Below are 55,832 nucleotides of genomic sequence, written 5' to 3'. Positions count from 1 at the left end.
CACACCGTCCCTGAGGAACCGCGCCTTCTGCGCCCGCGCCGTGGCGTCGGCCCGGGGATCCTCGTGCGGGTCGATGCCGTACTGCTCACCGGCCGGCGGGGTGTTGGTCACCGGAGGGGCAGGCGTACCGCTGTCCCACACGACCATCGCCGAACCCGCGTAGGCGCCGTACGGCAGAGCCTTGATGCCCCAGTACGGGACGACATCGGGGTTGCGACCCGGCGCGATCGCCGGCTGGTGGACGCGTGCGCCCATCGTCCGGGCCTCGACCTCGGCGGTGACGTTCGACACCTGGTGGTCGCCGAACGCCACCTGCGTGAGGATGCGGTGGCGGGGCGAGCCCGGCAGCGGGTCGCCACCGAGGTGCTGGGCGTACCCGTCGGTCTCGGCCCGGTCCCACAGGATCTGCTGCAGTGCGAAGCAGATCTGCTGGTCGAGCTTGTCCGGATAATAGGCGTTCATCACCTGCTCGAAGGGCGCGAAGTCGACGCTGCGGTTGAGCAGCGTGCTGTAGTTCATGCCGGCGACGCCGAGTACGCCGAAGCGCACGTCGGGGGAGACGGCGACGGCGGCGCCGCCCGCGATGGAGCCCTGGCTGTTGCCGTCGTAGACCAGGTCGGCGCGGGGGTCGATCAGGGAGTGGCCCTTGTCGTCCTGGAACGCCTTGTCACTCGCCAGCCCATTCTTGGTGATCATCGTACGGCCGAGGAACACGAAGTCGACCAGGCTCTGCTGGAGGCGGTCGACCACGGTGTCGAAGTGGGAGAAGTCGCCGAACACCCCGGCGACGTTCGCGATGTCCTCTGCGGCCATGCCGATCCAGGCGGTGGCGCAGAAGGTGAAGTCGTGTTCGCCGGCCATCGCGCGGACGTTGGCCGCGTGGACCTCGGAGATGCTGCCGAGCAGGCCGTGCCCGTACACGGACGGCTGCGCGGGCCTGGTGAACGCGGCCCGCGGGATCTCGCACTGGAACTGTGCGTGAACGTCGTCGCCGAAGCGCACCGGATCGCCGTGCGCGTCACGGTTGAGCCGGGAACCGGGCGGGCCTCCGGGCTGGTCGAGGTAGTTCGGCACGAGGAACTCGCCCTTGACCTCGCGTGCGACGTTGGCATCCTGCTCGGGGGTGAAGTCGGTGACCGAGGTGACCGTGAAGTCGGGCGACCGCCCGTGCAGGCCGCGGAGCGCGTCGTCACGCATGTCCAGCACCTGCCCGGCGATGCCCTGCTCGCTGGCGACGGTGAAGTCCCAGGCCAGGTAGAGGCCCCTGCCGCCCACCCCCGCTCGGCCGAGGTCCGTGAGGGTGCCGCGGAGCGCGTCCTGGCGTGCGGCGAGCGGATCCCGGCGGCTGAGCTTGACCCCCGCGAGGCGAGTGAACGTCGCGGGCGCCGCGATCCGGGCGCCGGAGGAGTTCTTGAGGTCGCGGAGGGCGACGGCGTAGTGGTGGCCCTCCAGGAAGTTCTTCGCCGGCCGGACGATCAGGGCCTGCCGCGCCGGGTCGGTGGCGTTCGCGTCGAGCTCCGCCCAGTACGGCCAGCGCTCACCGGTCCGGGTGTCCACGATGACGATCGGGGCGTCTCGGTCGAGGGACCTTCCGACATCGGTGACCGGCGCGGCCCCGGTCTTGGCGAGGTCCAGGCCCGGCACCTGGGCGAGGAGCATCGACCCCGGCGAGAAGCCGTCGGAGATGTTCCACGCGGCCGGGTAGATGGCCTTGCCCGCCGCGTTCTTGGGCGTCATCTCGCCGGTGAGGGCGAGCCGCCGGCCCGTCGGCGTGTGGGCGCGGGTCGTGTACCAGTCGTTCGGGAAGGGCAGCAGGCATCCGGTCCCGGCGATCGGGTCGCATCCGCGGGCCGGGCGAGGCCCGGTGGCGTGCGAGGTCGACGCGGCCGCGGCGTCAGCGGGTAGGGCGGAGCCCACGACCGTCGCCACGACAAAGATCGAGAACGCGCGTTGCAGGCGCACATGCCCTCCTGAGTCGCTGTTGCTCTTTGGAAGGTGTCATGTTTTGCGAGGTTTGTGGGAGAAGGCGCTGGCCAGCGGTGGTCATCGTGGCGACGTCGCGAACGGGATCAGACGGTGAGGACGAGCTTGCCCTGGAGGTGACCGGCGTCGAGCAGCCGGTGCGCGTCGGCGACGCGCTCGAACGGGAACGTCTCCTGCACGTGGACCCGGAGCCTGCCCTGTTCGACGAGTTCGACGAGACCTTGCAGGGCGACCGGATCCGGGTCGACCGCGATGCCGCTGAAGCACATACCGGCCGCCTCGAACGTGGCGGCGAGCTCCGAATCCTCCTCGGCCACCGCCGTCACCAGGTGCCCGCCTGGGCGGAGCACTCCGAGCGATCGCTCGACGGTGTCGCCGCCGATCGTGTCGAGCACGACGTCGATGTCGCGGATCGCCTCGGCGAAGTCGGCCGTCGAGTAGTCGATCACTTCGTCGGCGCCGAGCCCCTCGACGAACTCCCGCTTACCTCCACCGGCGGTCACGATCACGTACGCGCCGAGTGCCTTCGCGATCTGGATCGCGACGTGGCCGACCCCACCGCCACCGCCGTGGACCAGGACGCGGTCGCCCGCGGTCACGCCGCCGAGGTCGACGAGGCCCTGCCACGCCGTCAGCCCGACGACCGGCAACGCCGAAGCCTCGACGTGTGAGAGCGATGCCGGCTTGCGCGCCAGGTGCAACGCCGGAGCGGACACGACCTCGGCGTACGCACTCGCCGCCCGCGGGAACAGCGGCATCCCGAACACCTCGTCGCCGGGCCGGAACCGCCACGTCTGCGGTGCCTCATCGACCACGCCGCTGATGTCCCAGCCGAGGACGAACGGCGGCTTGCCGATCAGCGGAAACTCGCCGGCGCGCAGGCGCGCCTCCAGCGGGTTGAGCCCGATCGCCTTGACGCGCACGAGGACCTCGGTCGGGAGGGGCTGCGGCTCGGGCGCGTCCACGATGGTGAGCACCTCGGGACCGCCGAGCGCCTGCTGGGTGATGACTCGCATGACTCTCCTGGCTTTGGAGGGGGGAGAGAACCCAGGCTAGATTTCCGATAGGAACCAGCAGGTACCTTGGGCGCCATGAGCGGTTTCAGTCCCGGCGATCCCTTTCTCGCCGACTGCCCGGGGCGTCTGACGGTCGAGCTGATCGCCGACAAGTGGACGGCGGTCGTGCTCTACGGCCTCAGCAAGGGCCCGGTACGCCACGGCGAACTGATCGAGCTGATCGGCGGCATCTCCCGCAAGGTGCTCACCCAGACGCTCCGGCGGCTCGAGTCGCACGGGCTGGTCCGCCGCCACGCGTATGCCGAGGTGCCGCCCCGCGTCGAGTACGAGCTCACCCCGCTCGGCGCGACGCTGATCGATCCGATTCACATACTGACCGAGTGGGCGCGGGCGAACGGCGACGCGGTCCTCGACGCGCTCGACGCCGAATCCGAACCGGTCGCCCATCACGGCTGAGTGAGTCGCGACGGGTGCCCGAGGGCACCCCGCCGCGGGTTCTCAGTGGTCGTACTGCTGGATGATGGCGTCCCAGGACTGGTCGCCGGAGGTGGGCTCGACCTGGCCGACCGCGAGTACCTTCCCGGCTCCGGGTACGTGGTCGAGGTCGCGGATGTCGATGTCGTTCCGGCCGGGCGGCCTCGGGGCCGCGTTGGCCGTGGCCCGCCCGCTCTTCGTCCGGTGGACGTAGGACTTGTAGAAGGTCGTGTACCAGATGCCGCCGGCGCCGTCTGAGGTGATGTTCAGGGCGTACGTCTCGTGCGTACCGACGGCGGAACTCCACTTCTTGCCGTTCCAGTGCATGAGAAGGGTGCGGTTGTGACCGGGCTTGCCGGGCGCGATGGAGTAGAAGCGGCCGGCCGCCCACACATTGTTCTTCGACACCGCGGTGACATCGGTGAAGTTGGCGAAACCGCTGCTGCCCCTGGGCACCGTCACCGTGGGCAGCTTTACGGCCGTCCACTTCGCGCCGTTCCAGTGCGCGGCGTACGGCTGGTTGTTCGTGTTCTCACCGACCGCCCACGCGTCGTTCTTGGAAACGGCGCTGATCCGGTACGCGGTGAGCGGCATCGGCACCGTACGCCACTTCTTGCCGTCCCAGTGCAGGCCGGTGCCCTTGCCGGACTCGTCGCCCCCGACGGCCAGGGCCTCGTTCGCGCTCAGGACCGCGACGCCGCTGGCTCGGTAGCCGGTGGAGACGGAGGTCCAGGCCTTCCCGTTCCAGTGCCACGCGGCGCCGGCGCCCTGGGCGGTGAGGCCGAGGACCCAGACGTTGCTCGGTGACGAGCCGCCGACGACCTGGAGGGATCCCGTACTCCCGGGGATCTTGACCTCATTCCACTTCGCGCCGTTCCAGTGCAGAACCGCGCCACTCGTGGCCGCCCCCTGGTCCCTCCACCCGACGGCCCAGGCGTCGTTCTTGCCGACGGCGGCGACGGAGTCCAGAACGAAGTTGTCGTAGCCGGTGTCCTTGCTGATGTACGAGGTGCGCCAGCGTGACGCGCTCGCGGCGACGGCGGGTACGGCCCCGGCGCCCAGCATCACCATGGCCAGCCCGGCCGCCGTCAGCGTCTTCTGCATTGGAATCCCCTTCGATGCCCGAGGCGCCGTTGCCGGGCGTAGCTCCGGCAAGGTTAATCCGGAATTGGCGGGAATTCTCGCCGACTTGTTCGGAAAAATTACGAACCGGAACCCAAGAAGGTCGGTCACCGTCAATCGACGTGTTCTTGCTCGGCGGCCGCGGCGCGAGCGGCGTCGAGGCGCTCGAACGGGCCTGGACCGTCGTACGGCTTCGGCGGGGCGTCGAGGTGGCGGACGCGGAGTTCGTCCATGAGTTCCTCGACGAACGCCGGGCCCTCGTCGCGCATGAGCTGCTGCCGGATCCGGAGCTCGTCGCTGCCCGGCCGCCAGTCGAGGCCCCAGCTGCCGAGGGCGTAGATGATCGGAAGAGTCTGGATACCGGATTCGGTGAGGCTGTAGCGAGCGCGCTGCCCCCGTGCCGCGGTGCCGCGGGTGAGGATCCCCGCCTCGACGAGCCGTACGAGGCGGTCGGCGAGGATGTTCGAGGCGATCCCCTCCATCGACCCGGTGAGCAGCGCCCGGAAGTAGCGGCGGTCGCCGAACATGACGTCGCGAAGCACGAGCAGCGACCAGCGATCTCCGAGCACCTCGACGGCGGCGTTGATCGGACAGCCGGACCGTGGTTCCACGCTTCCTCCTTGACAGGTGTTTCGCCCTCCCTATAGTAGTTGCAAATCGCAACCACTACGGAAGAGGGGATGATGGGCCGCTTCGTCTATGCGATGAACGTGTCCCTCGACCTGCGGATCGAGCAGGTTCCCGGGGACAACGGTGCCGGCGAGTGGCTGCGCATCGACGAGGAACTGCACCGCGAGCTCAACGCGCGGACGCGCGAGATCGCGCTCATCGTCCACGGCCGGGTCATCTACGAGACGATGGAGGAGTACTGGCCACGGGCGCGCGATGACGCGTCGCTGCCGGACTTCATGCGTGAGTACGCCGAGATCTGGACTGCCAAGCCCAAGGTGCTCGTCTCCCGCACACGCCTCAGTGCCGATCACAACACCCGGATCATCGGCGGAGACGACGCGATCGAGCAACTCGCCGTCCTGCGGGCCGAGACCGACGGCAGCATCGGCGTGGGCGGCGCGGCGCTCGCGACGCAGCTGCTCCGGGCGGGGCTTCTCGACGAGCTGCTGCTCTGCACCCACCCGGCGATCCTCGGCTTCGGCAGGCCACTGTTCGACGACTACGACATGCCGATCGAGCTCGACCTGCTCGAGCAGCGGTCGTTCGAACGGGGCGTCACGTTGCACCGCTACACCATCCAGGACACGAAAGAGGCGAGCTCATGCTGAAGCAGGTCGCGGAGGGTGTACTGGTCCACGAGAGCGAGTTCTGCCAGAGCAACGCCGTCGTCGTGCAGGGCCGGAGTGGCGCGTTGCTCATCGACCCCGGGGTGCTGGCCGACGAGCTGGCCTGCCTCGCGAACGACCTGTCCGACTCGGGCCAGACCGTCGTGGCGGGCTTCTCGACACATCCGCACTGGGATCACCTGCTCTGGCACCCCGGGCTCGGGAAAGCGCCCCGTTACGGCACCGCGCGGTGCGCGGCCACCGTGCGCGATCGCCTGTCGGGCAGGGTCGAAGCGGTCGCGAAGGCCGTCGGCATCCCCGACGGGGTACCCCTGGACCTGATCGGCCTCATCACCGGGCTTCCCGCCGAGACCGCGCGAATCCCATGGGACGGCCCCCAGGTCCGGATCATCGAGCATCAGGCACATGCACCCGGCCACGCGGCGCTGTTGATCGAGGAACGCGGGGTTCTCGTCGCCGGCGACATGCTCTCCGACGTCTTGATCCCCATCTTCGAGATGAGCGCCGCCGACCCGATCGAGGACTATCTCACCGGGCTGCGCCTGCTGGAGGGCGCGGCAGGCGGCGTCGACGTCCTCATCCCGGGCCACGGATCCGTCGGCGAAATACGCGCACGGATCGACCAGGATCGCGCCTACGTGCACGCCGTACGCGACGCCCTGGTTCCCAGCGACCCGAGGATCGGCCCATCGGCCAAGGACGGCTGGGACTGGGTGGCCGGTGTGCACGAAGGGCAACTCCAGCGCCTCGCCCAAAGGCACGGAACCGCAAATGGGTCGTCCGGCGTCCAATAACCGCGGCGAACACCGCAGCGCCATCACATCGCCCCGGGCAGGCAGCCCTCCGCAGGAGGAAATCCATGAAGGTCGAGATCGTCGTTGCTCTTGGTGGCTTAGGGGTGGCGATGCTCGCGCTCGCGTTCGCCGCCTTCCAGACGCGTTTCACCGGTCAGCAGGCCGAGGCCGCGGGGCGTCAGGTGAAGATCGGCAACGAGATCAACGGTGCGTCGGTCACCAACGATGTGATGACCAACCTGCACGACGTCCTGCGGATCGTCGTCGACTACCCCGAGCTGTACCCCTTCTTCTATGAGTCCGCGCCGGTGCCCGTCACCGACGACCTCCGCCGGCGCGTCATGATCACTGCGGACATGATGTGCACCGTGCTGAGCCTCGGCCTGCACGCCTACGAGGCCGTACCCGCAGCCGGGGATGGGCTGCGCCTATGGAAGATGTACGTGGACCACTGGCTGCGCACCTGCCCGGCCGTCCAAACCGTCGTCGACCAGAACCCCGGCGAGTGGCACTACCTCGGTCCGCTCCGCCGTCAGGTCCTCAGCGAAACCTGACGGGAACTTCAGTCCGCCTTGTGCTGGGCCGGTGATGGGACGCGGTAGCGGCGCAAATCCGGGCTCGCGGCGACGAGTGTCAGCATCGCGGCGATCGTGAGGACGCCACCGCCCGTTACGGTCCAGGTGGTTCCGAAGGCGGCTCCGGCCGCGCCGTGTGCGAAGTCGGCCAGCCGGGGCCCGCCTGCGGCCACGACGGTGTCGGCGGCCTGGAGGCGGCCGCGTAGCCCGTCGGTCGCCGCGGTCTGCAGGATGGACTTGCGGAAGGCGCTCAGCACGATCAGTGCACCGCCCGCCAACGTCAGCAGAAGCATGGCGGAAAGGAGCGAGCGGGCCAGGCCCAGTCCGGCGATGGCCAGTCCCCAAACGCACACCGCCGCCGTGATGGCGACACCGTGGCGGCGAGTCCGGGTGAAGCTCCCCGAAAGCAGTCCCGCGGCGACGCCGCCGATGGAGATGGCCGCGTAGAGGGCCCCGACGGCACCGAAGTGTTCCCGCGCCAGCTGAGGGAACAGCGCCACGGGCAGGCCGAGGAACAGGGCGGCGAAATCCGCGAGATAGGCGGCCAGCAGAACACTGTGCGTGGCCAGAACGCGAAAGCCTTCCAATGCCTGCCACAGGTCCGTACGACGGGCGATGACGGCCTGCGGCGGAAGCGGCGGCAGCCTTGTCACGGCCCACAGCGTCGCGCAGAGCGCGGCGGCGTCGGCGAGGTAGAGGGGCTGGCCGCCGACCACCGGCAGCAGACCGCCCGCCAGAAGCGGACCGGCGATGCCGGCGGACGAGACGACCGTCGACCGGAGAACGTTCGCGGCGGGGAGGTCGGCGGCCGGCACCAGGCGCGGTATGGCCGCTCCGCTCGCCGCGGCATTGGCACCGAACAAGGCCTGCTGTACGGCGACGAGGCACAGCAGCAGACCGACCGACCGTAGATGCGTGGCCGCCTGAGCCCACAGCAGGACCGACGTCGCGCCGATGCCGCCGTTGGTCGCCAGCAGCATTCGCCGCCGGTCGACGGCGTCCGCCAAGGCTCCTCCCCACAGGGCCCCGGCCACCATCGGCGCAAAGCCGACCAGGCCCGCGAGCCCGACGTAGGCTGACGAGCCGGTGAACGCATAGATCTGCAGGGGAATGACGACCGCGGTCAGCTGGCTCCCCACCGCCGTGACCGCACCGGCCACCCACAGCCGGCGGAAGTTCGCCGACCGCAACGGCCGGACATCGGCCGTGATCCGAAGTCGCCGACCCACCCCACCACTCCTCACGACTCGCTTACGGCGATCGTGCGGCTTCCCGCAGGGGAAAGGTCAACAATGGAACGGTCGTTCACTTGAGAACGACGCCTTAGCATCTGCCGCGTGAAACGCTCTGACTCATTTCGCAACCACCTGAAACTCGCGGTGGTCACCTCGTTCTCAGCGGCGGCCCTCCTCCTGGTGCCGACGGACCTTGCGCAGGCGGCTCCCGGTGACAATCCCGGGAAGCTGACCGCCCTCACCTCCTCGGCGGAATACACGAAGCTTGCACTCCAGGAGCACCGGGTCCCGGCGTCCTCGCTGGACAACCTGGCCAGTGCGATGGGCACCGCCCGCGGGGTCGACCAGGTCCTAGCCAGCGCCAACCACCCGATGCGCAACGCGGCGAACTGCTCCGGCATGGAGAAGAGCGCGCTGCCGTTGAAGCCGGCGGCCGAGTCCTCCTACTGCTGGGACTCCGGTGACGACAAGACCCAGGACTGGCTGCCGCAGGGGTTGACGTCCAGCGGCGACGCGGACGACGACGGCGTGTGGGGTACCAACAAGGTGATCCTGTCCGGCTGGGGCGAGAACGGGGCCACCACCATCGATCACATGGCCCGCATCGCCTTCATCGACGCGAACGATCCGAGCGGCTTGAAGTACCGCTGGGTCCTGCCCGTGGTCCCCCTCAGCGGCGGCACCGACTACCGCGCCCTGAAGTCCCACATCGGCGGAATGGTCTGGTACCAGGACAAGCTGCTCGTCACCTCCTGGGAGGGAGATGCCGACCACAATCAGCTGTACATCTTCGACATGCACCGGATCTTGCAGGCGACCGTCAACAGTTCCACAGTCGGCAAGGTGAGCAACGGCTGGTCCGCCGACGGCTACCAGTACGTCATGCCGGCCATCGGCTCCTACAGTCTCGTCGGCGGGGCCTGCGTCGCGACCAATGACGACTCCTTCCCGTGCTTCGGCTCCATCTCACTCGACCGCAGCAGCGTGCCGGCCAGTCTGGTCGCCACCGAGTGGTTCTCCTCCGGCGGCAGCCGGCCGGCCCGCGTCTGGCGCTACGACTTCGACGGCAACGACCCGGGCTACCTCGCCAAGGACGGCAACGGCCGCGTCGGGGCCGACCAGATCTACGAGACGAAGGCCGTCGGCCTCCAGGGCGTGCTGTCGCACAGTGCGACCCAGGGAGGCACCCCGAACCTCTACGTCGACGACGCGCGGGGCGGCGTCGACCAGCACGGCATCCTGTGGCGGCAGAACGCCACCGGCGCCAGTGCGGCGGCCAACTGCGGGGGCGACATCACGTACGCCTGCTGGGGCATGCATACGGAGGGAATGTCCTATTGGTGGAATACCGGCCGGCTGTGGACGCAGACCGAATGGGCGGCCGACATCAACGCCAAATGGTCGGGCACTGAGAACGCACGCCCGCAGCGGTTGCTGTACGCCGTACCGCTGTCCTCGGTCGACGGCACGCTGAACTGACCACCACGGGCGCGGCGGTGTCGCCGTTCGGCGTGTCCGAGCCACTTCCGGATAGCCCGGTCACCCGAACGGCCGGGACGTCCAGGCCGTACGGCCGGTGCCGAGGACCGTCAGGCCGCGCAGGATCCGTTCCGGTGCGCTGTGACCGACGTTGGACGTCTCGATCCTGAACGCGAAACCGTACACCCCGGCGACTCGCAGGATCTCTGTGTTCCCCATGCTGTTCTTCAGCGAACGCCGGTACGCCCGACGACCGTCCACTGTGGTGTTGGGCGACTCGCTCCCGTCGGTCAGGGAGGGCGTCGGAGTGGCTCTGATGACCACGCGTCGGGGCTTCAGCCCGTCGGCCGAGGACGTACGAGGCATGAGCTCGATGGTCGCCGACCATCCCGGCGAGCCCGGGTCCCCGCTCTCGGCGCTCGCGGCCGGCCGCAGGCCGGGTGGGATGAAACCGGCCCGGAACGGTACGCGCAGCGGCTCGTTCGCCCCGACGCGTAGCGCCTGGGCGACCCGCCGGAGCACCGACCTCGGGTCACCGTCCCCGGATGCGAGGCGTGCCGTACGCGCGACGGCCCACGCGCCCGGCGCGTACTGCCAGCGCAGTTCGACGGCGGTCGGATCGCACTGCGCTCCCCCGGCGGCACGCGGATACACCCACCGCCCCGGACGCCCGCCGATCCTGGGAGCGGCCGTGCCGTCGTCGCTGCGGCACCCGCCCTCCAGCGGCCAGGGCAGGTCCTCCACGACGTTGGCTCCGGGCTGCTTCCCGGCCGGATAGAGCACCACCGCGATCCGCGGGGAGGGGCGTACGGTCGGCTCGACCCCGGGTAGGGATGCCTCCAGGATGAGGTGCTCCGGCTGAGTGAACGCCGACCGTTCGCTCAGGCGTGACGGCAGCCAGCCGAAGTCGGCGTACCGCGTCATCGGATCGAACCTGCCGGGCGCCACGACCGTCACGGGCCGCGGCGTCCTCGTACCCGCGAGGCCCACGCCGCCCAGGATCAGGCCGACCGCGGCGACGACCGCGCCGCACTCCAGCATCCGGCGGTTGCGGCGGCGACGGCGCCCGTCCCGTACGGCCCGGCCGACATCGACCGTGGACGGCGCCTGCGGCTCCTGCACGAGCTCGCCGAGGATCGCCCTCACCTGTTGCTGGTTCACCGCCGTGTCCCCTTTCCCTCAACGTCCGGTGCCGGGCTGAGGATCCGCCGTAGCGCGTCCAGCCCCCGCGACGTCTGGCTCTTGACGTTGCCCGTCGAACACCCGAGGATCTCCGCCGTCTGCTCGACCGTGAGATCGCAGTAGAACCGCAGCACCAGCGTCGCCCTCTGCCTCGGCGGAACCGCGGCGAGCGCCCGCCGTACGTCCACTCCGGCGTCCACGTCGATCCCCGCGTCCGCCGTCTCGGGCACGCTGTCCGTCACCCTCACCCGTGACCGCCAGCCGGTCCGCTGCTCGCCGAGGAACTGGCGGACGAGCATCGTCCGGACGTACGCGTCCAGGAAGTCCACCGTCCGCGCCCGCCGCCACTTCACGTACAGCCGGGTGATCGTCGCCTGTACGAGATCGTCGGCCCGGTGCCAGTCGGCGCACAACAGGTACGCGGTCCGGTGCAGCCGGGGCAGCAGTTCCCGCACACGGGCGGTGTACTCCTCATCCGCGCGGCTCACGTCGCTTGCTCCATGCCCGGATAGATGGGGCCGGCCATCCCCTGGGTTGCACGGGGCAGAACACTCGAAGATGGTGTTCTATGGTCTCGGCACCCTTGGTGATCACTTTCTACCAACTCGCCCTTCGACGAGACAGGTGGGCGGTCTGGTGATGAGCCAGCGCAAGCGGGGAGACGTACGGGAGCGCAAGGACGACGACCGGCAGCGGGTGTTCGACCGGCGATTCGTCAAGGCGGCCGGGCGGCTCGCACATGCCAAGGCGGCGGTCCGGCTGGCCGGGGTGTACGCGATGGCGGGCCTGGCCGACGACTGGCGGGACGGCCGGCAGAACTGCATCGACGAGCTGTGCGCCTACCTACGGGCGCCCTACGAACCTCCCCCGGAGGCCGGTCCCCCGGTCGCCGAACAGCTGAGTTTCGGCGGCAGCCAGGAGATACACCACGCCATCATCTCGATCATCACCGCACATCTGCGCGACGACGCCCGGGTCTCCTGGCGCGGCCATGACTTCGACTTCACCGGCGTCCGCTTCCACGGCGGCGACTTCAGCGGCGCGACGTTCTCCCGCGGCACGGTCGACTTTCAGCACGCGACGTTCTCCGGCGGCACCATCGACTTCGCGGGTACGGAGTTCTCCGGCGCCACCGTCGACTTCACCGGCGCGGAGTTCTGCGGCGCCGCCATCGACTTCACCGGCGCCACCTTCTCCGGCGGGGCGCTCCTCTTCGTCGCCGCGGTGTTCTCCGGCGGCACCGTCCTGTTCACCGGCGCGGACTTCTCCGGCGCCACGATCCATGCCGTCACCGCGGTGTTCTCCGGCGCCGCCATCGACTTCAGCGACGCGACGTTCTCCGGCGGCACCATCGACTTCGCGGGCGCGGAGTTCTCCGGCGGCACCGTCCACTTCGCGGGCGCGGAGTTCTCCGGCGCCACCATCGACTTCCCGGGCGCGGAATTCTCCGGCGCCACGTTCCACTTCACCGGTGCGGCACTCTCCGGTGGCGCCATCGACTTCACCGACGCGACGTTCTCCGGCGGCACCGTCCACTTCACCGATGCGACGTTCTCCGGCGCCACGTTCCGCTTCACCCACGCGACGTTCTCCGGCGCCACCGTCGACTTCACCGACGCGACGTTCTCCGGCAGCCGCGCCGCCCTGTCCGCGGACATCGCCGCCAACCCACCCGCGGGACTACTGCTGCCCTCCGCGTAGCCCGGCGACGATTCAGCCGGTCGAGGCGATCTCCCGGAGCTGAGCAAGGGCGTTCCTGGCGATCTGCTGGAACGGTGACTTGTCCGGGTCCTCGACCCATTGCTCGAAGGCGACGTGCATGACGGTGGTGCCCGTACGGGCGGCGAGGGTCGCGGCGGTGTCGCCGACCCCCTGCGCGCGGAGTGCCCCTGCCATCGCGGCCGACAGTGAGGCGGCCTTGATCAGCTCGCGTTCCTGGAGTTCGGGGCTGGAGACGATGATCTGGGCCGGCGACTTCCCCGCCGCGGTCGCCGCCGACTTCGCCGCCATCAAGGCGCTCGCCTCGGGGCTCGAAGGAACGGGCAGGCCGCTCGTCACCTCCTCCGGCACGCTCATGCTCGCCTTCGCGGGCATCACCGGACGGCCGGGCACCGAGGCCGACTTCGCCCCCAGCGGTCCGCGGGTCGACGCGGAGAACTTCGTGATCGAGCTCGCCGAACGCGGCGTACGCTCCTCCGCCGTACGGCTGCCACCGATCGTGCACAGCTCGCTCGACCACCACGGCTTCGCGCACATCCTGATCGACATCGCCCGGCAGACCGGCGTATCGGGATATGTCGGGGACGGCGCGAACCGGTGGCCGTCGGTGCACACGCTCGACGCGGCGCGGGTGTACCGGCTCGCCCTGGAGAACGCCCCGGCCGGGAGCCGGCTGCACGCGGTCGCAGACGAGGGCATCCCCTTCCGTGACATCGCGGCCGCCATCGGACGCGGGGCCGGCGTGCCCGTGGCCGGCATCTCCGCGGAGGACGCCGGTGAGCGCTTCGCCTTCCTCGGCGGGGCCGTGGGGGTGGACAATCCGACCTCGAGCGAGGTGACGCGCAAGGTGCTCGGGTGGGAGCCGGCGCATCCGGGGCTCATCGAGGACCTGGAGCACGGCCACTACTTCGCCTAGGCCAGTCTTGGGCGCGAGCGCGCTGACCTGGGCTGAACGGTTCACCCCATCAAATGGCAATTCATGGGTGTAACGCAGTCCAGATACGAGGAGGGTCATGACATCTGATCCGGATGACGCGGAGTTGATCGCGCGGTCGCTCGGCGGTGATGAGGATGCCTTCGTCGAGTTGGTGCGGCGGCATGAGGTCGCGGTGGGGGCCTACCTCGCGCGGCGGGTCGGCCGGGAGATGGCCGAGGACCTGCTCGGTGAGGTCTGGGTGGAGGCGCTCAAATCCCGGGCGACCTACGATCGGTCGTTCTCCAACGCGGGCCCCTGGCTGTTCGGCGTGGCGCACAACACGCTCCGGCGGCACTGGCGGTCGCGCCCGGACGAAGACTCCGTGGCGGACATGACCGGCATGGCTGCCGGGTGGGATCCGTGGGGTGCCGTGGACAGCCGCGTCGACACGGAGGCGGTGTTGCGGCACGCGCTGACGCTGCTCCGGCCGCAACAGCGGGAGATCGTGACCCTGGTCGCCTGGGAGGACCTGACCGTCGCCGACGCGGGACGGGCGATCGGCATACCCCCCGGAACGGCGCGTCGCCACCTGCACGAGGCGCGCTTGGTGTTGCGGAACGCGCCGGGGATGGACGCGCTGCTGACCGATCACAACGCGATCAAGGAGGCCAACTGATGGTCGATGAAATGGACCTGCTGAGAGACCTGAGGGACACCGACGCCGTACGGCCGCACGCCTTCGAGGAGGCCACCGCCGTCCTGCGGGGGGCGATGGCCGCGGAAAAGGCGCCGGAGACGCGACGGGCCCGATGGAGCGTGCGCCGTACGGTCGGCTTCAGCGCCGCGGCTCTTGTCGCCGCGGCCGCGGCGACGGCGCTGGTCGTCACGTCCACGTCGACGCCCGGCAAGCCCACCGCGAAGGCGCCGGCGGCGAACCCGGTCCTGACCGAGCTCGCCGCGAACATCACGCCCCTGCAGGCCAAGGCGACGGGCGACGCGACGCTGGAGATCCGCAACCAGTCGCCGACCAGCGCCGCGCTCGGCAGCAACGGGATCGGCCTGTACTCCGACGACGGCACCTACTACTGGGGGAACGACAAAAGCGCCCTGCGGCGGGCCATCACCCAGAAGGGGGGCGATGACCTGTTCAAGCGGGACATAGCAGTGGCGCTCTATGCCGTGAAGGGCGATATCTCCACGGCGCGCGCACGGATGGCCGTGTCCAACCTCACGCCGGGTACGAAGCCGGATCAGGACCGGGCGAAGACCGAGAAGCTCAAGGCCGTCGCCAAGGCGAAGGGCCAGAAGTACGTGCCGCCGAAGCCGCTGACCCCCGAGCAGCAGAAGCAGATCACCGACAACCACATCTGGACGAACGCCATCGACGCACTGGTCGCGGCGCCGGAGAATCCGCAGGTACGCGCCGGTGTGCTCCGCATCATGGCGACGATGCCGAAGGTCAAGGTCACCAAGACCACGACCGCCGGGCAGCCCACGCTCAAGCTGGTGGACAGCTGGACGGCCACCGGAAAGATCGTGGAGACGCTGATCATCAACGCCGGCACAGGTCAGCCGGTCGCCGTGTCCACCAGTGGCTCCGATGTCCCGCCCGCCACGACGTACTACCACAACTCCCGGGTGACGCTCGCCGACGTCCGGGCCGGCAGGTTCTGACCCGTACGGGGGCCATGGCAGCCGGCGCCGCGCTGAATACGTTCAGCAGCCGAAACGGCCGGTGGTGGCGTTTTCGCTGGACAGGTAGCCGGTGCCACCCAGGCCGTACAGACAACAAATGGAACATCTATGCCAGGAAAACGTCAGAGGTTTGCTGGATGACGTCAGACCCGGCGGGGATGGTCGACCTTATTCAGAAGGTCCCGATCTACAGGTCGAGGCGTTTGCGTAGCTCCGGGCCGAGGTCCAGGTCGGCGGCGGCCAGACACTCTTCGAGCTGGCCGACCGAGCTGACGCCGAGGACCGGCAGGACCGGTGGTTCGCCGTGGAGGAGCCATGACAGGACGACCTGGTTCGGTGTCGCGCCGAGTTCGGCGGCGATCTCCCTGAGGGCCCCGAGCCGCCGCGCCTTGTCCGGTCGGTCGTACTGCTCCTGGAACGGCCGGTTCGCCCTCGTGTACGCACCGCTGAGCAGCGTGGAGTAGCCGAGCAGGCTCAGGTCGGGCTGATCCGCGACATACGCCAGCAGGTCGTCGGTCACGTATTTCTGTACGCCGAAGTCGGCGTCGGCTCGGGGGCGCAGGTACGAGTGGCGTTGCTGGATGACGCGGTACGGGGCCAGGCCCTCGTCGGCCGCCAGGGTCCGGGCCCGCCGGAGTTCGCCCACCGAGTGGTTGCTGCAGCCGAGCATCCTCGTACGGCCCTCGGTGACCAGGGCGGAGAACGCCGCGACGGTCTCCTCCTGCGGCGTGCCCGGGTCGGCGATGTGGGCGTAGTAGAGGTCGACGTGGTCGGTGCCGAGCCGACGCAGGCTGCCCTCGATTCCGGACCGTACGGTCCGGGCGGCGAGGCCCTCTCTCCCGGTGCCACACGGGCGGGCGCCGACCTTCGTGGCCAGGACGACCTGGTCACGGAGCTTACGGTCGGCCAGCCAGCGGCCGAGGACCTGTTCGCTCTCGTGTCCCGTGGCGCCCTCCTCCCAGCAGGCGTAGTTGTCGGCCGTGTCGATGAAGGTCCCGCCGGCCTCGACGAAACGGTCCAGGATCTCGAACGCGGTGGGCTCGTCCACGGTCGTGCCGAAGGGCAGGGCGCCCAGGCAGAACGCGCTCACCGGCAGTCCTTCGGCACCGCCCAATCGGTTCATGCCTCCGCCTCCGGGAGCATCTTCTTGTAGGTCGCGATCTTCTGCCGAAGATGCGCCTGCTGGGCGCGCAGTGTCTCGATCTGCCGATCGACCTGCGCGTCGTGCTCGGCGAGCAGTGCCACGCGTTCCGCGATGGTCCCCTCGCCTCTCCGTACGAGCTCGGCGTAGTGGGACATCTGCGCGATCGGCATGCCGGTTTCGCGGAGGCAGATCAGCACGCCCAGCCACGCCAGATCGCGTTCCTCGAAGCGACGGTGTCCGCTCTGGTCGCGTTCGATCCGGTCGAGCAGTCCGATGCGTTCGTAGTAGCGCAGTGTGTCCAGGCTGAGGCCTGTTCGCCGTACGGCCTCACCGGGTGAGAAGTAAACGGCCATGCGGTGAGCCTCGCACCTGGAGCGCGCTCCAGGTCAAGCGACGGTGAGCTCTGCCGCCGCGATCACTACTTGCCTATCTGGAAAGCAGTGAGTACTTTCCTAGTAGGCAAGTAGCCAAGGAGGCAGTTGTGGACGAACGACAGCAGGCGGCTGAGGCACTGGCGACGGCCCGCGTACATCAGGAGCGAGCCCGGCGGGCGGCGCGTCTGCCGGTGTGGGTCTACGCGGCGATGTTCGTGCTGAGCGCAGGAGGCGCGGCGGTCAACGACTTCGTCGGTGTCGGCGGCGCCCGGCTCGTCGCCATGCTGGTCATGGTCATGCTGGTCGTCGTCCTCGCGGCCACCTTCGTCGGCGACCGGTCGGCGTTGCTGAGTAGGGTGCGTGGAGTGCAGCGTCAGCAGCCGTTCGTTCCATGGGCATTCGGCGTCGTGGTGATCGCCGCGGCGATCGGCGCATGGCTGATCTCCGCTTACGGCCCCGGTTTCGCCGGTTCCATCGCGGACGGGATCGGGCTGCGCGACTACCCCGACACCGTGGCCGGCGTGCTGTACGGCGCCGCGTTCACCGCGCTGTTCGCCCTGTCTCAGCTGCTGACGTCCTCCCAGCGCCGACCGAACCCATGACGTCGCCCCCATCGCCAGGACTTGATCGCCTGCTGTCCGATCCGACGCGGCTGGCGATCATGTCCGTGATCTGTGCGGTGGAATGGTGCGATTTCGCATTCCTACGGGATTCGGTGTCTCTTTCGGATTCTGCGTTGTCCAAGCAACTGGCCACGTTGAAGAAGGACGAGTATGTCGAGCAGCGGCGTACGTACCTCGGCCGGGTGCCCAAGACCACCGTACGGGCCACCGACCAGGGACGACAGAGGCTTCTCGGGCACGTCGCGGCGTTGCAGGCGATCGTCGAGCGCACCTCACGGCCCCAGCCCGACGAAGTGACCTAGCCCGCCGACCGCCGCAGAAGGCGGCGCTCAGCGCGCCAGTCCCCGCAGGAAGGCGTCTTCGACCTGGTAATCGAAGAAGTGCTCCTGAGCCGCCACATCAGGCAGAGACCGCCGCCAGTCGGGGCCGGCAGCCGAGTTCACGTTGCCGAGCAAAACGGCCGGCCGGCGGTCCAGGACGCGTCTGACGAGCCACCACTCGCGTGAGTAGGTGGAGCCTGGTCCGTGGATGGCGCCGGGGCGGACGATGGTCACCGGCACGGGGAAGCCGGTACGGCCGGCGGCGGCGCTCGTGAGGTTACGGCCCGCTTCGTCGGAGTAGAGGCCATCCCGGCTTCCTTTTCCGAATGACCCGGGCACCAAAATGGGGGCCATGCTCGTAACGGACGCGGAACGGACCCTGCTCGGCCTCCTCCGGGAAGAAGGTCAGCGTCGGGACGGCCTCGAACCGGCTCGTGCCTGGAAAGCGTTCCGCAGGTTCATGAATGTGCCGGTGGCCGGCGTCGCGGAAGACGCCATGCTCTACGAATACCTCATCGCTGAGTTCGGCGGCCCTCGACGCTTCGTCCTCTCTCTGTGCCGCCAGTTCGACCTGGAAGAGGAGAGGACGCTGCTCCAGCTTCGGTGTGAGATCGCGTACGACCCGGCTCCCGCCCTCGAAGCGCTGGGCAGGTACCACCAGTGGTGGTCCGAAGAGTGCCCGGTCGGCGAAGCTCTCGACGCCATCGAGCGTCGATCCGAGTGGGCCGTCATCGCGGCTCACGCGCCCGTGGAGAGCACGGTGTTCCTGGAAGACGCCTGTTGATAGGTAGCGACGATCACACCGGTGGAGGTCGTCAGCCGGGCCGCCGGATCGACAGAGAAGGGAGACCTCCAGAATGAAGATCTCAGGCGTTCGTACGGAAGGCACCGCATGATCAGCATCGGGAAGCTCGCACCGGAGGACCGCGCCGAGTGGGAGGTCCTGTTCCGCGGCTACAACGAGTTCTACGAACGTACGCTCCCGGCGGACCTGACCGACCGGGCCTGGAACGCGTTCCAGAACGACACCCGGATGCACGCGCTCGGGGCGAAGGCCGACGGCAGGCTGGTCGGCATCACGCATTTTCTCGTGCACGCCAGCACCACGGCGCTCGACGTCTGTTACCTGCAGGATCTGTTCACCGCGCCGGAGGCCCGGGGCAAGGGTGTGGCGCGGGCGCTGATCGCCGCGGTCACCGACTGGGCGCGTGCCGAAGGCTGCAGCCGCGTCTACTGGTCCACCCAGGAGACCAATGCCACCGCGCGCCGGCTCTACGACCAGGTGGCCGTCAACCGGGGGTTCATTCTCTACCAGATCAGTCTCTGAACGGCCGCGGTACAGCTGGCTGGACCCACCACGGTAGGGCCAGGTCCACCCTCGGAGTAGCGCCAGTGGGATCGATCCGAAACCGCCCTTTTACTTAGCGTTATCGGCATGAGCAATCATCGAAATCGTCTCACCGCCGTCGTCGCGCTCAGTGGATTGGGGCTGCTGGGCGGCCTCGTCTCGCCCGCCGGAGCGCTCGCGGCGCACACCGGCCGGTCCGCCGACGTCGTGCAGCAGCGTCTCGACGCGCTGGTGCGCGACGACGGGTTCCCCGCCGCCCTCGCCTCGGTGACCGGCAAGGACGGGCGCGTTCGCAACTACACCGCCGGTGTCGGCGACCTGAAGACCAAGGGCAGGGTGCCGGTCGACGGGCAGGTGCGCATCGGCAGCAACACCAAGGTCTTCACCGCCGTGACCGTTCTGCAACTGGTCGGCGAGGGCAAGGTCGACCTGGACGAACCGGTCGAGACCTACCTGCCCGGCCTCATCCGCGGCGACGGCATCGACGGACGGCACATCACCGTACGGCAGATCCTCCAGCACACCAGCGGCCTGCCCAATTACACCAACCTCCTCTTCAAAAACGGTTTCCTGCCGGCCCGGCACACCTACTTCGAGCCGCGCGAGCTGCTCGACACGGCGCTCAGCCAGAAGGCGGACTTCGCGCCCGGCACCAAGTGGGAGTACAGCAACACCAACTACATCGTCGCCGGGCTGCTCGTCGAGAAGGTCACCGGCCGTCCGCTCGGCGAGGAGATCACCAACCGGGTGATCCGACGCGTCGGGCTGCGGCACACCTATTTCCCGGGCGTCGGCGACCAGACGATCCGCGAACCGCACCCCCACGGGTACGCCCACGACGACCCGAAGGCGCCGCTGACCGACGTCACCGAGATGGAGCCGTCCTCGGGCTGGGCCGCCGGCGAGATGATCTCCACGCCGAGCGACGTCAACCGCTTCTTCTCCGCCCTGCTCGCCGGCCGGCTGCTCGCCCCGGCACAGCTCAAGGAGATGCGGACCACGGTGCCCGCGGCCGAGCTGGGCCAGGGCGTACGGTACGGCCTGGGCCTGTCCAGCACCCCCCTGACCTGCGGCGGTCTCGCGTGGGGCCACGGCGGCGACTTCCCCGGCTACCACACCGCCAACGCCGCGACCGATGACGGCCGGGCCGTCACCATCGCCGTCACCGAGCTGCCCGGCGACCTGGATCAGGTCGGCCGGATCGACACCGACGTCGACACCGCTCTCTGCCGGTGACGAGTCCTTCTCAAGGCTGTACGAGGCTGGGCGGAGGTGGGGTCCAGCGCGCGGTGGGTGAGGGAATTCCGAAGTCGGCCTTCAGCTCCTGGGGGATGGCGTAATGCATGACGCGACCGCGGGTCAGCGACGAGAGTTCGAGCAGCGTGACCAGGCCACCGATCCGGTCGGACAGTTGCGCCGCCCAGGGGCCGCGGTCCTCGAAGCGTTCGAGGATGCCGAGAAGGGCCGGCCCGACCCTGATGACGGAGTCCCAGCGGGAGCGGGGGACCTTCAGCCAGTCGGCCGCGGTGTCGCCGATCAGGAAGCGGATGAGGGCAGGCACGATCGGGTCCAGGAGCGTCCCGGGGACCACCTGCTCGTACATCTCGATGAGCTGCCGCGTCAGGTGCGCCCCCTCGGGCGAGGGTCCCATGTGGCGCATCATGTACCGGTCGGAGAACCTCCGGGCCTCCCGCAGGTCCGCAGGGATGCTCTCGAGGTCGCAGCCGAGGATGACGCCGACGACGCGCCACGCGTAGTAGTACGCCTCGGCGCCTTCGGTGGTGATGTGGACGCCCATCCGGTGCAGGGCGTCCAGGACCTGGAGGCTGAACATCATCAGCCCGCCGAGCATGTCCTCCTGACAGATCGGCACCGGCTCCGGCCAGCGGTCCTCCTCCTTCAGATGACGGCGGATCGAGGCGTGCAGCAACCTCACCTTCTGCGCGGCCGGGAGGAACCGCCCGCCGGCCTCGAACGCGTTGGGTTGCAGGAGGTAGACGGTGAACTGCCCGGTCTCGGCCATTCGCCGCGCCGGGTACGCCAGCGAGTGCGTCGCCGACAGCAGGGCGGCGATGTGCGGGACGACGTAGCAGGCCGGCATCGCCGCGAACGACAGCGCGGTGGAGATGTGCACGTCGTTGTCGATGAAGAACTGCCGGGCCTGTTCCATCATCGCCCAGTCGATCCACTCCGGCGGCGTCGCGGTGGCCGCGAGGTAGTCGCGTGCGGCGGTCGGGAGGCCCTCCGGCAGGGGCTGGCCCGACGTGGCGAACCACCGGGACAGCGTGTTGTACTTGCCGACGTCGCCGCCCTCGAACAGGGCCGCCACGGTCGCGTCGGCGAGAGCGTCGCCCTTGAGCCGGAGGCCGTCCATGTACTCATCGGTGTACTCAGGCATCTGCGGTCACCTTGGAGATCAGTCGGGTCAGGGCATCGGCGGCATCGAGCGTCAGGCCGCCCTTGTCGAGCGCCACCTGCGCGGTCTGCGCGCGTTCGGCGATCATCTGCCGTACCGCGGCGGGCGCCCCGGACTCCTGCATGATCTGCCGGATCTCCGCCGCGTCGGCCGGGGTCATCGGCGCGTCGAGCAGGTCGTCGAGTCGCCGGCGGTCGGGCTCGGACGCCCGGCTCAGGGTCAGCGCCAGCAGGGCGGTGGGCTTGCGGCCCGCCAGGTCGTCCAGGATCGACTTGCCGGTCTGTAACGGGTCGCCGAACACCCCCCACAGGTCGTCCCGTAGCTGGAACGCCTCGCCGAGCGGACGGGAGTACTCCGCCAGCGCGTCGCGTACGGCCGGGGGCGCGCCGCCGAGCACCGCACCGATCTCCAGCGGCCGCTCGACCGTGTAGGAGCCGGTCTTGAACCGCACGATCGTCAGGGACCGCGCCACGTCGTGGGGGAGGCCGGTGCGCATGATCTCCAGGCACTCGCCGGCCACGAGTTCCCGGCCCATCGTCGTCCACAGCGGCACCGCCCTGGCCAGGAAGGTCCGCGGCAGGCCCGAGGTGTGGAACAGCTGCCCGGCCCACGCCATCAGCAGGTCGCCGACCATGAGGGCCAGAGCGTCACCGAGCTTCTCGTGCGCCGTTGGCCGGCCGCGCCGCATCGGACTGCGGTCGATGAGATCGTCGTGGACGACGGCCGCCGCATGCACCAGCTCCAGCGACGCGGCCGCGCGGATCATCGCGTCGCTGTCGGGCTGGCCCGCCGCCCGCCAGCCCCAGTAGCAGAACGCCGGGCGGATCCGTTTGCCGCCGGCGACGGAGATCCGCATCTGCTCGGCGACGGGCGCCAGCTCCGCGTCCAGGGCCAGCAGCTCCGCGGCCTCCGAATCGACGAACTCGTCCAAGGCCTGGTCGATCCGGCCCCGGAGGTCAGCCATCGTTCGCCCGCTCGGCGGCCTTTCGCGCCAGTACTTCCATGTGCGCCCTCGGCTCCGCGCCGACGCGTTTCAGCGCCAGTTCGCCGCGCGCCCGTAGCTCCTGGCGTGCCTCGGTGAGGCCGGGGAGCCGCCGCGCCAGATCGCGCATTCCCTCTGCGACCAGGTCGGCCATCCCGGCCGCCAGGGAGAGCACCTCGTCCCGCGATGTGACCTTCTCGCCCACGATCCTGCTCACCTTCTGTTCTTTTGCCAACACAGATAGTGATATCAGGGTGATCTTCGCGATGTCAGCGGGCACACCACACACGGAAGCCTTGCCACTACGTGACGGAATCATCACCGTCGGGAGTCTTACGGCCGCCTACTGCCACACCAGAGCCGTCGCGTGGTCCCCGAGGAGCCCCTGTCCCAGCCCTGCCGGAAAGCTAGCTGAAGAGGAAGTGACCGCAGCTCGGCCACTGGCCCTGCCAGCGACCGCCGACCCGGTTGTACAGGAGCTGCGCGCGGTAGGTCTGCTCCGCCGCGGAGGCCTGGCTGGGCAGGCCCGAGCCGCCGACCGTCGCCCACGACTGGCGATTGAACTGGTACAGGCCGTAGTAACCCGACGGGTTGACCGCGCCCGGGTTGCCGCCCGACTCGCACTTGGCCAGGGCACTCCAGTTGAGCCTGGCGGCGGAGCCGGCGCCCGAGGGCTGCGGGCCGACGGCGATGATCTCCGACACCGGCTTGCGCTTGATCTTTTGCGAGATGACGGCCTTGACCTTCTTGCCGTGCCGCGAGACGTACGCGATCTGCACCGTCTTCAGGCCGGCGCGGCCCCTCCGCGTCACCTTCTGGCTGAAGGCGGCGACCTTCGAGCTCTTCTTCCGTACGACCGGCGGCTGGATCTTCACGTTCTTGGTCACCGGGTCGGACAGCAGGCGGATGACCTTGATGGTCGCGTCGGGAGCGGCGGTCGCGGGCGGGGTCACCAGGTCGTGGGGGCCGAGCTTCAGGCCCAACTGCGCGAGCACGTCCTGCACCGTGCCGGCCGTCGTCATGGTCTCGGCGCGCTTCTTGTGGTCGACCACCACGACGACCTTGTGCGGCGTGGGGGTCGCGCGCGGCACGTCCGCGACCTTCTGGTCGTTCGCCTTCGAGGTTCCGCACCCCGATGCGGCGATCGCGAGCATCGCGAGACTGGTGATGACCACGGAAAGGCGCACTTGTCCTCCGGCGTATCGGCAGCCCCGGGCGTACCGGCTAGCACCCTAGCGGAACAAATGCCTCCATTTGGAGCGAACCCGGAACTTTCCCTCTGCCACCCTCCAGGCGCGACCGATGATCAACGGGCCGATTCGGCGTACCGAAATAACAGGACGTACACGCAGGAATAACGTACTTAGCGTTAACAATTAACCAAGGGTCGAGCGTGGTCGGTGTCATCGACCGGCGGCTGGGATATCCCTTCAGACGTGACCCCGTTCATCGGGTCACGGAGATTCACGATTTCGGGGGGAAACAGTGCTCAAGAAGCTCACCGCAACAGGGATCCTGGCAGGGGCCGCCACGAGCGTCGTCCTGCTCTGCGGTCCCGCTCAGGCGGACCGTCTTGCTGCCAGCCCGTCGGCCGTTTCGGACGTTCCGGCCGCCTGTTACACCACGCCCGGCTACATCCGGCCGGCATGGTGTTCCAGCTACGTCACCAACCCGTACTACCCGCCGGCCGCGTACGACCCCGGCTACAACAACGGCTGGAACCGGTGGCACCACTACCCGCACTACTGGCACCGCTAGGTCCGCCGGAGTTTCACAGACGAACAGGGGCCTGACCGCGATCACCGCGGTCAGGCCCTCCCCTTTCACCGCCGAGCCCGCCGTACGAGACGCGCGTCACACGCGCACCGTGTCACGTCCCGCCCCGCTGTCCGGTCAAAGAGGTGTAACCGCACCACAGCAGGGAGATCCCCATGGAAGCCCGTCTCAACATCTTCGACAGCTCCGTCGCGATGAGCGTCATGAAGGCCCTCAACGCGGCGGGTAAGGCCGTGTCCGGCTCGGATCTGCCGGCCGCGACGCAGGAGCTGGTGAAGATCCGCGCCAGCCAGATCAACGGCTGCGGCTACTGCACCGACATGCACACCAAGGACGCCGCGCACGCCGGGGAGACCGCGCAGCGGCTCCACCTCGTCGCGGCCTGGCGGGAGGCGACGGTCTTCACCGAGGCCGAGCGCGCCGCCCTCGAGCTCGCCGAGCAGGGCACCCGGATCGCCGACGCCGCGGGCGGCGTCACCGACGAGGCCTGGGCGAACGCCGCCAAGTACTACGACGAGGAGCAGCTCGCCGCCCTGGTGTCGATCATCGCCGTCATCAACACGTACAACCGCCTGAACGTCATCGTCCAGCAGCCGGCCGGCGACTACCAGCCCGGCCAGTGGTCCTGAGCCGATCTGCCGACCTCGGGCGAGACCACCACGTAAAGCCGCATATTCCACCCATATTCTCGCGCAGAGTGTCCAAATGGTTGCGGAGGCGGTAATTCTCGGGTGCAGGGGTGGCTAACTCGCCGCAAAAGGCGGTACCGTCGGACCCGACGCGTTACTGGCGGGTTTGGTTGACGTGAGTCCCTGTGACCTTCGTCACACGATCTGCTAGGACGTAGGCGGCGCCATCCCAATCCCCGCTCCCCCCGGGATGGCGCCGCCAAGTCTTTTCTCGGTCCCGGAACGGCGAAACGGGCCCGCCGAGGCGGACCCGTTTCCTCAAGAAGCGCCGGACTACTCCGCGACGGCCGGCTCCGGCTCGGGCTCCGCCTCGCCCTTGATGGACCTGATCAGCAGCTGGGACACGTCGACCACCTCGAGCGACTCACGCGCGCCGCCCGAGGACTTCTTCTCGTTGATCGCGTCACCCAGCATCACGAGGCAGAACGGGCAGGCCGTGGACACGGTGTCCGGGTCGGTCTCCAGCGCCTCGTCCACGCGCTCGGTGTTGATGCGCTTGCCGATGCGCTCTTCCATCCACATCCGCGCGCCGCCCGCGCCGCAGCAGAAGCCGCGGTCCTTGCAGCGGTGCATCTCCTGCGTCTGCACGCCCGGGACCTTGGCCATGATGTCGCGCGGCTGGGAGTAGACCTTGTTGTGCCGGCCCAGGAAGCACGGGTCGTGGTAGGTGATCTTCTCCTCGATCGGCGTGACCGGCGTGAGCTTGCCGGTCTCCACGAGGTGGGACAGCAGCTGGGTGTGGTGCACGACCTCGTACGTGCCGCCGAGCTGCGGGTATTCGTTCGCGAGCGTGTTGAAGCAGTGCGGGCAGGTCGCGACGATCTTCTTCACGCCCGCCTCGTTGAGCGTCTCGACGTTCTGCTGGGCGAGCATCTGGAAGACGAACTCCATGCCGAGGCGCCGCGCCGGGTCGCCGCTGCACGCCTCCATCGGGCCGAGCACGGCGAACTTCACGCCCGCGATGTGCAGCAGCTCCGCGACCGCCTTGGTGGTCTTCTTGGCCCGGTCCTCCAGAGCGCCCGCGCAGCCGACCCAGAAGAGGTATTCGGTGTCCTCGGGCATCTTGTCCTCGACCATCGGAACGTCGAAGTCGAGCTCCTCGATCCACTCGGCGCGTTTCGTCTCGGACATGCCCCACGGGTTGCCCTTGTTCTCCAGGTTCTTCAGCATGACGCCGGCCTCGGAGGGGAAGCTCGACTCGATCATGACCTGGTAGCGCCGCATGTCGACGATGTGGTCGATGTGCTCGATGTCGACCGGGCACTGCTCGACGCAGGCGCCGCAGTTGGTGCAGGACCACAGCACGTCGGGGTCGATGACGCCCATCGAGGCCGCGTCGCCGACCAGCGGGCGGCCGGCCTCCTTGAGGACGTCTTCGGGGAGGTTCTCCCGGTCGGCCTCGTCGGCCAGGATGTAGGGCGCCTTGGCCAGCGCGTGGTCGCGCAGGTCCATGATGAGCGTCTTGGGCGACAGCGGCTTCCCGGTGTTCCAGGCGGGGCACTGCGACTGGCAGCGGCCGCACTCCGTACACGAGGCGAAGTCGAGGAAGCCCTTCCAGGTGAAGTCCTCGATCTTGCCCCGGCCGAAGGTGTCCTCGTCCGGGTCGGCCTCTTCGAAGTCGATCGGCTTGCCGTCGCTCATCATCGGCTGCACCGCCCCGAGGCCGTCCGGGCGCCGCTTGAACATGACGTTGAGCGGGGCCAGGAAGATGTGCAAGTGCTTGGAGTTGAGCACGATGATCAGGAACACCAGCATGACGCCGATGTGCAGCAGCAGGCCGACGGACTCCAGGGCCTCGTCGGCGCCGTGGCCGAGCGGCTTGAGCGCGCTGCCCACGAGGTGGGACATGAAGGCCCCGTCGCCGTACGGGAAGTTGCCCGTGGCGACGCCGGCCCCGCGGAACAGGAACATCGTCCAGACGACGTTGAAGATCATGAACAGGACGAGCCACGCGCCGCCGAGGTGCGAGCCCTTGAAGCGCGACTTGCGGTCGAGCTTCTTCGGGGAGTTCTTGAGCCGGATGCCCGCGAAGACGACGAGGCCGAGGAAGGCGGCCACGGCGATGAAGTCCTGCAGGAAGCCGAGCGCGTCCCACTTGCCGACGAGCGGGATGTGGAAGTCGAGCCCGAAGATCAGCGCGCCGTACGCCTCGAGGTAGACGGTGGCGAGGATGATGAAGGCCCACATCACGAAGAAGTGCGCGAGGCCGGGCACGGTCCACTTGAGCAGCTTCTTCTGCCCGAGGACCTCCACGACCTGACCCTTGACGTCCTCGCCGACGTTGTCCTTGGCCGAGGCGACGCGGTCGGGCGCGGGCTGGCCGCTCGTCGCGAGGCGGTAGAGGAACAGGACCCGCCGACCGGCGAGCGCGAGCGCCACCGCCGTCGCGAGGAGTCCGATGATCAACCTGAGAACCACGTTTCCGTCCTCCTGGTACGGCACTGGCAGCCAGCGTATGACCAGCGACTGAAAGGTACGTGCGGGGGTTCGCATCCTACCGAGCAGTAGCTTTACCGCCAGCCCACGGGAGCCCCGTTTCTGTACGCGGCCGTGTGGCGAACGTCATATCGGCAGGTCACCGGCCGGACATTCTCTCCGTGCACAGCCGGTTCAACCGGTCCCACGCGGGTGTTGAGGACCCCGGCTGCGAGGCGACCAGGGTCTCGATCAGCGGGTCGTCCGTCGCCCAGGACCCGTCGTCCCCGCTGCCGGAGAAGGCGACGATGTCGTCGGCGAGCCGCTCCAGCCGGGGGTCGGCCGGATCCCAGTCGCGCGCCTGGTCGTACGCGAGGTAGACGCGCTGGAAGTCCGGGTCCGCGAACATCGCCTGCTTCTCCTTGGCCCACACCCGTACGTCCTCCGGGGACCGCGCCGCGAGCATGATCCAGCCGTCGCGTTCGAGCCGGACCGAACGCGGGCTGACCCCGGCGTCGCGCAGCGCGTCGAGGTAGCCGGTGACCTCGGGCGGCAGGAACAGGCGGTCGCCGCCGACGAGTTCGGCGATCCGCTTCCGCTGCCGCTGGAGGTCGGCGATCCGCGTCGTCAGCGCCTCGTCGATCTCGGTGACGGCGCGGGCGAAGCTCTCAGGCCCGGCGTCGAGCAGCTCCGCGATCCGCGCCAGCGGCACGCCGGCGTCCGACAGCGTCTTGATCCGGATCAGGTCGATCACCGCTTGCGCGTCGTACCGGCGGTAGCCCGAGGCATCGCGCTCCGGCTCGGCCAGCAGGCCGCGCTGGTGGTAGTGGCGCACCGCGCGCACCGTCACCCCGACGTACGCGGCGAGCCGGCCGATCGTGAGCATCGTTCCTCCAGGTTCCGAAATCGTCGTATGTCGAACTATCGCGCACGGTTGAACCGTGTCTTCGCCCACAGGTACCCGCCGAGCGCGATGGCGGCGCACCAGGCGACGGCGATCAGCGCGCTGTGGCCGATCGGCGTCCCCATGAGCAGTCCGCGCAGCGTCTCGGTGATCGGCGTGAAGGGCTGGTACTCGGCGAACTGCCGCACTCCGGCCGGCATCGAGCCGGTCGGCACGAAACCGCTCCCGAGGAAGGGCAGCAGCGTCAGCGGCAGCGGGAGGTTGCTCGCGGTCTCGGGCCGGTCGGAGACGAGCCCGAAGGCGACCGCCAGCCAGGTGAGCGCCAGCGTCAGCATGAGCAGGACGCCGATCGCCGCGGCCCACTCCGCCGGACCGGCGCTGGGCCGGAAGCCGATCAGCAGCGCGACGCCGGTCACGAGGACCATGCCGAACGCCGTCTGGATCATGCTTCCCACGACGTGCCCGGTCAGCACCGAGACCCGGGAGATCGCCATCGTGCGGAACCGGGCGACGATGCCCTCGGTCATGTCCATGCAGACCGACACCGACGTCGAGATCGCCCCGGCCGCCGCGGTCATCAAGATGACACCGGGTGCGACGTAGTCGACGTACCTGCCTCCGCCGATGCCGGCGCCCAGTGTGGAGCCGAAGACGTACACGAACAGCAGCATGAAGATGATCGGCATGGCGGCGGTCGACAGTGACATCGAGGGGTAGCGGAGCGCGTGCCGGAGGTTGCGGCGCAGCATCGTCGCCGAGTCGCGCGCGGCGAGGGACACAGTGCTCATCGGACGGTCTCTTTCTGGTCGTGCCCGGTCAGGGCGAGGAAGACGTCATCGAGGTCGGGCGTGTGCACCGACAGGGAGGAGATCGCGATCCCGTCGAGCCGGTCGAGGAGGGACCGCAGCGACTCGACGCCGCCGTCGCTGGGCACCCGCAGGGTGAGCGCCTCGTCGTCGCGCGACACCTCGCCGAGCAGGCGGGCGGCGGCGGCGAGTCCGTCCTCGGCGCCGAACCGCAGGCGGATGTGGCCGCCGGGGACCAGGCGCTTGAGCTCGTCCGGCGTCCCCTCGGCGACCAGCCGTCCGTGGTCGAGGACCGCGATGCGGTCGGCGAGCTGGTCGGCCTCCTCCAGGTACTGCGTGGTGAGGAGGACGGTCACGCCGCCGGCGACGAGTTCGCGGATGATCTGCCACATGTCCCGGCGGCTGCGCGGGTCCAGGCCGGTGGTCGGCTCGTCCAGGAAGATGACGCGAGGGCTGCCGACGAGCGTCATCGCCAGGTCGAGGCGGCGGCGCATCCCGCCGGAGTAGGTCGCGGCCGTCTTCACGCCGGCCTCGGCCAGGTCGAACACTTCGAGGAGCTCGGCGGCGCGGCGCCGCCCGGCCTTGCGGCCCAGGTGGTGCAGGTCGGCCATCAAGATGAGGTTCTCCTGGCCGGTGAGCAGGTTGTCGACCGCGGAGAACTGCCCGGTGACGCCGATCGCGGCGCGTACGCCGTCGGGGTCGCGGCTCAGGTCGTGGCCGGCGACGCTCACGTGGCCGTCGTCGGCGGCGACGAGCGTGGACAGGATCTGCACGGTGGTGGTCTTGCCGGCGCCGTTCGGGCCGAGCAGGGAGAAGATCGTTCCCTCGGCGACGTTCAGGTCGATGCCGTCGAGGACGAGCTTTTCCCCGTACGACTTGCGGAGCCCGGTGGCCGAGAGCGCCATGGTCGGTTCGTTCATGACGCACATGCTGCAAGCCTGACGCTGGGTCAGGGTCAAGCCCCGAATTGCCCGGCGTCCCGATCGGCCGGGACGCGGCGATCTCGTTGTGGGAGAGCTCGCCCAGCGCGCTGAGCAGCAGGACGTCGCGGTCGCCCTGTGGGAGCGCGGCGATGGCCTTGGCGGGGTGCGGCTGGAGGCCCTCGGGCGCCACCCAGTCGACGACTCGCGTCTCGTGGCTGTCGGTGACCTCATCCGCGCCGACGCGTCCGAGGGCCCGGTAGCGGCGCGTCTCCCGGCGCCGGTGCTGGGCGACGAGCTTCGTGACGATGCCGAACACCCACGGCCGTACGTCGCCCCGCGCGGCGTCGAAGCCGTACCGCTTCCGCAGGGCGACGACGAAGGTGTCGGCCGCGATGTCGTCGGGCCACGTCGCGCCCCAGCCGCCCGACGATATAGCGGTAGATGTCAGGGAAATGTTGGTCGTACAGCGCGGTGAACCTGGCGATCGGCAGTGCCGCCTCGCCGGCCTCGTCCCTCGCCTCGGTTCCCACCCTCATGTGGCCGGCTCCGTCATGAGTCGCCTTCCGGTGCTCGGCGCGCCTACACCGGATACTCCGCCGAAGCCCGCAAGGCTTTCATGGCGGCTCCAGGGCCGGCCGTCGGCCCTGGAGAAGCCGATCATTCCGGGGACCGGGCCGTCCGGCCGGCGGCTCGTACGGCGCTGGTGCTCGCGATGGTCCCGGCGGGCGGGCGCGACGGACGCTTCCTCGTGGGTCAGCCCGGCGAGCAGCACCACGTCCCGGTCTCCGGGTGACAGAGCGGCGAGCCCGCTCCCTTGCCGATGGGCTTGGTCGCGAACCCGTACGGCCAGGTCCGTACGCCGGCGCGCGCCGTAGCGGTCCCGGCCCCTGGTCTCGCCCGATCCGCCCGGCCGCTTTCACGCGCCACCGCGGCCCCCGGGCACTCCACCGAAGCGCCCTATAGCTCCCATATGAGTAAATGGAGACCTAAGGCGTACTACGTACTGAGATTTCAGCATTCGCTTGAACCGTCTTGCAGGTGACCGCTCGCTACGGCTCGGCCCGGGATCCGGGGCCTCGTGAGGTCGGGGGGACGCAAGTGAAGAATGCGCCGATCAAAGGGCCGGTGGCCACCCTGGCCACGGTCGCGGCTCTGTTCGCCGGGGCCGGGGCGGCGCACGCCACGCCGCCGCCTCCCACCGCGACCATCGCCGAGCGGGCCGTCTCCACCGCACGGGCGCTGCCCGCGATGCCCCGCGCGTTCCGGCTCGCCCTGCACGAGCAGTACCAGTCGACGAACTACTTCTGCGTCCCCGCCTCGACCTCGATGAGCCTCGCGACGTTCGGGGTACGGATCGACCAGGCCGCGCTGGCCAGGAAGATGCGGACGACCACGCGCGGCACCGGGGGCGACAACGCCGCCACGGTCATGGACTCCTACCTGCACCCGCGGCGTTTCGACGACCGGATCGTCGGGGACGTCGTCGGCCACCCCGAGATCCTCATGCAGCGCGTCTCGTACGACGTCGGCTCTCTCCGCCGGGCCCCGGTGATCCAGGTGTGGATGGAGAAGCTCCCCTGGAACCAGGGCAGGCTCAAGGGCCAGTGGATCGGCCACGCGATCGTCGCGTACGGATACGACCAGCAGGCCGGCACGATCACCGTCTTCGACCCCTGGCGGCCGACCGGCGGCACCCACACGCTGCCCGCGAAGTCCCTGGCCACCACCCTGCAGAACGGCTCCGGGATGCACTACATCTCCCGTACCTAGGAGTGCGGCGGCCCCTCCGGCCGGACCGACATGGTCGACTACGCCACAAAGTCGGACGATCGCCACGGGAACACAGGGCACGCCTCACGCGTTAAACCAGTCAGTAAAGTTGAGCGAGCTAGACTCAAGTCAGTTGACAAGGCAGAGCCTCTCGGGCAATCTTGCGTCTGCTGAACTCAGCTTCATCGAATCTCAGCTTCATCGATAAGAGCACGGTCGGAGGAACCAACTCATGGCACGAGCGGTCGGTATCGACCTTGGGACGACCAACTCGGTCGTCGCGATCCTGGAGGGTGGCGAGCCCACCGTCATCGCCAACGCGGAGGGGTCGAGGACCACGCCGTCCGTCGTCGCCTTCGCCAAGAACGGCGAGGTTCTCGTCGGCGAGGTCGCCAAGCGACAGGCGGTGACCAACGTCGACCGCACCATCCGGTCGGTCAAGCGCGAAATGGGCACCGACTGGAAGACCAAGATCGACGACAAGGACTTCACACCTCAGCAGATCAGCGCCTTCGTGCTGCAGAAGCTGAAGCGTGACGCCGAGTCCTACCTTGGCGAGAAGATCACCGACGCGGTGATCACGGTCCCGGCGTACTTCTCGGACCACCAGCGGCAGGCCACCAAGGAGGCCGGTCAGATCGCGGGTCTCAACGTCCTGCGCATCATCAACGAGCCGACCGCCGCGGCGCTGGCCTACCACCTGGAGAAGGAGGGCGAGGCGACCATCCTCGTCTTCGACCTCGGTGGTGGCACCTTCGACGTCTCCCTCCTCGAGGTCGGCGACGGCGTCGTCGAGGTGAAGGCGACCAACGGCGACAACCACCTCGGTGGTGACGACTGGGACCAGAAGGTCGTCGACTGGCTGGCCACCAACTTCAAGAACGCTCACGGCGTCGACCTGTCCAAGGACAAGATGGCGCTGCAGCGTCTCCGTGAGGCCGCCGAGAAGGCCAAGATCGAGCTGTCCAGCTCGTCGGAGACCAGCATCAACCTGCCCTACATCACGGCCTCTTCCGAGGGCCCGCTCCACCTGGACGAGAAGCTCACCCGGGCGGAGTTCCAGAAGATGACCTCCGACCTGCTCGACCGCTGCAAGGCGCCGTTCCAGCAGGTCGTCAAGGACGCCGGCATCAACCTGGACGGCATCGACCACGTCGTCCTCGTCGGCGGCTCGACCCGCATGCCCGCCGTCGCCGACCTGGTCAAGAGCCTGACCGGCGGCAAGGAGGCCAACAAGGGCGTCAACCCGGACGAGGTCGTCGCCGTCGGAGCCTCGCTGCAGGCGGGTGTCCTGAAGGGTGAGGTCAAGGACGTCCTGCTGCTCGACGTGACCCCGCTGAGCCTGGGCATCGAGACCAAGGGCGGCATCTTCACCAAGATCATCGAGCGGAACACCACGATCCCGACCAAGCGGTCGGAGGTCTTCACCACCGCCGATGACAACCAGCCGTCCGTGGAGATCCAGGTCTACCAGGGCGAGCGCGAGATCGCGGCGTACAACAAGAAGCTCGGCACCTTCCAGCTCACCGGTCTGCCCCCGGCGCCCCGCGGCGTCCCGCAGATCGAGGTCACCTTCGACATCGACGCCAACGGCATCGTGAACGTCGGCGCGAAGGACCTCGGCACCGGCAAGGAGCAGTCGATGGTCATCACGGGCGGCTCGGCGCTGCCCAAGGACGACATCGACAAGATGATGCGCGAGGCCGAGCAGTACGCCGAGGAGGACCGCAAGCGCCGCGAGGAGACCGAGACCCGCAACAACGCCGACACCCTCGCCTACTCCACCGAGAAGTTCCTCGGGGAGAACGACGAGAAGATCCCGGCCGAGGTCAAGACCGAGGTGCAGACGGCGCTGGACGAGGTCAAGAAGACCCTCGAGGGCACCGACATCGACGCGATCCGTACGGCGTCGGAGAAGCTCGCGCAGGTCAGCCAGAAGATGGGCGCCGCGATGTACGCCCAGAACCAGCCCGGCGAAGAGGCGCCCACCGCCGACGCCGCCGCGGGGGAGACGCCTCAGGAGGACGAGGTCGTCGACGCCGAGATCGTGGACGACGAGAAGGACGGCAAGCGCGAAGGCGGAGCGGCGTGAGCCGCATCTCCCCTTCGCCTAAGGAGGAAGCGTGACGGAGCGTCGCGATGACGCCGAGGAGCGCGAGGGACCGGTGATCCGCGACAAGCGGCGCATCGATCCCAAGACGGGTCAGGTCCGGGAGGCGGCAGAGCCGGCTCCCGGGTCCACCCCGAACGCGCCCCCGGCCGCGGACAACGAAGAGAGCGCGGACCTGAAGAAGCAACTGTCGGAGCGCACCCTCGATCTGCAGCGGCTCCAGGCGGAGTACTCCAACTACCGCAAGCGGGTCGAACGCGACCGGGCGATCGTCCGCGAGCAGGCGCTCGCGAACGTCCTGTCCGAGCTGCTCCCGGTGCTCGACGACATCGGGCGGGCGCGGGAGCACGACGAGCTGAACGGCGGGTTCAAGCAGGTCGCCGAGGGTCTCGAGGGCACGGTCAGCAAGCTCGGTCTGGTGTCCTTCGGGACGCCGGGCGAGCCGTTCGACCCGAACGTCCACGAGGCGCTCATGCACTCCTACTCCGCCGACGTCACCGCGCCGACGGCCGTGCAGATCCTGCAGCCGGGCTACGGCATCGGCGAGCGGATCCTCCGGCCGGCACGGGTGGCCGTGGCGGAGCCGGACGGCGAGTCGGCTTCCCCTGCGGAGACCGAGGCGCCGGCCGAGGAGACCAGGGCCGAGGCCACGGCTGACGATCAGCCGCCGCCCGAGGCAGCCGACGAGGAATGACCGACGAAGGCACGACAGACGGAACGAGGTAAGGGACGCCGGTGAGCACCAAGGACTACCTGGAAAAGGACTACTACAAGGTCCTCGGTGTTCCGAAGACCGCAACCCACGACGAGATCAAGAAGTCCTACCGCAAGCTCGCGCGGCAGTACCACCCGGACGCCAACAAGGGCGACTCCGAGGCGGAGGAGAAGTTCAAGGGCATCTCCGAGGCCTATGACGTGCTGTCGGACGACAAACGCCGCAAGGAGTACGACGAGGCCCGCAGCCTGTTCGGCGGGGCTCGCGGACGCGGCGGCGGTCAGGGCGGGTTCGGCTTCGACCTCGGTGACCTGTTCGGCAACCAGGGCGGCACGACCGGTACGGGCGGGGTTCCCCCGGGCGGCACGGGCGAGCGCATCGGTGACCTGTTCGGCGGGCTGTTCGGCCGCCGGCAGACGAGCACCCAGCGCCCGCGCCGTGGCGCCGACGTCGAGTCCGAGATCACGCTGACGTTCGGCGAGGCGCTCGACGGCCGTACGGTCCCGCTCCGGCTGACCAGCGAGGCGGCCTGTCCCACCTGCCGGGGGACCGGTGCCAAGACCGGCACGGTCCCCCGCGTCTGCCCTCGCTGTGAGGGCACGGGGCAGGAGAGCCGCAACGCGGGCGGGTTCGCCTTCTCCGAGCCGTGCCGCGAGTGCCACGGGCGCGGCCTGATCGTCGACGACCCGTGCACCACGTGCTACGGCAGCGGCCGCGCGCAGAGCACCCGTACGATCCAGGCGCGCATCCCGGCCGGGGTCGACGACGGGCAGAAGATCCGGCTCAAGGGCAAGGGCGCGCCAGGGGAGAACGGCGGGCCGAGCGGCGACCTGTACGTCCTCGTGCACGTCACCCCGCACAAGGTGTTCGGGCGCTCGGGCGACAACCTGACGCTGAAGGTGCCGGTCACCTTCCCGGAGGCCACGCTCGGCGCGGAGATCAAGGTGCCGGTCCACCGCGGCCAGCCCAAGACCGTACGCATCCCCGCCGGCACGCCCAACGGGCGGGTGCTACGGGTACGCGGCCAGGGCGCGCCCCGGCGCGACGGCACCAAGGGCGACCTGCTCGTCACCGTCGACGTGCAGGTGCCCACCGAGATCGACGAGACCACCCGTGAGGCCCTGGAGAAGATCACCGGAAGCCTCAACGGCGACGACCTGCGCGGCGACCAGCTGCGGATGGCGCGAGAGGAGTGATCTGGCAGTCATGACCGAGGGCATCGGCAGGCACAGTCTCCTGGTCGCTCCGCCGACGGAGGAGGGCTCATGACTCCCTTTGGCGATGACAGTCCGGTCTATGTGATCTCGGTGGCGGCGGAGCTGTCGGGGTTGCACCCGCAGACGCTCCGCACGTACGACCGCATGGGCCTGGTCTCGCCGGGCCGCACGTCGGGGCGGGGCCGCCGCTACTCCATGCGCGACATCGTGCTCCTGCGGGAGATCCAGCGGCTGTCCCAGGACGAGGGCATCAACCTCGCCGGCATCAGGCAGATCCTCGACCTGCAGCGCGAGGCGGAGGCGCTGCGGTCGGAGGTCCTGCGGCTACGGGCGCTGGTCGAGGAGATGGGCAACGAGCTGGAGTCCACCCGCGCGGTGGCGGCTCGTCTCGCCCGGTTGAAGAACACCCCCGAGTCGGCGGGTGGCGCCGAACTGGTGCCGATCCGGCAGACCAGTGTTGTGGTGTGGCGGGCACGCGGGGAGGAATAGATGGACTACAAGCTGACCCAGAAGAGTCAGGAGGCCGTGTCGGCCGCCGTACGCCGTGCGGCCACCGAGGGACACCCTCAGGTCGAGCCGGCGCATCTGCTCGTCGCCCTCCTCGCCCAGGGTGAGGGCACGGCGCGACCGCTGCTGGAGGCGGTGGGCGCGGACCCGCAGGCCCTGCGCCGCAAGGCCGAAGAACAGATCGCCGCGCTGCCGAAGGCCGCGGGATCCACGGTCGGCGCGCCGCAGACCTCGCGGCCGCTGCTCGTCGTGCTGAACACCGCGGCCAACCGCGCCGAGCAGCTCGAGGACGAGTACGTCTCCACCGAGCACCTGCTCGTCGGCCTGGCCGCCGACGGCGGGCTGGCGGCGACGCTGCTGCGCGAGGCCGGCGCGACCCCGGACGCCCTGCTGGAGGCGTTCGAGAAGGTCCGCGGGCACGCACGCGTGACCAGCGACAACCCCGAAGAGACCTACCAGGCGCTGGAGAAGTACGGCATCGACCTCACCGCGCAGGCCCGCGACGGCAGGCTCGACCCGGTCATCGGCCGTGACACCGAGATCCGCCGCGTGGTCCAGGTGCTGTCGCGCCGTACGAAGAACAACCCGGTGCTGATCGGCGAGCCCGGCGTGGGCAAGACCGCGGTGGTCGAGGGCCTGGCCCAGCGGATCATCGCCGGCGACGTCCCGGAGACGCTGAAGAACAAGCAGCTGATCTCGCTCGACCTGTCCGCGATGGTCGCGGGCGCGAAATTCCGCGGCGAGTTCGAAGAGCGCCTCAAGGCCGTGCTGAACGAGATCAAGCAGAGCAACGGGCGGGTCGTCACCTTCATCGACGAACTGCACACCGTGGTCGGCGCGGGCGCGGCCGAGGGTTCGATGGACGCGGGCAACATGCTCAAGCCGATGCTGGCCCGCGGCGAGCTGCGCATGATCGGCGCGACCACGCTGGACGAATACCGCGAGCACATCGAGAAGGACCCGGCGCTGGAACGGCGGTTCCAGCAGGTGCTGGTCGGCGAGCCGTCGGTGGAGAACACGGTCGCCATCCTGCGCGGCCTCAAGGGCCGGTACGAGGCGCACCACGAGGTGCAGATCTCCGACGCCGCCCTCGTCGCCGCGTCCGCGCTGTCCGACCGCTATATCACCGCACGGTTCCTGCCGGACAAGGCGATCGACCTGGTGGACGAGGCCGCGTCCCGGCTGCGCATGGAGATCGACTCACGCCCGGTGGAGATCGATGAGGTGCAGCGTGTGGTCGACCGGCTGGAGATGGAGCAGCACCAGCTCAGCAAGGAGTCCGACGAGGGCTCCCAGCAGCGGCTCGAACGCCTCAAGGCCGAGCTCGCCGACCGCAAGGAACAGCTCAACGGCTTGAACGCGCGCTGGGACCAGGAGAAGGAAGGCCTCAACAAGGTCGGTGAGCTGAAGAAGCGCATCGACGAGGCCGAGAGCCGACGCGAGCAGGCCTTCCGTCAGGCTCAGGTCGACGGCGACTGGAAGGCCCCCAGCGACATCGCGATCGAGATCAAACAGCTGCGCGACGAACTGGAGGCCGCGGCGGAGGCCGCCAAGAACCCGGACGCCATGGTCAGGGAGGAGGTCACCGCCGACGATGTCGCCGAGGTCGTCGCGGCGTGGACCGGCATCCCGGCCGGGCGCCTTCTCGAAGGCGAGACCGCCAAGCTGCTGCGTATGGAGGAGGAGCTGGGCCGCCGCCTGATCGGGCAGTCCGCGGCGGTGCGCGCGGTCTCCGATGCCGTACGCCGGGCGCGGGCGGGCATCTCCGACCCCGACCGCCCGACGGGCTCGTTCCTGTTCCTCGGCCCGACCGGAGTCGGCAAGACCGAGCTGGCCAAGGCGCTCGCGGACTTCCTGTTCGACGACGAGCGTGCCACGGTCCGCATCGACATGAGCGAGTACGGCGAGAAGCACTCCGTGGCGCGTCTCATGGGCGCTCCCCCCGGCTATGTCGGCTACGAGGAGGGCGGTCAGCTCACCGAGGCGGTACGCCGCCGGCCGTACACCGTGGTGCTGCTGGACGAGGTCGAGAAGGCCCATCCCGAGGTCTTCGACGTACTGCTGCAGGTGCTGGACGACGGACGGCTGACCGACGGCCAGGGCCGTACGGTCGACTTCCGCAACACGATCCTGATCATGACGTCCAACCTGGGGTCGCAGTTCCTGGTCGACCCGGCACTCGACAACGGCGCCCGGCGCGACGCCGTGCTCAAGGCCGTACGGGCCAACTTCAAGCCCGAGTTCCTCAACCGGCTCGACGACGTCATCATCTTCGACGCGCTGTCCACCGAGGACCTCACCAGGATCGTCGACCTGCAGATCGACCGGCTGGCGCACCGGCTCGCCGACCGCCGCCTGACGCTGACGGTCACCGACGCGGCACGCGAGTGGCTGGCGCTGACCGGATACGACCCGGCGTACGGGGCCCGGCCGCTGCGCCGGCTCGTACAGAGCTCCATCGGCGACCAGCTCGCCCGCGAGCTCCTGGGCGGTGAGATCCGCGACGGCGACGAGATCGTCGTGGACCTCGACGACGCCGCCGACACGCTGACCGTCAAGCCGAGTGTCCCCGCCGTCTGACCTCGATCGCACGGCGGTGGGGAGCCGGCCCTCGTCAGGTCGGTCCCCACCGCCTCGATTGACGTTGCATGGCTGCTTGAGCGGGTATCGTGCAAGTAGTTTGCACAAACCGGCTTCTGATCAGGGGGCATCGGTGCTTCTGAGTTTCAGAGTCGCCAACCACCGCTCATTCCGGGCAGAGCAGGAGTTCCTTCTGCTGCCTGCCTACGACAAGGACAGAGCCGCCGTACCGGTGGCCGCGGTCTTCGGTGCCAACGCGTCCGGCAAGTCGAACCTGCTCGGTGCGTTGCGGGCGATGCGAACGGCGGTGCTGCACTCCTTCTCCCAGTGGGGACCGCTCGATGGCGTGCCGTCACGCGATCCCTTCGCCCTCGTACCGGCCGCGAGCGATGAGGAGTCAAGGTTCGGCGTTGATCTCCTGCTCGGGGGAGAGAAGTACGTCTACGGCTTCGCCCTGGACGACCAGCAGGTGGCCGAGGAATGGCTCTACCATTATCCTCATGGCCGCCGCAGGCTCCTGTTCGAGCGTACGGCCGATGAGTTCCAGTTCGGCGATTCGCTGCGCGGGCAAAAGAACGTCGTCGAGGACATCACTCGGCCGAACAGCCTCTTCCTCAGCGCTGCGGCCCATCACCGACTCGAGCAGCTCCTGCCGATCTACTCCTGGTTCGGCCGCCAGCTGACGTTCGCCGAACCCGATGATCGGCTGCTCGGGCGTCGTCGCACACTAGAACTCCTGCGTGAACCCAGCACCGCTCGCCGGGTACTAGCGCTTCTCAAAGCGGCGGATCTCGGCATCGACGATGTACGGGTAAGGCGGGGAACGTCCGGCGACGAATCCGACTTGTTCCGACAGGTGCTCACGGAAGCCGCCGGTATCGGCAAAACACAAGAGACTGCTCAAGCAATTGCAAGTGTCGCCAATCAGGGGCTTTTGGCGGAAACTTATGGATCTGAGCAAACTCCTGCTCGCATAACGGAGCTCTTCTCCGGCATACGCAGACGCGGAGATCCCGAAATCGCTATGATCCGAAACAGCCCCGAAGGCCCGATCCCACTTGGTCTTGACCAAGAATCACATGGAACGCGCACCTGGTTCGATTTCCTCGGCCGGATCATCGACGTTCTGGACAACGGCTGGGTCATCGCGGTCGACGAACTCGACGCCAGCCTCCATCCCCTGCTCGCCCACGCGTTCGTCCGGCTGTTCCAGCACCCCGATACCAACCCGGACGGAGCACAGTTGATCTTCACCACGCACGACACCTCCCTCCTGGCGCGGCACGACGGGGCGGAAGTCCTCCGGAGAGACGAGATCTGGTTCACCGAGAAAGACCCCGCCGGCGAGACCCAACTCTTCCCGCTCACCGACTTCAAACCTCGGTCGGGCCTGAACTGGGAGCGTCGGTACCTTGGTGGCGCGATGGGGGCGGTGCCGTTCCTGGACGAGAACGATTTCGCCGCGGCCGTCGACGAAACCTCCACCTCCGAATGAGTGGTCGTCGCCGCGAAGGCCGGACCTCCAGAAACCCGAGCCCCCGCCGTCGGCTCTCCCGACGCGTTCTCATCGTCTGTGGCGGCCAGAAGACGGAGAAACAGTACCTCGATGGCCTTAAGCGGGCAGAAAGAAACCCGTCCGTAAGCGTCGCCATCAAGACAAATCCTCGATCACCCTCCGAGGTCGTCAATCATGCACATAAGCTAAAACGACAGTCTCCTGAAGACTTCGACGATGTCTGGTGCGTGTTCGACGTCGACGAATTCAGAGATATCGACAGGGCGGCCGATCTGGCACGCCGCCACAGGGTCGGACTGGCGATTTCCAACCCCTGTTTCGAGTTATGGCTGCTGTTACATTTCGACGATCGGACGGCTTACTCCCCGTCCTACGCGTCGTTGCTACCGCTCCTCCGCACGCATTTGCCCGACTACGACAAGACCGACCTGGCTTTCACCGCATACGCCACGGGGATTCAGCAAGCGTGCTCGCGTGCTCGATCTCTCGAGCCGACCGGCGAGGCGCCGTATGTCAATCCCTCGACCGGGATGTGGCAGGTCGTGGAGTTGATGCGGAGAACCTGACCGGCCCGCGAGCTCCTGGGCGGTGAGATCCGCGACGGCGACGAGATCGTCGTGGACCTCGACGACGCCGCCGACACGCTGACCGTCAAGCCGAGCGTCCCCGCCGTCTGAGGCCCTGTCCGGGCGGGCGATCCGTCGCCCGCCCGGCGGGTGACCCCGCTACCCAGGTAGACGGCGGCGCCGGTTGTGGCGTAATCCATACATTTATGACGCGACTCATCGTTGGTCCCCTGCTCCGCCACGTCGGCCCCGACACGGCCGCCGTCTGGGTCGAGACGGACCAGCCGTGCGACGTTCAGGTGCTCGACGCCACGGCGCACACGTTCACCGTCCACGGCCACCACTACGCGCTCGTCCAGGTCGAGAACCTCGCCCCCGGATCGGACACGACCTACGAGGTCGCGCTCGACGGCGACACCGTGTGGCCGGAGCGCGGCACGCCGCCCAGCCGGATCCGCGTCCCCGGGCCCGACGACACGCACCGGATCACCTTCGGGTCGTGCCGGGTCGCCCCCGGCAGGGAAGAGGTCCACGGGCCGGACGCGCTCGGGGCCTACGCCCGCCGTCTCGCGGCCGGGCACGAGTGGCCGGACCTGCTCCTGATGGTCGGCGACCAGGTGTACGCCGACGAGACCGGCCCGGAGATGCAGGAGTTCATCAAGGAGCGCCGGGACGTCGACGAGCCGCCGGGCCTGGAGATCGCCGACTACGAGGAGTACACCAAGCTCTACCAGCTCGCGTGGACCGACGACTCGATGGTGCGCTGGCTGCTGTCGACCGTGCCCACGCTGATGGTCTTCGACGACCACGACGTACGCGACGACTGGAACACCTCAGAGACCTGGCTGCGCGACATCCGCGCCAATCCGTGGTGGCACGGCCGGATCGTCGGCGGGCTCGGCTCCTACTGGGTCTACCAGCACCTGGGCAACATGTCCGCGGCCGAGCGCGCCAAGGATCCGCTCTACCATGCCGTCCTGGACGCCGAGGGCGACGCCGGCGCACTCGTCGACGAGTTCGCCGAGCGCGCCGACGAGCAGGCGGACGGCACTCGCTGGAGCTACGCCCACGACTACGGGCGCACCCGGCTCATCGTCGTGGACAGCCGCTGCGGGCGCGTGCTGCGCGACGGCACGAGGGCCATGCTGGACGACGACGAACTCGCCTGGGTGCAGGAGCAGTGCCGCGGCGACGTCGACCACCTGATCGTCGCGACGTCGCTGCCGTTCCTGCTGCCGGCGACCATCCACCACATGGAGTCATTCGACGAGGCGCTCGCCGGCGGCGCGTGGGGCAAGCGGCTGGCCCGGCTCGGCGAGAAGATCCGGCAGGGCGCCGACCTGGAGCACTGGGCGGCGTTCGAGGCGTCCTTCAGCGCGCTCTCGGACACGCTCCTTGAGGTCGCGTGCCGGGAGGACGGCCCGGAGAGCATCGCGCTGCTCTCCGGCGACGTGCACTACTCCTACCTCGCCCGGGTCGCCGACACCCCGACGCCGATCTCTCAGGTCGTCTGCTCACCGATGCGCAACCACCTGCCGTGGAAGTACCGCATGATCCAGCGGGCGGCGTACGGGCGGATCACCGACGGCCCGGCGCGGGCGCTGGCCCGGCTCGCCGGGGTGCCCAAGACGGCGATGCGGTGGCGGCTCAGCCACGGCCCGTGGTTCCACAACGCGGTGGCCACGCTGCACGTCGACGGCTCCACCGCGTCCGTACGCTGGGAGGCGGTCGATCCGGACACGAAGCTGTACGAGATCGACCACGCGTCCCTGTCGAAGATCCCCCACCTCTAACGAAATTGCGTGTCGGGGGCCTCGTCGGTCTTCTTCAGGAGCTGGTCCAGCAACGCGTCGTACTCATCCTCGGGCCGGCGGAGGTCGAGCCGGGACCGGTAGCGGATCCGCAGCAGCCCTTCGAGGCTGTCCGGATCGTCCGCCCGGGCCAGGTCGGCCCCTGCCGTGCTCCAGTCGTGGGCCTCGACCAGCTCGCCCTGCTCGTAGAGGAGTTCGGCCACCGCGCGGTAGATCTCGGGGTCTCGCGGCGACTCCGACCGCACCTGTTCGATCAGCCTGCGCGCCTCGTCACGGTCGTCCAGCTCGAAGAGGGCTCCGGCAAGATAGATGCGCGGATCACCATAGGTATCACCGCCGTCGGCGAGGGCGTTCCGGAACGTCTCCGCCGCCTTGGCGTGGTCTCCCGCGTGCTGCCACTGTTCACCCGCACGCAGCAACAGGCTGGCGCGCGACACGCCGCCTGAGACCGTCTCGGCGAGCTCGACGAAACGCCGGGCCGCTGAGGCATGGTCGCCCGTGCGGAGCGTGTCGAACTCCAGGTCATCGAGATCGTCTTCGGTCACATGCGTCACCTTCTAGACGCTACCCGGCGCACCTGCTGCGAATCTGGTCATTTCGCATCATCGGTGAGACATCGCACAGAGGGTCGCCGGCCGGGAAGGCCCCGCCGCGAGAAGGCTATACGCGGCGTGAGCGTTCGAGTGCGTCCCAGAACCCACGCCGCAACGCGTGTCGCACCTCGTCATGCAGCAGAAAGTCGATCGGCAGCGACGACCCCTGGAGCAGCCGGGCCTCAAGGTCGGACGGCATTCGCGGCTTGCGGGCGAGCACCGCTTCGAGCCAGAGAGCCGGGGCGTCGCGCGCGACCGACTCGCCGAAATCTTGACCCTCCTGGTGCGCGGCCTTGACGGCGTCGGAGAGCGTCGGCGTGGACTGCTGCGGCTGCGGCGGCGGAATCTGCTGCGGACCGGTGTAGGGCCCAACGGGCTGCTGGACGTACTGCGGCCCGCTGTTGTTGCTCGGCGGCGGACTCGTCGAGCCCGTGAGGGTGCGGCCGGGCGAGGAACCGCCCGGCGGTGAGCTCATCGGCTGGGGCGGGATGATGGGCGGCGTCGGCGCGGCGTGCGACGGCGCGGAGCGCAGCGGCGGCAGCGACGAGCCGGCGCTCGGCGGCTGGCCCAGGCCGGACGGGGACGAGCTGGGGCTGCCGAGCTGCGGGTGCGCGGTGATCGGCGTGCTCGGCGGCGGGCTCGCGTGATGCGAGGGCGAGTGCAGCGGCGTCAGCGCGCCGCTGGAGTGCCCGCTCGACGTCGAGTGGCCGTTGGACAGCGGCGGCGAGGAGGTGTCCACGCCGGCCAGCAGGTTGACGTACGGCCGCAGGTGCCCGGAGCCGATCTCGATGAGGTCGTCGCACTCGTGCCGGAGCACCCGCGAGATGGTCCAGTTGCCGTCGACCGCGACGTGCACCACGGTCACGCGCACGCCGTGGTCCTGGGCCTCCGCGATCACGGGGGCGATGTCCTCGTCGCCACTCACGACGACCGCGTCGGCGACGCCGCCGTTGCGGGCGAGGGTCATCAGGTCACGGTGGATCTCGGTGTCGACACCCTCACGGCGGCCGGGGCGGATGCGCGAGAGGCGGAGCTTGATGCCCGGCAGGTCGGCGAGCGCGTCGTGCTCGGGCGAGCGGCGACCCTCGACGGTCGCCTCGTACCAGTAGCAGCGCAGCAGCGGCAGCCCGGTGCGCTCCCGCGCAAGGTTGCCGAGAAGCTGCAGGAGACCGCTGAAATCCCAGGAGACGGACTCGCGGCGGCGGGTTCCGTGCACCGCCATCGCGCCGTCCGCCAGGAGATAGCTGGCATCAACGAACAGCGCGCAGCGATCCACGCGACACCGCCCCTTCCTCGGCACGAGACCCTATATCTGCGACCCACGGGTGAGCTTTCGAGCCGGCGAGCGACCTTGGGCAACCAAAGCGTAGTGAAGTCCGCCGCTGGCGTATGCCGATCCTGTAATTGGAAGCTCCTGCGGAGTATGGGGTGCATGCGGCTTACTTACGCTTGGATGGCCCGACTTCTCCCGCGTGTCACCGTTGACTCGCTCACCCGTAACTGTATGTCGAGTCGCGTGGCGACACAGCGTGACTTCCGAAGCCTGCAGCGTCCTCACGTCCGTTCGGCGACGGTATCACCCAGTTCTCGGGCGGCGGAATATCTCACAGCGTCGACATGAGGTTGCCCAGCGCACGCGCCGTACCGGCCGGATCCTCGGCCGCCGAGAAGTGGCCGGCCAGGTGCTCGGCGACCGGCCATCCGCGCATCCTCGCCTGCCTGACCTGGTCTTCGTGACGCTCGGAGGTACGCAGGTAACCGCACGGTGCGTCCGGCCAGTCCTGGGGCAGAGGAGGTTCTTCGGCGAAGAAGTCCGCGCCGCGAACACGCAGGGTGACCCCCGGGGGCGGCGCCTCGTCCTCCGCGTACCCGAGCACCTTGCTCCCCGGCAGGAGCGCGTCCACGAAGACGTACGCGCCCACGAGCCGGTGGGCCGCGCGCTGCGCCGCACCGAGCGGCGGCAGCAGGGGCCCCGCGGCGCCGTGCGCCACGAGCACGACCGGAGGCCTCGCCCCGGTCCCCATGATCTCCAGCGCGGCCCGCGCCACGTAGCGGCCTCCGTACGGCGGCCGGTCGTCGTCGGCGACCTCGGGCACCACGACGTCGTACGCGCCGAGCTCCGCGGGCAGCGAGCCCCACGCCGACGCGGTGGTCAGCGGACTGTGCAGCAGGATGATGGTGCCCGGTGTCATGGATACAGTTTCGGGCATGACGGACCGGGACGATCTCCTCGCCGAGATCAAGAACAAGGCGGTCGTGCACGGCAGGGTGGTCCTGTCGTCCGGACGGGAGGCCGACTTCTACGTCGACCTGCGCCGGGTGACGCTCGACGGGCATGCCGCGCCGCTCGTGGGGCGGGCGATGCTCGACCTCACCGAGGACCTCGGGTACGACGCGGTCGGCGGGCTGACGCTCGGCGCGGACCCGGTCGCGACCGCCATGCTGCACGCCGCCGCGGCGCGCGGACGGCGTCTCGACGCCTTCGTCGTACGCAAGGAGGGCAAGGCGCACGGGTTGCAGCGGCGCGTGGAGGGCCCGGACGTGGCCGGGCGGCGGGTGCTCGCCGTCGAGGACACCTCGACGACCGGCAACTCCGTACTGACCGCGGTCGAGGCGCTGCGCGAGGCGGGCGCGGAGATCGCCGGGGTGGCCACCATCGTCGAGCGTGGCGCGCAGCCGCGGATCGAGGAGGCCGGGCTCGAATATCGGTCGGTGTTCACCCTGACCGACCTCGGGCTCGGCTGAGTCTCGCCTACCGCATCGAGTACCGCATCTAGGGGATCTGGTAGGTCTTGGCCCGGGGCTGCAGCTTCCCGTTGATCGTCACGGTCACCGTGCTGTTGTCCTGGATGGCGACGGTGAGCTGGGTCTCGTTGAAGATGCGGCGCTCGTTCTGGGTGAGGCTGCCGTTGAACTGCACGTCAGTGGCGCCGGGACCGGACACGAACACCGCGCACTGCACCGAGAGGCAGTGGATCAAGACGGTGTTGCCGATCTGGCTCGACGGTGCCTTCGGCTTGGTGCTCACACTCGATGGAGTGGGCGACGCGGCGTTCGGTTTCTCACCGTCTTTGCTCGTGAGCGCTCCCCAGAGCGCGATGCCACCGATGATCAACAGACCGAAGGCCAGCACCACGGCGATGACCGCAATGGCTATGCGTGCGAGACCCATAGGGTCCGACCGGTGACGTCCCACAGAGGGAGGTTAGCGATAACCAGGCACCGTCAGCGACGGTGACGGCCAGTTGGTTGGTGCGTCTTGGGCGTCTTGTCCCCATCTGAGCGCCGGCCGCGGAGCACCTCACGCAACACCGGCACCACCGACACCAGGACCGCCAGTGCGACCACTGGCAGCACATACTTGTCGATCCCCTTCACCCGGTCGCCGAGGAATCGACCGATCAGGATGATCGTTTCGGTCCAGACAACCCCACCAACGACATTCCACACAAAAAATCTGATCGCCGACATCTCGAGCATCCCGGCGAGCGGATTGAGGAACGTACGGACGACGGGGATGAACCGCGCGAGCACCACGGCCTTGGCGGGACCGAACTTGTTGAAGTAGTGCTCGGCCTTGTCCACGTGGTCCTGGCGGAAGATCCGGGATCTCGGGCGGTCGAACAGCCTCCGCCCGTACTTTGCGCCGAGGAAGTGGCCGACCTGCGCACCCGCGACCGCGGCCACCGGCGCGCCGATCATCAGGACGGGAAGCGGCAGCGGGTGGGCGAGGGTGGTACCCGCCGCCGTGTAGATCCCCGCGGTGACCAGTAGCGTGTCACCAGGGAGAAAGAACCCGACGAGCAGCCCCGTCTCGGCGAAGACGATGACCAGGACTCCGATGAGCCCGAAAGTCTGGATGAGGGACTTGGGATCCAGGACGTTCACGGCGGCAACCACTCGCCGAGCGTACCGGTAGGTGTGCCCTGGTCTCCGCCGGGCAACGATTTCGAGATACTGGAACCGACCCGCCGGGAGCCACGCCCCAAGGAAGGAACACTGTCATGCCCATCGCGACCCCTGAGGTCTACGCGGAAATGCTCGACCGGGCAAAACGTGAGGGCTTCGCCTACCCCGCGATCAACGTCACGTCGAGCCAGACGCTCAACGCCGCCCTGCGCGGTTTCGCCGAGGCCGAGAGTGACGGCATCGTCCAAGTTTCGACGGGCGGGGCGGACTACCTCTCCGGCAGCACGGTCAAGGACATGGTCACGGGTGCGACCGCGCTCGCCGAGTACGCGCACGTCGTCGCCGCGAAGTACCCCGTCAACATCGCTCTGCACACCGATCACTGCCCCAAGGACAAGCTCGACGGTTTCGTCCGGCCCCTGCTGAAGATCTCGCAGGAGCGGGTCGCCGCCGGTCAGAACCCGCTGTTCCAGTCCCACATGTGGGACGGCTCGGCGGTGCCGCTGGATGAGAACCTCTCCATCGCGGCCGAGCTTCTCGAGGAGGCCCGCAAGGCCAACATCGTCCTCGAGGTCGAGATCGGCGTCGTCGGCGGCGAAGAGGACGGCGTCGTCGGAGAGATCAACGAGAAGCTCTACAGCACGGTCGAGGACGCCCTGGCGACCGTCGAGTCGCTCGGGCTCGGCGACCGCGGCCACTACCTGCTCGCCGCGACGTTCGGCAACGTCCACGGCGTCTACAAGCCGGGGCACGTCAAGCTGCGGCCCGAGGTGCTGAAGGAGATCCAGGAGGCGGTGGCCGCCAAGCACGGCCAGGAGAAGCCGTTCTACCTGGTCTTCCACGGCGGCTCCGGCTCGACCCTTGAGGAGATCCGCGCGGCCGTGTCGTACGGCGTCGTGAAGATGAACATCGACACCGACACGCAGTACGCCTTCACGCGGCCGGTCGCCGACCACATGTTCAAGAACTACGACGGCGTCCTCAAGGTCGACGGCGACGTGGGCAACAAGAAGACCTACGACCCGCGCGCGTGGGGTAAGTCGGCGGAAAAGGGCATGGCGGAGCGCATCGCCCACGCCTGCGAGAACCTCCTGTCCTCGGGCAAGAAGCTCGGCTGACGCAAGCGTCTCCGGTGGGCGGGCGCGGACCGCGCCCGCCCACGAGATCGACTTTTGGCCCAACTTGTCCGATCGGCGGAATAGGAGAACGGCCGCCGATTGGGCAGGATGAGCACATGGAGCAACAGAACCTCCTCGGAGGGCCACCCCCGACCGAGCTGCCGGACAACCCGGAGGCCCGCCAGGCTCTCGAAGCCGGCGTGGACCCGTTCGAAGTCGCCGCCCGATTCCCCGGTCACCCAGCGGCATGGGCGGAACTCGCCGACCGCGCGTTCGGTAACGGGGACGTCATCGAGTCCTACGCCTACGCCCGTACCGGCTACCACCGGGGGCTCGACCAGCTACGTCGCTCCGGGTGGAAGGGCCACGGCCCGATCCCCTGGCAGCACGAGCCCAACCGAGGTTTCCTCCGCTCACTGCACGCGCTCGCCCGTGCGTCCGCGGCGATCGGCGACAAGGAGGAGGCCGACCGCTGCCGGACGTTCCTGCGGGACAGCAGCTCGGCGGCCGTCGAGGTTCTCGCCACCTAACTGGTCGCTCAAGGAGCTATGTCCGTTTTCCTGGTGGCCATCCGGCGGGTACGCTCTGATCGCAAGAGCCCCTGTCGCCGCTTGCGCAGGGGCTTCGTCGATGTCAGGGAGAACACCGATGCCGGCCATCGTGCTCGTCGGCGCCCAGTGGGGTGACGAAGGCAAGGGGAAGGCCACCGACATTCTCGGCGGTGACGTCGACTTTGTCGTCCGCTACCAGGGCGGGAACAACGCGGGACACACGGTCGTGATCGGCGACCAGTCCTACGCGCTGCACCTGCTTCCGTCGGGAGTGCTCTCCCCGGAGGTCGTGCCCGTCATCGGCAATGGCGTGGTCATCGACCCAGGTGTGCTGTTGGAGGAGATCGACGGGCTACAGGAGCGCGGCATCTCGTGCGACCGCCTGTTGATCTCCGCCAACGCCCACTTGATCATGCCGCACCACAAGGCGCTCGATAAGGTCACCGAGCGCTACCTCGGCAAGGCCCAGATCGGTACGACCGGCCGCGGCATCGGCCCGGCGTACGGCGACAAGATCGCGCGGATGGGCATCCGGGTGCAGGACCTGCTCGACCCGGGCATCCTGGCGCAGAAGCTCGAACTCGCGCTGCGCGACAAGAACCAGATCCTCGCCAAGGTCTACAACCGGCGCGCCATCGAGCCCGAGTCGATCGTCGAGGAGTTCGTGGCGTACGGCGAGCGGCTGCGCCCGCACATCGCCGACACCGCGCTCGTCGTCAACCGCGCGCTCGACGAGGGCAAGGTCGTACTGCTGGAGGGCGCGCAGGGCACGCTCCTCGACGTCGACCACGGCACGTACCCGTTCGTCACCTCCTCCAGCCCGACTTCGGGCGGCGCTTGCGCGGGCTCGGGCGTCGGCCCGACGCGCATCACCAAGGTGATCGGCATCCTGAAGGCCTACACCACGCGTGTCGGCTCGGGACCGTTCCCGACCGAGCTGCTCGACGAGACCGGCGAGTGGCTGCGCACGACCGGCGGGGAGTACGGCGTCACGACGGGCCGCAACCGGCGCTGCGGCTGGTTCGACGCGGTGATCGCCCGGTACGCCACGCGGGTCAACGGCGTCACGGACTACTTCCTGACCAAGCTGGACGTCCTGTCCGGCCTGGAGCGGGTGCCGGTCTGCGTGGCGTACGACATCGACGGCGAGCGGTGCGACGAGATCCCGATGACTCAGACGGGGTTCCACCACGCCAAGCCGATCTACACCTACCTCGACGGCTGGCAGGAGGACATCTCCAGCGCCAAGGTCTTCGACGACCTGCCGGAGAAGGCGCGCGACTACGTCCGCGCGCTGGAGGAGATGTCGGGCGCACAGATCTCGGCGATCGGCGTCGGCCCCGGCCGCGACCAGACCGTGCAGGTCCGTTCGTTCATCTGACCGGAGACGCGCGTACGGGCGGCGCCTCACCGGCCCGCCCGGCGCCGTCCTCGCGGGAGAGTCCTCCGGGCCACCAGAATCGCCGACCGCAGATCGTGACCAGCGCGGGAACGAGCAGCGTGCGTACGAGCAGGGTGTCCAGGAGCACGCCGAACCCCACGATGACGCCCAGCTCGGTCAAAGTGATCAAAGGCAGCACACCGAGGACGGCGAAGACGGCCGCGAGCAGCACCCCCGCACTGGTGATCACCCCTCCGGTGAGCGTGAGGGCGGTGAGGACGCCGGCCCGCGTGCCCTGGCGCACGGCCTCCTCGCGGGCCCGGCTGACGAGGAAGATGTTGTAGTCGACCCCGAGCGCCACCAGGAAGAGGAAGGCGAGCAGGGGGACGGACGTGTCCAGCGCGGGGTAGCCCAGCCAGTGGGTGAAGGCGAAGTTCGCGCCGCCGAGCGCGGCGGCGAAGCTCGCCACCACGGTGAGGACGAGCAGCACCGGCCCGACCAGGGCCCGCAGCAGCCAGATGAGGATGACCAGCACGATCGCCAGGACGATCGGGATGACGACCCGCTGGTCGCGCACTGCGGCGTCTCTGGTGTCCAGGTCGGTGGCGACCGTTCCGCCGACGAGGGCGTGCGCGCCGGGGACGGCATGGAGGCGGTCGCGCAGCGCGCGGACGGCGGCGTAGCTCGCGCCGGTGTCGGGCGCGGCGCGCAGAACCACGTCGATACGGGCGCGCCGCACACCGGTCTCGGCGACGGCGGCCGACGCGACGCCGGGAGTGGTCCGGGCGGTCCGCAGCACGGTCTGGGCCTGCGCGGGGGCCGTGATGACGGTGACGGGGTCGGAGGCGCCGGCCGGGAAGTGGGCGGAGAGGGTGGCCAGGCCGTCGATGGACTCGGCCTTGGTACGGAAACGGTCGGCCTGGGACAGGCCGAGGTGCGCACCGGACAGGCCCGCGCCGAGAACGGCCAGCAGCACGAGAGAGACGGCGACGACGCTCCGGGGCCGACGCGCCACCACCTGCCCCACCCGGAACCAGACCCCGCCCGCAAGCCGCTCACGTACGCCCACACGCCGCCCGGGCTCGCCGATAGGTCTTTCAAGGTCGCCCACACCATGCTCGGTCCGGCCGGTGCGACGCTCAGGGTCTGCCACGCCATGCTCGGTCTCGCCGGCGTCGCGCTCGGCCCCGCCTTCATGACGTTCCGCCCCGCTCACGCGGGCCTCGACCCCGCCCGCTGTCCGCTCCGCCGCGACCACGTGGCGCTCGGAGTCACCCGCGCCACGCTCGGCCCCGCCCCCATGGCGCTCAACCCCGCCCGCCCCGCCCACGCGGCGCTCAGGCTCGGCCCCGCCCTCACGGCGCTCGGCTTCGTTCCCGGGGGGCTCCGACCCGCTCCCGTCGCGGTCGGGGGCGGTCGGCCGGCTTTCGGTTTCGGGCGTGTGGTGGGCGGGGGCTCGGGGGACCACGGGCCAGAACAGCCATCGGCCGCAGGTGACCAGGGCGGCGGGTAGGAGCAGGAGGCCGGACAGCAGGGCGCAGATGACGCCGACCGCGCTCGCCAGGCCGATGCCCGTGTCGCTCGGGAGGGTGGCGAAGACCAGGCTGGCCAGGCTCAGGGCGACGGTGCCGCCGCTCGCGACGATGCTCCGTCCCGCGCGCAGCAAGGCGCTTCGCATCGCCTCGTGGCGGTCGGATGTCGTGCGCAGTTCCTCGCGGTAGCGGGCGATCAGCAGTAGTGCGTAGTCGGTGCCGGCGCCGAAGACGAGCACCTCCACGATGCCGGTCGTGGCGTTGGAGACGCTCAGGCCCGTGTGCCGGCTGACGATCGCGACCAGCGCGGTCGTCACCTGGTCCGCGACGCCGACGGCGGCGAGCGGGACCAGCCACAGCCACGGGCTGCGGTAGGTCAGGATCAGCAGCAGCGCGACCACGACGACCGTCGTGAGCAGCAGTGTCACGTCGGCGCCGTCGAAGACCCCCGCCAGGTCGGCGGTGACGCCGGCCGGGCCGGTGACCTGGGCGGTGAGCCCGGCGGGCAGGCCCGCGCGGGCGGCCGAGCGCACCCGGTCCACCGCGGCGGCCAGCTCCTTCGACGAGGCGGCCCGGTCCAGCGGCACGACGACCGTGGCGGCCCTCCCGTCCTCGGAGACCCGCGGGGGAGTCGCCGCGCCGTCTGAGGCCCTCCCGCCTGGCCCCGGACACTGTGGCGAGCGCGCAGGAGGACAGCGGGACCGCGACAGCCCAGGCCGCCGTCCGTCGATCGCGGCGAGGTCCCGCGCGCTCAGCCGCGCCGACGCGCGGGCGTACACGATGACGGCGGGCGTGACCCGGCCGGACGGGAACTCCTCACGCAGCGCCGCGACCCTGCTGGACTCCGCCGACGCCGGCAGCCCGGCCGCCGGATCGTTGGACACCTTCGGGGAGGCGCCGAGGCCGACCAGCAGGCCGGTGATCAGTGCGGCGAGCGCCAGGACGAGCCATTTCGTACGGCGTCCGCTGACGAAGCCCGCGACGGCCGACCACACGCGCATCGCCTCCCACTCAGCAGGTCGCTCGATGGTGAAGTCACTTCACGGTGAAGTCATCTTATCCTTGAGGGAGCGTCCAGCCAGCTTCCGGAGATCATGTGCCGCCCACCGAGCCTTCCCGCGATCCCCTGGACGCGCTGCTGCGCCGCTACTCCGTCGAGGCGGACCGCATCGGCCGCGCCTTCTGCGACCGGCACGGCATGCACCGCACCGACTTCCAGGCCCTGGGGATCGTCATGGACGCCGAGCGGCAGGGCGCGCCGATCACGCCGGCCGGCCTCGCCCGCGCCCTTTCGATGACCACGGGCGCCGTCTCGGCCGCGATCGACCGCCTCGAACGCACCGGGCACCTGCGCCGCAGCCGCGAGTCCACCGACCGCCGCCTGGTCCACCTGCACTTCACCGCCGAGGCCTGGTCGCTCGCGTACGACTTCTTCCGTCCCCTCGGTGACCGTGCCGCCGACGTGCGCGCGCGCTTCACCGACGAGGAGCTCGACACCGTCGCCCGCTACCTCACGGACATGAACGAGGCGATGAGCGAGCACCACCGGTCGCTGACGGCCCCGCCACCGTGACCCGGGCGCTGCCCCTACTCTTGGCGCCGTGGAGATTCAGGGGCATCGAGGCGCACGGGGGCTGTGGCCCGAGAACACCGTCCCGGGGTTCGCGCGGACGCTGGAGCTGGGGGTCGACGTGCTGGAGCTGGACGTCGGGCTGACCGCCGACGGCGTTCCGGTCCTCCACCACGACCAGGCGCTGCGACCCGACACCGTCGCCGACCGCGCGCCGTACCGGCCGGACGACCCGGGGTTCCCCTACGTCGGGCGGCCGATCCGCGAGCTGACGCTCGCGCAGGTCAAGACGGTCGACGCGGGCATCCGGCACGAACGGTTCGCGGAGACGCAGACGCCGCTTCCCGGCACGGAGGTGCCGACGCTCGCCGAGGTCTGCGAGCTGGTCGCCCCGCACGACGTGCTCCTCGCGGTGGAGATCAAGACCGACCCGTCGTGGCCGGAGGTGGAGACCATCACGGCCACCGCGGTCAAGGTGCTCGACTCGTACGGACTGACCGGGCGGTCCCGGATCCTGGCCTTCGACTGGCGGGTCCTCGGGGTGGCGCGCGAGCTGCTGCCCGGCGGCGATCGTGTCGCCCTGGTCGAGCCGGACACCCTGGAGGCGTCCTGGATGGCGGGCCACGACCCGGCGGGCGGCCTCGTCGCCGCGGCCCAGGCCGCCGGCGCGACGATGATCTCTCCCAAGCGCGTCATGGTCACCCCGGAGCTGGTCGCCGCCGCGCACGATCGAGGGCTGGCCGTCGTCGTGTGGACCGTGAACGACCCGGCGGAGATGGCCCGGTACGTCGCGTTCGGCGCCGACGCCATCGTCACCGACTACCCCGATCGACTCCGCGAAGCGCTGGGACGCTAGAGCCAGCCGGTGCGGCGGAAGCGGCGGTAGAGGGTGTAACAGGAGGCCGCGATGATGCCGAGGACCATCGCGTAGCCGTACTTCCACTGCAGTTCGGGCATGTGCGAGAAGTTCATGCCGTAGATGCCGGTGATCGCGGTCGGCAGCGCGAGGATCGCCGCCCACGCGGAGATCTTGCGCATGTCGTGGTTGTCGGTGACGGTCACCTGGGTCAGGTGCGCCTGCAGGATCGGGGTGAGCAGCTCGTCGCACGTCTCGACCTGCTCCCGTACGCGGGACAGGTGGTCGTCGACATCGCGGAAGTACTCCCGGATCTCGGCCGGTACGAAGCGGCGTCCGGCGAGGTTGCGCATCGGGCCGGCGAGCGGGCCGACCGCGCGCTTGAGCTGGATGACCTCGCGCTTGAGGCGGTAGATCCGCTCGGCCTGGTTGGACGCGTCGGCGGAGAAGACGCACTCCTCGACGTCGTCGATGTCGGCCTGTACGGCGTCGGCGACGGAGATGTAGCCGTCGACCACCTGGTCGGCGATGGCGTGCAGGACGGCCGCCGGCCCGAGGGCGAGCCGCTCGGGGCTCTCCTCCAGGCGCATGCGTACGGAGTCGAGCGCGCCGTGGGTGCCGTGCCGGACCGTGACCACGAAGTCGGGGCCACAGAAGATCATGATTTCGCCGGTCTGCACCACGTCGGCGCCGCCGCGCTCGACGTAGCCGACCGTCTTCATCACGAAGAACTGGACCTCGTCGTAGCGCTCGAACTTGGGGCGCTGGTGCGCGTGGATGGCGTCCTCGACCGCGAGCGGGTGCAGGCCGAACACCTCGGCCAGACTCTCCAACTCTGCCGCGTCCGGCTCGTGCAGGCCCACCCACACGAAGCGGTTCTCGGCCCCACTGTAGAGAGTGGTCGGGTACTCCTCGGCGGACTCCGGCGCGCGTACGAGCTGCACCGCGTCGGCGACGTCGGGCGTGTCGACGCGCTGACCGTCGATGTAGGCGGCCCAGTCGATGACGGCGGAGCCGCGGTCGGCGGCGGTGCGTACGCCGCCGCGTCCGGGGCGGTTCAGCGGCTTGAACAGAACGCGGGTCGCGCGGGTCGGACGAACCTTTGTCATGGCCATCTGGGGTCCTTCCCCGGCCCGGTCAACACGCGTCAGCGCGCGCGTTGGCCCGAGATTAGAACGGGGAGCGCGCGCCGTGTGCGACCGGACGCCGAGTAGAGGGGGTTGTACTAGGAGGAATCTCGGCACTTCCGCAAGGATCACCAGGACTCATCACAACCACCTCCTAAGGCTCGTTGGCGTCATCGACCAAGCTCTAAGGTTATA

Annotated in this window: 58 protein-coding genes (1 of these 58 cut by a window edge); 32 read left to right on the top strand and 26 right to left on the bottom strand. The window is 69.3% G+C overall.

Features of this window, described 5'->3' with window-relative positions:
* Together QWU11_RS11280 and QWU11_RS11275 are read right to left on the bottom strand one after the other, a co-directional pair.
* Window positions 1-1,962 carry the 5' portion of a hypothetical protein gene (locus QWU11_RS11280; protein WP_290105090.1) on the bottom strand. It extends 51 nt beyond the left edge of the window, so only the first 1,962 of its 2,013 coding nucleotides appear in the window; its start codon is at window positions 1,960-1,962; the stop codon falls past the left edge of the window.
* Between the two features lie 107 nt (window positions 1,963-2,069).
* A complete protein-coding gene (locus tag QWU11_RS11275; RefSeq protein ID WP_290105089.1) occupies window positions 2,070-2,999 on the bottom strand; it encodes an NADP-dependent oxidoreductase in 930 nt (309 codons plus the stop codon).
* A gap of 75 nt (window positions 3,000-3,074) precedes the next feature.
* Between QWU11_RS11275 and QWU11_RS11270 the strand changes: the two genes are divergently transcribed.
* Entirely contained in the window at window positions 3,075-3,455 is a 381-nt protein-coding gene (locus QWU11_RS11270) for a helix-turn-helix domain-containing protein (RefSeq protein ID WP_290105088.1), read from the top strand.
* A gap of 42 nt (window positions 3,456-3,497) precedes the next feature.
* On the opposite strand, the gene QWU11_RS11265 is transcribed toward QWU11_RS11270, so the two are convergent.
* Together QWU11_RS11265 and QWU11_RS11260 are read right to left on the bottom strand one after the other, a co-directional pair.
* Complete coding sequence (locus QWU11_RS11265) at window positions 3,498-4,577, bottom strand: hypothetical protein (RefSeq protein ID WP_290105087.1); 1,080 nt, start codon at window positions 4,575-4,577, stop codon at window positions 3,498-3,500.
* A 131-nt stretch (window positions 4,578-4,708) separates the two neighbouring features.
* A complete protein-coding gene (locus QWU11_RS11260; RefSeq protein ID WP_290105086.1) occupies window positions 4,709-5,206 on the bottom strand; it encodes a helix-turn-helix domain-containing protein in 498 nt (165 codons plus the stop codon).
* Between the two features lie 69 nt (window positions 5,207-5,275).
* On the opposite strand from QWU11_RS11260, the gene QWU11_RS11255 reads away from it, so the two are divergent.
* The 3 genes from QWU11_RS11255 (at window position 5,276) to QWU11_RS11245 (ending at window position 7,241) form a co-directional block, all read left to right on the top strand.
* On the top strand, window positions 5,276-5,875 hold the full coding sequence (locus QWU11_RS11255; protein ID WP_290105084.1) for a dihydrofolate reductase family protein: 600 nt from the start codon (window positions 5,276-5,278) through the stop codon (window positions 5,873-5,875).
* Window positions 5,869-6,687, top strand: a complete 819-nt coding sequence (locus tag QWU11_RS11250) for an MBL fold metallo-hydrolase (RefSeq protein WP_290105083.1) — start codon at window positions 5,869-5,871, stop codon at window positions 6,685-6,687. Before QWU11_RS11255 ends, QWU11_RS11250 begins: the two co-directional genes overlap by 7 nt.
* A gap of 65 nt (window positions 6,688-6,752) precedes the next feature.
* Entirely contained in the window at window positions 6,753-7,241 is a 489-nt protein-coding gene (locus QWU11_RS11245) for a hypothetical protein (RefSeq protein WP_290105082.1), read from the top strand.
* An 8-nt stretch (window positions 7,242-7,249) separates the two neighbouring features.
* Here QWU11_RS11245 and QWU11_RS11240 read toward each other — a convergent pair whose 3' ends face one another.
* Window positions 7,250-8,491: an MFS transporter gene (locus QWU11_RS11240; RefSeq protein WP_290105081.1), complete on the bottom strand. Its 1,242-nt coding sequence runs from the start codon at window positions 8,489-8,491 to the stop codon at window positions 7,250-7,252.
* A 108-nt stretch (window positions 8,492-8,599) separates the two neighbouring features.
* Between QWU11_RS11240 and QWU11_RS11235 the strand changes: the two genes are divergently transcribed.
* Window positions 8,600-9,976 carry a hypothetical protein gene (locus QWU11_RS11235; protein ID WP_290105080.1) on the top strand — a complete coding sequence of 459 codons (1,377 nt, stop codon included), beginning with the start codon at window positions 8,600-8,602 and terminating at the stop codon, window positions 9,974-9,976.
* 60 nt (window positions 9,977-10,036) lie between these two features.
* Here QWU11_RS11235 and QWU11_RS11230 read toward each other — a convergent pair whose 3' ends face one another.
* Together QWU11_RS11230 and QWU11_RS11225 are read right to left on the bottom strand one after the other, a co-directional pair.
* Complete coding sequence (locus QWU11_RS11230; protein WP_290105079.1) at window positions 10,037-11,137, bottom strand: hypothetical protein; 1,101 nt, start codon at window positions 11,135-11,137, stop codon at window positions 10,037-10,039.
* A complete protein-coding gene (locus tag QWU11_RS11225; RefSeq protein WP_290105078.1) occupies window positions 11,134-11,646 on the bottom strand; it encodes a SigE family RNA polymerase sigma factor in 513 nt (170 codons plus the stop codon). Before QWU11_RS11225 ends, QWU11_RS11230 begins: the two co-directional genes overlap by 4 nt.
* A gap of 151 nt (window positions 11,647-11,797) precedes the next feature.
* Here QWU11_RS11225 and QWU11_RS11220 point away from each other — a divergent pair, with 151 nt between their 5' ends.
* Entirely contained in the window at window positions 11,798-12,859 is a 1,062-nt protein-coding gene (locus QWU11_RS11220; protein WP_290105077.1) for a pentapeptide repeat-containing protein, read from the top strand.
* A 12-nt stretch (window positions 12,860-12,871) separates the two neighbouring features.
* Here QWU11_RS11220 and QWU11_RS11215 read toward each other — a convergent pair whose 3' ends face one another.
* Window positions 12,872-13,054, bottom strand: a complete 183-nt coding sequence (locus QWU11_RS11215) for a hypothetical protein (RefSeq protein ID WP_290105076.1) — start codon at window positions 13,052-13,054, stop codon at window positions 12,872-12,874.
* Between the two features lie 22 nt (window positions 13,055-13,076).
* On the opposite strand from QWU11_RS11215, the gene QWU11_RS11210 reads away from it, so the two are divergent.
* From QWU11_RS11210 to QWU11_RS11200, 3 genes are all read left to right on the top strand, one after another.
* Window positions 13,077-13,793: a 3-beta hydroxysteroid dehydrogenase gene (locus QWU11_RS11210; protein ID WP_290105075.1), complete on the top strand. Its 717-nt coding sequence runs from the start codon at window positions 13,077-13,079 to the stop codon at window positions 13,791-13,793.
* Between the two features lie 97 nt (window positions 13,794-13,890).
* Window positions 13,891-14,469 carry a sigma-70 family RNA polymerase sigma factor gene (locus QWU11_RS11205; RefSeq protein WP_290105074.1) on the top strand — a complete coding sequence of 193 codons (579 nt, stop codon included), beginning with the start codon at window positions 13,891-13,893 and terminating at the stop codon, window positions 14,467-14,469.
* Window positions 14,469-15,467 (top strand): hypothetical protein, encoded by a 999-nt coding sequence (locus tag QWU11_RS11200; protein WP_290105073.1) that lies wholly within the window; start codon window positions 14,469-14,471, stop codon window positions 15,465-15,467. Before QWU11_RS11205 ends, QWU11_RS11200 begins: the two co-directional genes overlap by 1 nt.
* A gap of 208 nt (window positions 15,468-15,675) precedes the next feature.
* Here QWU11_RS11200 and QWU11_RS11195 read toward each other — a convergent pair whose 3' ends face one another.
* The gene (locus QWU11_RS11195; protein ID WP_290105072.1) at window positions 15,676-16,611 is read right to left on the bottom strand and encodes an aldo/keto reductase; all 936 of its coding nucleotides are present in this window, start codon (window positions 16,609-16,611) and stop codon (window positions 15,676-15,678) included.
* Entirely contained in the window at window positions 16,608-16,985 is a 378-nt protein-coding gene (locus QWU11_RS11190) for a MerR family transcriptional regulator (protein WP_290105071.1), read from the bottom strand. Before QWU11_RS11190 ends, QWU11_RS11195 begins: the two co-directional genes overlap by 4 nt.
* Window positions 16,986-17,113: 128 nt before the next feature.
* Here QWU11_RS11190 and QWU11_RS11185 point away from each other — a divergent pair, with 128 nt between their 5' ends.
* Both QWU11_RS11185 and QWU11_RS11180 read left to right on the top strand, forming a co-directional pair.
* Complete coding sequence (locus QWU11_RS11185) at window positions 17,114-17,608, top strand: hypothetical protein (protein WP_290105070.1); 495 nt, start codon at window positions 17,114-17,116, stop codon at window positions 17,606-17,608.
* On the top strand, window positions 17,605-17,931 hold the full coding sequence (locus QWU11_RS11180; RefSeq protein ID WP_354670832.1) for a transcriptional regulator: 327 nt from the start codon (window positions 17,605-17,607) through the stop codon (window positions 17,929-17,931). Before QWU11_RS11185 ends, QWU11_RS11180 begins: the two co-directional genes overlap by 4 nt.
* 27 nt (window positions 17,932-17,958) lie before the next feature.
* Here the strand turns inward: QWU11_RS11180 and QWU11_RS11175 are convergent, their stop codons facing one another.
* Window positions 17,959-18,189, bottom strand: coding sequence for a hypothetical protein (locus QWU11_RS11175; protein WP_290105069.1), 231 nt, complete (start codon window positions 18,187-18,189; stop codon window positions 17,959-17,961).
* Between the two features lie 103 nt (window positions 18,190-18,292).
* Here QWU11_RS11175 and QWU11_RS11170 point away from each other — a divergent pair, with 103 nt between their 5' ends.
* The 3 genes from QWU11_RS11170 (at window position 18,293) to QWU11_RS11160 (ending at window position 20,533) form a co-directional block, all read left to right on the top strand.
* The gene (locus tag QWU11_RS11170; protein ID WP_290105068.1) at window positions 18,293-18,733 is read left to right on the top strand and encodes a hypothetical protein; all 441 of its coding nucleotides are present in this window, start codon (window positions 18,293-18,295) and stop codon (window positions 18,731-18,733) included.
* Between the two features lie 108 nt (window positions 18,734-18,841).
* Complete coding sequence (locus tag QWU11_RS11165) at window positions 18,842-19,276, top strand: GNAT family N-acetyltransferase (RefSeq protein ID WP_290105067.1); 435 nt, start codon at window positions 18,842-18,844, stop codon at window positions 19,274-19,276.
* Window positions 19,277-19,384: 108 nt separating this feature from the next.
* On the top strand, window positions 19,385-20,533 hold the full coding sequence (locus QWU11_RS11160) for a serine hydrolase domain-containing protein (RefSeq protein ID WP_290105066.1): 1,149 nt from the start codon (window positions 19,385-19,387) through the stop codon (window positions 20,531-20,533).
* A gap of 10 nt (window positions 20,534-20,543) precedes the next feature.
* Here QWU11_RS11160 and QWU11_RS11155 read toward each other — a convergent pair whose 3' ends face one another.
* The 4 genes from QWU11_RS11155 to QWU11_RS11140 form a co-directional block, all read right to left on the bottom strand.
* A complete protein-coding gene (locus QWU11_RS11155) occupies window positions 20,544-21,695 on the bottom strand; it encodes an oxygenase MpaB family protein (protein ID WP_290105065.1) in 1,152 nt (383 codons plus the stop codon).
* The gene (locus QWU11_RS11150; RefSeq protein ID WP_290105064.1) at window positions 21,688-22,677 is read right to left on the bottom strand and encodes a polyprenyl synthetase family protein; all 990 of its coding nucleotides are present in this window, start codon (window positions 22,675-22,677) and stop codon (window positions 21,688-21,690) included. The genes QWU11_RS11155 and QWU11_RS11150 overlap by 8 nt, the downstream gene beginning before the upstream one ends.
* Entirely contained in the window at window positions 22,670-22,912 is a 243-nt protein-coding gene (locus QWU11_RS11145; protein ID WP_290105063.1) for a hypothetical protein, read from the bottom strand. Before QWU11_RS11145 ends, QWU11_RS11150 begins: the two co-directional genes overlap by 8 nt.
* Before the next feature lie 190 nt (window positions 22,913-23,102).
* The gene (locus tag QWU11_RS11140; protein ID WP_290105062.1) at window positions 23,103-23,882 is read right to left on the bottom strand and encodes a resuscitation-promoting factor; all 780 of its coding nucleotides are present in this window, start codon (window positions 23,880-23,882) and stop codon (window positions 23,103-23,105) included.
* Between the two features lie 298 nt (window positions 23,883-24,180).
* Between QWU11_RS11140 and QWU11_RS11135 the strand changes: the two genes are divergently transcribed.
* Window positions 24,181-24,453, top strand: coding sequence for a hypothetical protein (locus QWU11_RS11135; RefSeq protein ID WP_290105061.1), 273 nt, complete (start codon window positions 24,181-24,183; stop codon window positions 24,451-24,453).
* A 173-nt stretch (window positions 24,454-24,626) separates the two neighbouring features.
* Complete coding sequence (locus tag QWU11_RS11130) at window positions 24,627-25,100, top strand: carboxymuconolactone decarboxylase family protein (RefSeq protein WP_290105060.1); 474 nt, start codon at window positions 24,627-24,629, stop codon at window positions 25,098-25,100.
* Window positions 25,101-25,433: 333 nt separating this feature from the next.
* Here the strand turns inward: QWU11_RS11130 and QWU11_RS11125 are convergent, their stop codons facing one another.
* The 4 genes from QWU11_RS11125 to QWU11_RS11110 all read right to left on the bottom strand — a co-directional run bounded on the left by QWU11_RS11125 (window position 25,434) and on the right by QWU11_RS11110 (window position 30,205).
* A complete protein-coding gene (locus tag QWU11_RS11125; RefSeq protein WP_290105059.1) occupies window positions 25,434-27,578 on the bottom strand; it encodes a (Fe-S)-binding protein in 2,145 nt (714 codons plus the stop codon).
* Window positions 27,579-27,735: 157 nt separating this feature from the next.
* Window positions 27,736-28,461, bottom strand: coding sequence for a MerR family transcriptional regulator (locus QWU11_RS11120; RefSeq protein WP_290105058.1), 726 nt, complete (start codon window positions 28,459-28,461; stop codon window positions 27,736-27,738).
* A 35-nt stretch (window positions 28,462-28,496) separates the two neighbouring features.
* Complete coding sequence (locus tag QWU11_RS11115; RefSeq protein WP_290105057.1) at window positions 28,497-29,267, bottom strand: ABC transporter permease; 771 nt, start codon at window positions 29,265-29,267, stop codon at window positions 28,497-28,499.
* Window positions 29,264-30,205 (bottom strand): ATP-binding cassette domain-containing protein, encoded by a 942-nt coding sequence (locus tag QWU11_RS11110; RefSeq protein ID WP_290105056.1) that lies wholly within the window; start codon window positions 30,203-30,205, stop codon window positions 29,264-29,266. The genes QWU11_RS11115 and QWU11_RS11110 overlap by 4 nt, the downstream gene beginning before the upstream one ends.
* Before the next feature lie 619 nt (window positions 30,206-30,824).
* Between QWU11_RS11110 and QWU11_RS11105 the strand changes: the two genes are divergently transcribed.
* The 10 genes from QWU11_RS11105 (at window position 30,825) to QWU11_RS11060 (ending at window position 42,982) form a co-directional block, all read left to right on the top strand.
* Window positions 30,825-31,001: a hypothetical protein gene (locus tag QWU11_RS11105; protein WP_290105055.1), complete on the top strand. Its 177-nt coding sequence runs from the start codon at window positions 30,825-30,827 to the stop codon at window positions 30,999-31,001.
* 305 nt (window positions 31,002-31,306) lie between these two features.
* Complete coding sequence (locus QWU11_RS11100) at window positions 31,307-31,978, top strand: C39 family peptidase (RefSeq protein WP_290105054.1); 672 nt, start codon at window positions 31,307-31,309, stop codon at window positions 31,976-31,978.
* Window positions 31,979-32,210: 232 nt separating this feature from the next.
* The gene (gene dnaK, locus QWU11_RS11095; protein WP_290105053.1) at window positions 32,211-34,070 is read left to right on the top strand and encodes a molecular chaperone DnaK; all 1,860 of its coding nucleotides are present in this window, start codon (window positions 32,211-32,213) and stop codon (window positions 34,068-34,070) included.
* A gap of 31 nt (window positions 34,071-34,101) precedes the next feature.
* Complete coding sequence (gene grpE, locus QWU11_RS11090) at window positions 34,102-34,782, top strand: nucleotide exchange factor GrpE (RefSeq protein ID WP_290105052.1); 681 nt, start codon at window positions 34,102-34,104, stop codon at window positions 34,780-34,782.
* A 41-nt stretch (window positions 34,783-34,823) separates the two neighbouring features.
* Window positions 34,824-35,999 carry a molecular chaperone DnaJ gene (gene dnaJ / locus QWU11_RS11085; RefSeq protein ID WP_290105050.1) on the top strand — a complete coding sequence of 392 codons (1,176 nt, stop codon included), beginning with the start codon at window positions 34,824-34,826 and terminating at the stop codon, window positions 35,997-35,999.
* A 69-nt stretch (window positions 36,000-36,068) separates the two neighbouring features.
* On the top strand, window positions 36,069-36,509 hold the full coding sequence (locus tag QWU11_RS11080) for a helix-turn-helix transcriptional regulator (protein ID WP_290105049.1): 441 nt from the start codon (window positions 36,069-36,071) through the stop codon (window positions 36,507-36,509).
* Window positions 36,510-39,107 (top strand): ATP-dependent chaperone ClpB, encoded by a 2,598-nt coding sequence (clpB, locus tag QWU11_RS11075; RefSeq protein ID WP_290105048.1) that lies wholly within the window; start codon window positions 36,510-36,512, stop codon window positions 39,105-39,107.
* A gap of 76 nt (window positions 39,108-39,183) precedes the next feature.
* Window positions 39,184-40,602 (top strand): ATP-binding protein, encoded by a 1,419-nt coding sequence (locus tag QWU11_RS11070; protein ID WP_290105047.1) that lies wholly within the window; start codon window positions 39,184-39,186, stop codon window positions 40,600-40,602.
* Window positions 40,599-41,189, top strand: a complete 591-nt coding sequence (locus QWU11_RS11065) for an RloB family protein (protein ID WP_290105046.1) — start codon at window positions 40,599-40,601, stop codon at window positions 41,187-41,189. The genes QWU11_RS11070 and QWU11_RS11065 overlap by 4 nt, the downstream gene beginning before the upstream one ends.
* Window positions 41,190-41,395: 206 nt before the next feature.
* Window positions 41,396-42,982, top strand: coding sequence for an alkaline phosphatase D family protein (locus QWU11_RS11060; protein ID WP_290105045.1), 1,587 nt, complete (start codon window positions 41,396-41,398; stop codon window positions 42,980-42,982).
* Here QWU11_RS11060 and QWU11_RS11055 read toward each other — a convergent pair.
* The 3 genes from QWU11_RS11055 to QWU11_RS11045 form a co-directional block, all read right to left on the bottom strand.
* Complete coding sequence (locus QWU11_RS11055; protein ID WP_290105044.1) at window positions 42,979-43,545, bottom strand: tetratricopeptide repeat protein; 567 nt, start codon at window positions 43,543-43,545, stop codon at window positions 42,979-42,981. The genes QWU11_RS11060 and QWU11_RS11055 overlap by 4 nt on opposite strands.
* 115 nt (window positions 43,546-43,660) lie before the next feature.
* Complete coding sequence (locus QWU11_RS11050; protein ID WP_290105043.1) at window positions 43,661-44,869, bottom strand: NYN domain-containing protein; 1,209 nt, start codon at window positions 44,867-44,869, stop codon at window positions 43,661-43,663.
* A 328-nt stretch (window positions 44,870-45,197) separates the two neighbouring features.
* Window positions 45,198-45,785 (bottom strand): hypothetical protein, encoded by a 588-nt coding sequence (locus QWU11_RS11045; RefSeq protein WP_290105042.1) that lies wholly within the window; start codon window positions 45,783-45,785, stop codon window positions 45,198-45,200.
* Window positions 45,786-45,801: 16 nt separating this feature from the next.
* On the opposite strand from QWU11_RS11045, the gene pyrE reads away from it, so the two are divergent.
* Window positions 45,802-46,338: an orotate phosphoribosyltransferase gene (gene pyrE, locus QWU11_RS11040; RefSeq protein ID WP_290105041.1), complete on the top strand. Its 537-nt coding sequence runs from the start codon at window positions 45,802-45,804 to the stop codon at window positions 46,336-46,338.
* 28 nt (window positions 46,339-46,366) lie between these two features.
* On the opposite strand, the gene QWU11_RS11035 is transcribed toward pyrE, so the two are convergent.
* Both QWU11_RS11035 and QWU11_RS11030 read right to left on the bottom strand, forming a co-directional pair.
* The gene (locus QWU11_RS11035; protein WP_290105040.1) at window positions 46,367-46,729 is read right to left on the bottom strand and encodes a hypothetical protein; all 363 of its coding nucleotides are present in this window, start codon (window positions 46,727-46,729) and stop codon (window positions 46,367-46,369) included.
* A gap of 89 nt (window positions 46,730-46,818) precedes the next feature.
* Window positions 46,819-47,493, bottom strand: coding sequence for a DedA family protein (locus QWU11_RS11030; protein WP_290105039.1), 675 nt, complete (start codon window positions 47,491-47,493; stop codon window positions 46,819-46,821).
* Between the two features lie 104 nt (window positions 47,494-47,597).
* Here QWU11_RS11030 and fbaA point away from each other — a divergent pair, with 104 nt between their 5' ends.
* From fbaA to QWU11_RS11015, 3 genes are all read left to right on the top strand, one after another.
* A complete protein-coding gene (gene fbaA / locus QWU11_RS11025) occupies window positions 47,598-48,620 on the top strand; it encodes a class II fructose-bisphosphate aldolase (RefSeq protein ID WP_290105038.1) in 1,023 nt (340 codons plus the stop codon).
* Between the two features lie 116 nt (window positions 48,621-48,736).
* Window positions 48,737-49,150 carry a DUF3151 domain-containing protein gene (locus QWU11_RS11020; RefSeq protein WP_290105037.1) on the top strand — a complete coding sequence of 138 codons (414 nt, stop codon included), beginning with the start codon at window positions 48,737-48,739 and terminating at the stop codon, window positions 49,148-49,150.
* A gap of 118 nt (window positions 49,151-49,268) precedes the next feature.
* Window positions 49,269-50,552: an adenylosuccinate synthase gene (locus QWU11_RS11015; RefSeq protein ID WP_290105036.1), complete on the top strand. Its 1,284-nt coding sequence runs from the start codon at window positions 49,269-49,271 to the stop codon at window positions 50,550-50,552.
* On the opposite strand, the gene QWU11_RS11010 is transcribed toward QWU11_RS11015, so the two are convergent.
* Window positions 50,545-53,085, bottom strand: coding sequence for an MMPL family transporter (locus QWU11_RS11010; protein WP_290105035.1), 2,541 nt, complete (start codon window positions 53,083-53,085; stop codon window positions 50,545-50,547). The two genes, QWU11_RS11015 and QWU11_RS11010, sit on opposite strands and share 8 nt — an antisense overlap.
* A gap of 95 nt (window positions 53,086-53,180) precedes the next feature.
* Between QWU11_RS11010 and QWU11_RS11005 the strand changes: the two genes are divergently transcribed.
* Together QWU11_RS11005 and QWU11_RS11000 are read left to right on the top strand one after the other, a co-directional pair.
* Window positions 53,181-53,657 (top strand): MarR family transcriptional regulator, encoded by a 477-nt coding sequence (locus tag QWU11_RS11005; protein WP_290105034.1) that lies wholly within the window; start codon window positions 53,181-53,183, stop codon window positions 53,655-53,657.
* 28 nt (window positions 53,658-53,685) lie between these two features.
* The gene (locus tag QWU11_RS11000) at window positions 53,686-54,510 is read left to right on the top strand and encodes a glycerophosphodiester phosphodiesterase family protein (protein ID WP_290105033.1); all 825 of its coding nucleotides are present in this window, start codon (window positions 53,686-53,688) and stop codon (window positions 54,508-54,510) included.
* On the opposite strand, the gene corA is transcribed toward QWU11_RS11000, so the two are convergent.
* Window positions 54,507-55,619: a magnesium/cobalt transporter CorA gene (corA, locus tag QWU11_RS10995; RefSeq protein WP_290105031.1), complete on the bottom strand. Its 1,113-nt coding sequence runs from the start codon at window positions 55,617-55,619 to the stop codon at window positions 54,507-54,509. The genes QWU11_RS11000 and corA overlap by 4 nt on opposite strands.
* Window positions 55,620-55,832 lie beyond the last annotated feature (213 nt).

The sequence above is a fragment of the Actinomadura sp. DC4 genome (genome assembly GCF_030406325.1).
In the GTDB taxonomy this organism is placed as follows: Bacteria; Actinomycetota; Actinomycetes; order Streptosporangiales; family Streptosporangiaceae; genus Actinoallomurus.
Note: the sequence above shows the minus strand (reverse complement) of the source record. Positions and strands in the feature narration are given on the sequence as shown.

Coding starts and splice junctions, on each gene's coding strand:
- QWU11_RS11275 (WP_290105089.1), bottom strand. CDS start 2,999: ATGCGAGTCATCACCCAGCAGGCGCTCGGCGGTCCCGAGGTGCTCACC.
- QWU11_RS11270 (WP_290105088.1), top strand. CDS start 3,075: ATGAGCGGTTTCAGTCCCGGCGATCCCTTTCTCGCCGACTGCCCGGGG.
- QWU11_RS11265 (WP_290105087.1), bottom strand. CDS start 4,577: ATGCAGAAGACGCTGACGGCGGCCGGGCTGGCCATGGTGATGCTGGGC.
- QWU11_RS11255 (WP_290105084.1), top strand. CDS start 5,276: ATGATGGGCCGCTTCGTCTATGCGATGAACGTGTCCCTCGACCTGCGG.
- QWU11_RS11250 (WP_290105083.1), top strand. CDS start 5,869: ATGCTGAAGCAGGTCGCGGAGGGTGTACTGGTCCACGAGAGCGAGTTC.
- QWU11_RS11245 (WP_290105082.1), top strand. CDS start 6,753: ATGAAGGTCGAGATCGTCGTTGCTCTTGGTGGCTTAGGGGTGGCGATG.
- QWU11_RS11220 (WP_290105077.1), top strand. CDS start 11,798: ATGAGCCAGCGCAAGCGGGGAGACGTACGGGAGCGCAAGGACGACGAC.
- QWU11_RS11215 (WP_290105076.1), bottom strand. CDS start 13,054: ATGGCAGGGGCACTCCGCGCGCAGGGGGTCGGCGACACCGCCGCGACC.
- QWU11_RS11205 (WP_290105074.1), top strand. CDS start 13,891: ATGACATCTGATCCGGATGACGCGGAGTTGATCGCGCGGTCGCTCGGC.
- QWU11_RS11200 (WP_290105073.1), top strand. CDS start 14,469: ATGGTCGATGAAATGGACCTGCTGAGAGACCTGAGGGACACCGACGCC.
- QWU11_RS11195 (WP_290105072.1), bottom strand. CDS start 16,611: ATGAACCGATTGGGCGGTGCCGAAGGACTGCCGGTGAGCGCGTTCTGC.
- QWU11_RS11190 (WP_290105071.1), bottom strand. CDS start 16,985: ATGGCCGTTTACTTCTCACCCGGTGAGGCCGTACGGCGAACAGGCCTC.
- QWU11_RS11180 (WP_354670832.1), top strand. CDS start 17,605: ATGACGTCGCCCCCATCGCCAGGACTTGATCGCCTGCTGTCCGATCCG.
- QWU11_RS11170 (WP_290105068.1), top strand. CDS start 18,293: ATGGGGGCCATGCTCGTAACGGACGCGGAACGGACCCTGCTCGGCCTC.
- QWU11_RS11165 (WP_290105067.1), top strand. CDS start 18,842: ATGATCAGCATCGGGAAGCTCGCACCGGAGGACCGCGCCGAGTGGGAG.
- QWU11_RS11160 (WP_290105066.1), top strand. CDS start 19,385: ATGAGCAATCATCGAAATCGTCTCACCGCCGTCGTCGCGCTCAGTGGA.
- QWU11_RS11155 (WP_290105065.1), bottom strand. CDS start 21,695: ATGCCTGAGTACACCGATGAGTACATGGACGGCCTCCGGCTCAAGGGC.
- QWU11_RS11150 (WP_290105064.1), bottom strand. CDS start 22,677: ATGGCTGACCTCCGGGGCCGGATCGACCAGGCCTTGGACGAGTTCGTC.
- QWU11_RS11130 (WP_290105060.1), top strand. CDS start 24,627: ATGGAAGCCCGTCTCAACATCTTCGACAGCTCCGTCGCGATGAGCGTC.
- QWU11_RS11120 (WP_290105058.1), bottom strand. CDS start 28,461: ATGCTCACGATCGGCCGGCTCGCCGCGTACGTCGGGGTGACGGTGCGC.
- QWU11_RS11115 (WP_290105057.1), bottom strand. CDS start 29,267: ATGAGCACTGTGTCCCTCGCCGCGCGCGACTCGGCGACGATGCTGCGC.
- QWU11_RS11110 (WP_290105056.1), bottom strand. CDS start 30,205: ATGAACGAACCGACCATGGCGCTCTCGGCCACCGGGCTCCGCAAGTCG.
- QWU11_RS11105 (WP_290105055.1), top strand. CDS start 30,825: ATGGCGGCTCCAGGGCCGGCCGTCGGCCCTGGAGAAGCCGATCATTCC.
- dnaK (WP_290105053.1), top strand. CDS start 32,211: ATGGCACGAGCGGTCGGTATCGACCTTGGGACGACCAACTCGGTCGTC.
- QWU11_RS11080 (WP_290105049.1), top strand. CDS start 36,069: ATGACTCCCTTTGGCGATGACAGTCCGGTCTATGTGATCTCGGTGGCG.
- clpB (WP_290105048.1), top strand. CDS start 36,510: ATGGACTACAAGCTGACCCAGAAGAGTCAGGAGGCCGTGTCGGCCGCC.
- QWU11_RS11065 (WP_290105046.1), top strand. CDS start 40,599: ATGAGTGGTCGTCGCCGCGAAGGCCGGACCTCCAGAAACCCGAGCCCC.
- QWU11_RS11060 (WP_290105045.1), top strand. CDS start 41,396: ATGACGCGACTCATCGTTGGTCCCCTGCTCCGCCACGTCGGCCCCGAC.
- QWU11_RS11045 (WP_290105042.1), bottom strand. CDS start 45,785: ATGACACCGGGCACCATCATCCTGCTGCACAGTCCGCTGACCACCGCG.
- pyrE (WP_290105041.1), top strand. CDS start 45,802: ATGACGGACCGGGACGATCTCCTCGCCGAGATCAAGAACAAGGCGGTC.
- fbaA (WP_290105038.1), top strand. CDS start 47,598: ATGCCCATCGCGACCCCTGAGGTCTACGCGGAAATGCTCGACCGGGCA.
- QWU11_RS11020 (WP_290105037.1), top strand. CDS start 48,737: ATGGAGCAACAGAACCTCCTCGGAGGGCCACCCCCGACCGAGCTGCCG.
- QWU11_RS11015 (WP_290105036.1), top strand. CDS start 49,269: ATGCCGGCCATCGTGCTCGTCGGCGCCCAGTGGGGTGACGAAGGCAAG.
- QWU11_RS11010 (WP_290105035.1), bottom strand. CDS start 53,085: ATGCGCGTGTGGTCGGCCGTCGCGGGCTTCGTCAGCGGACGCCGTACG.
- corA (WP_290105031.1), bottom strand. CDS start 55,619: ATGACAAAGGTTCGTCCGACCCGCGCGACCCGCGTTCTGTTCAAGCCG.